The organism is Janthinobacterium sp. KBS0711 (assembly GCF_000988085.1).
Taxonomy (GTDB): Bacteria; Pseudomonadota; Gammaproteobacteria; order Burkholderiales; family Burkholderiaceae_D; genus Janthinobacterium; species Janthinobacterium lividum_E.
On the sequence record NZ_LBCO01000035.1, the window covers coordinates 827,981 to 876,853 of the forward strand.

Genomic DNA, 48,873 nt, shown 5'->3' on the forward strand with positions numbered 1-48,873 from the left:
GCCAGCGAGGCGGGCGCCAGGTAGGTTTTATAGGTGAAGAAACACAGGGCCGCCGCCAGTCCCGCCAGCAGCACGCTTTTGACGATGCCGTAGCGCAAGGACATGATCACGGGCACGCCCAGCAAGACCCAGAACATGGGCTCGACAATGAAGACCATGTCGCCATACAGCCAGCGGCTGTCAAACGGATAAAACGGGTGCAAGCCATAGGAATTGAGGAAATCCATGCCCATGTGCAAGCAGAATCCCAGCAGCAGACAAGCGGCCAGGCCGATGCGGGCGGGCACGCTTTCCTTCAGCAGCCGGCGCGCGCCCGGCCATAGCAGCCACAGCAAGGCCAGCAAGATCAGCGCCTGGGGCAAGGCCAGCAGCAAGGTATGCGTATGGCCCCGGTGGTGCAACATGTAGCCGAAGGGGCGCGGCAGCAGCCGGGTCAGCACCAGGTCCAGGTCGGGCGCGTTGCTGGCAAACCATGCCGTAAATAAGAACAGCGCACGCCGGGTGCGCTGTGCGGGGGCTTGCGGCTCGGGCGGCAGGCTGCGGTGTACCAGTTCGCCGACCCCGAGGCCGATGACCGAATGCGTAATATTATCCATCGGGCAATTTTACAGGATGCCCGCCCCGGCGCGCTTTTGCGCTATTTGTGCTACAGCTTTTCCAGCTCCGCGCCGCGCATGCCCACCAGCAAGGCGCGGCCATCGGGCAGCACACGGAACTCGCCGTAACGGGCTTTTTCCCAGCGCGCCGCCTCGCCTTCCTTGAAGAACCAGGCATCGCTGACCAGCACCCAGTTCCCATCCTTCGGCGTCAGCTCGAGCAGGAATTCGCCGGGCGCCAGGGCTTCCTTGGTGTAGGGGCGCAGCAGTTCCGCCACGCCGCGCGCATCGCGCCTGGCCACGACAAAGGGCCGGCCGGGCGCCCGCTCCACGCTGGCCAAAGTGCTCAGCACGCCCAGGTTGACGAAATTGAGGCGCATGTAGTCGCCCTGCATCAGCGAGCGAGGATCGACGGGTTCCAGCGCCACGAAGATTGCTTCCCCCTTGGCAATCAGCTGCTCTTTTTGCCAGATGCCGCCATTGGCGACCAGCAACACCAGCAGCAATCCGCCCAGCACGCCCAGACGCACGGCGCGGCGCTCGAGGGCCACGCCCGCCGGTTTGCTTTCCACCAGGTGCAGCACGGCGCCGCGCGTGGCCAGCCACGACAGCGCGCACAGCACGGCACCCGCTATCGCCAGCAGCGCCGCCTTGCTGGCCAGCGGCCAGGCCAGCTGGTAATAAAAGCTGCCGATGATCCACGCCGCCGCCAGCGCGGCCGCCACGGCCACGCGCGAACGCCCGCTCGTCACGCAATACGCGAGGATCAGCAGCACGGGCCCCAGCGCCGGCATGAACCACGCCAGCACGATCAGCACCAGCGCCACGCCGATGGCGGGCAACTGGCGCAATGCGGGCCAGCGCCATCCCGTCCAGGCGGCGGCCGCCGCGGCCAGCACGAGCGACACGCCATTCAAGGCCTGCGCATACCAGGCAATACCCTGGTGCCGCGTCACTTCGCGCGCCACTTCGCCGGCAAAGCCACCGCCCAAGGCACCGCCCAGCATGAAGGTCATGCCGGACCAGAAAACCAGCCCCAGCAAGATTGCCAATACCCACCCCGTCGACAGCGATTCCAGGAAGGCGGCGACGGGCGCGCCGCGGCCGTCGTTGAAGGCTTGCTTCTGCAGCCAGTGGGCGCCCAGCCAGAAGGCCAGGGCCAGCATCCAGGCGAAATACAGTTCCGTGGGATCGTTCTCGAAAATCCAGTCGCGCGTGCTATCGACGATGCCCAGCCCCAGCAAGCCGCAGGCGACCAGTCCCAGCAGCACGCGCAGCCAGTCGCGCGGCAAGGCGGCAGCCACCACCAGGCATGCCAGGCACAGCATCAACGATGCCGTCTGCGTGGAATAGTCGCGGTACAGGGCATAGCCGAGCAAGCCGCCGCCCACGAGCAGGCAGGGCACGGCCAGTTGCTCGACGAACAGCGCCACGCCGCGCGTGCGGATCAGCAGCACGGCCACCACCAGCACGATGGCGGCCACGACATACGCGCCGGGACCGTGGCGCACGACGCTTTCCAGCCCCACGCCCAGCGCAATCATCAGGGGGATGGCGGCCAGCCAGGCGCCGAAGGCCGTCATCAGCACCAGCGGCCACGGCCGCACATCCTGCATGGGACGGGTAGCGTTGGGCGGCAACAGGCCGGCGCGCGTGGCGTCGTCGATCAGGGTGGCGAGCGCATCGGCTCGTTGAGTATTGATATTGCTCATGCCGCCTCCCGCCGCGTGCGCCACAGTATGCCTTGCACGGTCAGCGCCAGCAGCACGGCGGCCAGCAAGCCCAGCACGGTCAGCGCGCCGACGCCGTCGCCATGGCCGTTGAACAGCACGTGCGTCAACCCGCCCACCAGCAAGGTGTTGATACCGAGCGCGACGGCGCTCAGGCCGAACACGTCAAAGAACCGGCCGGTGGCCAGCAGGACACCGGCGACGAGCAGCAAGCTGAGACCAGCCCAGTAGGGTGACTCGATCTCATTGCCGAACAGGGCGCTGACGGCCGTGCCCGTGATGAGAATGGTGGCCAGCACCAGGCCCAGGCGCAAGGCCCAGTTGCCCGCGCCCGTCCAGCGCGCCAGCAGGGGCGAGACAAACGCACAGGCAAGCAGCACGGCCAGCCAGCCGCTGACGAAAATGCCCAGGTCGGCCGAATCGATGCGCCAGCTGTGGCGCGCCTGCGCCTGCATCCACAGGGTGGCGGCCGTCGACACAATCAGCATCCACGGCGTCCACAGCACGTCGCTGCGCGCGACAAAACACAGAGGCAAGGCCAGCACGGCCCACAGGGCGAACAGTTGCCACGGATCGGCGCCCGTCTGGTACGTCTGGCCAAAGTAAGCGAACAGGCCGCCGATGGCCAGCAAGGCCAGCAGCAGCAAAGGAACTCTCGCCTTGGGCACGGCAAACGCGCCCACGCAGGCGGCGGCAAACACCCCTTGCAGCAAGGCAAAGCGGCCCATGCGGCCGAAGTCTTCCCAGTTGGCGGCCACCCAGCAGATCAGCCCCATGCCCAGCAAGGCGGCCCCCAGCACGGCCACGCCGCGCGGCAGCCAGTAGGCCAGGCGCGCCGGTTCGCGCTGGAAACCGGCCACTTCCTGCAACTGCCGGGTTTGTTGGGCATCGAGCGCATGGGTCGAGGCGAGTTGGTACACGGCGAGGCGTAAATCCATCGTCTGCTTTCTATTGATTTTTAGTATGGGAAGAAAGTGTCAGCGCTCGACGCTGACGCCGCGCCAGAAGGCGACGTGGCCGGCAATTTGCTTGGCGGCATCCTTGGGCTGAGGGTAATACCAGGCCGCGTTGGCATTGACCTGGCCGTCGACGACGACGTCGTAATAGCTGGCCGTGCCCTTCCACGGGCAGACGCTCGTGTGGCTGCTGGGACGCAGGTACTCCTGCGTCACCTTTGACAAAGGAAAATACACATTGTTTTCAACGACTTGCACCTGCGCATCGGTCGCTTGCGCGATGACGGCGCCATTCCAGCTGGCTGTTGGCATTTGACTATCCTCCTTCTGCGCCGAGTGTAGCGCAAAAAGTCCGCCATGGCGCGCGCCATTGGCGCCTGGTTCAGGCGCCCGCGATGATCTGGCGCAAGGCTTGCTCGAACACTTCAGGCGGCTGGCCGCCGGAAATCAGGTGGCGCTCGTTGATGATGACGGCCGGCACCGAGTTGATGCCGTTCTGCTGGTAGAACTGCTCTTGCGCGCGCACCTCGTCCGCATAGGCGTTCGATGCCAGCACTTCGGCCGCTTTGACGGTGTCCAACCCCACCTTGCCGGCCACGGCCAGCAGCACTTCATGCGAGGACGGATCCTGCCCTTGCGTGAAATAGGCGTCGAAGAGCGCCATCTTGAGTTCCTTCTGGCGCCCTTCCAGGGCGGCCCAGTGCAGCAACCGGTGGGCGTCAAAGGTGTTGTAGATGCGGCCGCGCTTGTCCATGGCGAAAGTAAAGCCCAGTTGTTCGCCACGCGCGCGGATCGCTTCGCGCGATTGCGCCATCTGTTCCGGCGTGGAACCGTATTTGCGGGCAATGTGTTCGCCGATATCCTCGCCTTCGGGCGGCATGTTGGCATTCAGCTCGAAAGGCTGGAAGTGGATGTCGGCCTGGACGGTGCCGTCCAGCTTGGCCAAGGCTTGTTCCAGCGATTTCAGGCCCACCACGCACCAGGGGCAGGAAACGTCGGAAACGAAATCGATACGGACGGGAGTGGGTGTGGCGGAGGAGGTTGAAACAGTCATGGTGGGCAGCCTTTGCGCGAGTCGGTGGCGGCCGCACCGCGCGGCGCCGCAAGCACAGCATATGCGTGCGGGCCGCGGGAAATCAAGCGCTTACTTCTTCTTGACGGGCGCCTTGGCCGCATCTTTCTTGCCGCCGATCTTGCTTTCCTTGCCGGATAGCAAGTTCGCGATGTTCTGGCTGTGGCGGTAAGCCAGCAGCACGCTCATGACGATGACGGCCAGCAAGATGGGATCGACGCCGAACAGCAAGCCATAGTAAAACGGCGCGAACAGGGCCGCCACCAGGGCTGCCAGCGAGGAATAGCGAAACGCGTAGGCGATGATCAGCCAGGTGGCCAGGGTTGCCAGGCCCAGCCAGGGATTGATGCCCAGCAACACGCCGAGAGCCGTGGCCACGCCCTTGCCGCCGACGAAGCGGAAGAACACGGGCCACAAATGGCCGAGGAAGACGGCGATGGCCACCAGGGCCACGGCCGTGTCGCCCACGCCCAGCGCGCCGGCAAAGTGGTCGGCCAGGAACACGGCCAGCCAACCCTTGGCGCCATCGCCCAGCAAGGTCATGATGGCGGCGCCCTTGTTGCCGCTGCGCAGCACGTTCGTGGCGCCCGGATTTTTCGAGCCATAGGTGCGCGGATCGGCAATGCTGTAGACCTTGCTCATCACCACGGCAAACGATATCGAGCCGAGCAAGTAAGCGGCCACTGTCATTGCCACGGTTGTAATTACTGGATTCATTTCTTCCCTTTATTGTGTTTATTGCACCAGCATCGAGGCTGGCGCAGCAGAATATACACCAGCGCCCCGCCTACGGACAGGGCGAGGACTGGTTTTCTTAATCCTGCAAGGCGCACTGCACCGGCTTGGCTTGCAGCAAATCAACAAGCACCTGCGGCGCCAGCGAGACGAGAAAACCGCGCCGCCCGCCATTGATGTAGATGCGCGGCAAGTCCAGGATCGATTGCTCCACGTACACGGGCATGGCCTTCTTCGTGCCGAATGGCGACGTGCCGCCGATCATGTAGCCGGAATGGCGCTGCGCCACCTCGGGCTTGCACGGTTCGACGGACTTGCAGCCGATGCCGCGCGCCAGGTTCTTGGTCGACACCTTGCAATCGCCATGCATGAGCACGATCATCGGCTTGGCCGCCTCGTCCTGCATCACCAGGGTCTTGATCACGTCGTGCTCGGGCACGCCAAGTTCGCGCGCCGACACGCTGGTGCCGCCGTGCTCTTCGTACGGATACGGATGTTCTTCAAAGGAAACTTGATGCTTGCGCAGCAACTGCGTCGCCTGGGTTTCGGAAATATGCTCTTTTTTAGCCATGCGTGATACGCTGATCGTTCAGTGAGGAGTGCTAATTATGCAGGAAGAAATCCGCTTTGCCACATTCAATGTCTGCAACCTTGCCCCCGCCGGGGCGAAATTGTATGACAACCTGGAACCATTGAGCCCGGCGCAATACGCAGCCAAGGCGGAGTGGACGGCGCGGCAGATCGACCTGCTTGACGCCGACGTGATCGGTTTCCAGGAAATTTTCTCGCAGGCGGCCCTGCGCGACGTGCTGTCGCGCACGCGCCACTACCGCGAAGCCACCGTGGCCGGCTACGATGCGATGGACCCCGCCGGACGCATGCTGCCCACTGTGGCGCTCGTATCGCGCCTGCCGCTGGCCGGCGCCGGTGTTGCCTGGGCGGATTTTCCGACCGGCATGAGCGTCTCCGCCGATGACAACGCCTGCCGCTTCGCCCGCGCGCCCCTGCATGTGCAGGTCATCTTGCCTGGCGGACAACTCACCGACGTGGTCGTCGTGCATTTGAAATCGCGCCGGCCCGACTACCGCCATGGCGACGGCAACGATGCGGCCAGCTACGCACTGGCCAACCTGCGCTCGCTGCAGCGGCGCGGCGCGGAAGCCGTGGCCCTGCGCGTGCTGGCAAGCGAGCTGGGCCATAGCGGCCGTCCCCGCATCGTGCTGGGCGACTTCAACGACATCGCCAATGCCGTCACCACGTCCATCGTCATGGGCGCGGGCGCGCCCTGCGAAGCAGGCATGGAAATGCGCGCGCGCCTGTACGACGCCAACGCCATCCAGCTGCGCCAGGACGCCCTGCGCCACGTGGGTTACACGAATATCCACGACAGTGCCTACATGACGATCGACCACATTCTCGTCTCCGAACATTTTCATCCTGCCTCGCCGCGCGCCATCGGCGTGCTGCAGGAAGTGACTTATCTCAACGACCATTTGCTGCTGGGCTTGCCGCATGCGTCCGACCATGGCCAGGTGCTGGCGCGCATCAAGCTGCTGGGAAACATTGACTAATGTAGCAACCTCGCCAGCGCGCTGCCCTCGACTTGCGCGCTGGCATAGCGCCCCTGGTATTGCTGGCAGCCCTGTCCCCGCAGATACGCGAGTTGCTGCGCCGTTTCCACGCCTTCGGCGATCACCGTCAATTGCAGCTCGCGCGCCATGGCGATGATGGTGGCGGCCACGGCCGTATCGGACTCGCCCGCTGCGCCATCGGCTACGGCGGGCAGGAACGAGGGGTCGATCTTGAGTTTATCCACGGGATAATGGTGCAGGTTGGCCAGCCGCGAATAGCCGGTGCCGAAGTCGTCGATGGCCAGCCTGGCGCCCAGCGCACGCAGCTGCGCCAGCACGCCGGCCAGGCGCGCGCCGCCCTTCATCAGCAAAGACTCCGTCACTTCCAGTTCCAGGCTGGCGGCAGGCAAACCCGACATGGCCAGCGCTTCTTGTACGCTGAGCAATAAATTATTGTGCAGGCATTGCGCGGGAGACAGATTCACGGCCACTCTCCAGGCATGGCCCGCATCGTGCCAGGCGCGCGCGCGCAGGCAGGCGTGGCGCAGCACCCAGTTGCCAATCGACACCATCAAGCCGCATTCCTCGGCCACGGCGATGAAGCGCTCGGGTGGCAGCACGCCCAGTTGCGGGTGGCGCCAGCGCAACAGCGCTTCGGCGCCGAGGATCTGCCCGCTGGCAACATCGAGGGCGGGCTGGAATTCGAGCACGAATTCATCGCGGCCCAATGCCTCGCGCAAGCCTTGCTCCAGGCTGGCCCGCTCGACGATTTGCGCGTTCATTTCCGCGTTGAAAAACTGGAAATTGTTGCGCCCGTTCTCCTTGGCGTGGTACATGGCGATGTCGGCGTTGTGCACGAGGGTATCGATGCCGTCGCCATCGCTGGGAAAGATGGCCACGCCGATCGAGGTCGATACATGCAGTTCATAGTCACCCAGCTGGTACACCTGCGTCACGGCATGCAGCAGGCTGGCCGCCACATGGGCCACCTGGTCGATGCCGCCCACCTCGGCCAGGATGATGACGAACTCGTCGCCGCCATGCCGGCTGACCGTGTCGACGCCGCGCACGCAGCGCACCAGGCGCCGCGCCACTTCCTTGAGCAGCAAGTCGCCCACGTGGTGGCCCATGCTGTCGTTGATGTGCTTGAAGTGGTCGAGGTCCAGGTACAAAATGGCCAGCATGCTCAGCTTGCGCCGCGCGGCCGCCAGCGCCAGCGACAGCCTGTCCAGCAGCAGCACGCGGTTCGGCAAGTCGGTGAGGAAATCGTGCTCGGCCAGGTGGCGCGTGTGCTCCTCGTTTTTCTTGCGCTCGCTGATATCGCTGAGGATGGCCAGGTAATTGCTCAATTGCCCCTGCGGGTCGCGGATGGCCGTCAGCGACAGCCAGGCCGGGTAGCGTCCGCCCGCCTTGCGCTGGCCGGCGATATCGCCTTGCCAATAGCCGTTGGCGTCGACTTCATCCCACACGTGGTCGAAAAACGCGGGCGCGTCCGGCTCCACGCCCTGCAGGACGAAGGGTTTGCCCAGCATGTCCTCCAGGCTGTAGCCGCTGATCTCGCTGTATGCGGGATTCATGCTGACGACGCGCTGCTGCGGGTCCATCACGACGATGGCTTCGCGCGCATGCTCGACCACCTGTGCCGACAGGTACAGGGCCCGCTCTGCCAGTTTACGGGAGGAAATATCGCGGATCACGGCGTAGAACAGGTAGGTGTGGTCGAGCGTGACGGACGTGAGCAGCACTTCGCCCCAGAACAGCTGGCCCGTGCACGTCTGGTAGCGCCAATCATAGCGGCAGTTGCCGTCGGCATGGGCTTGCGCCGCCAACTGCGTGCCGCGCAACGATGACAATGCGCCATCGGGCTGGCGCAAGGGCGAAAAATCGCTGAGGCGGCGCCCCAGCAGCCGTGGCCGGTCTTCGCATTGAAACAGGGCAATGGCGGCCGGATTCGCTTCGGCGACATGCTCGTCGCGCAGCAGCAGGATGGCGTCGGCCGATTTCTCGTACAACTGGCGGAAATTGTCGCCCATCAACAGCAAGGCGCCCTGCGCGGCGCCATCGTGGCCGCCGGCCGTGATGTCGACGTCGATGCAGACTACTTGCCGCACACGCCCGGACTGGATGACGGGAAACACGGTGGAGCAGATGCAACGCGGCGCGGCCCCATCGGCGCCGAGCTTCCACAGGCGCGTACTGCGTGCCTTGCCGCTCTCCCACACGGCCGCCAATTCGCCGGCAACCTCCTCGGCCACGCTGGCGGCATCCGGCAGCGCCGCGGCCACTCTGGCCCACGGCTGGCCCAGTACCAGCTCGGCTGCCACGCCATACAGGCGCGCCGCGCCGGCACTCCAGTAACGCACGATGCCGTCGCGGTCGATGCCGCGCACGGCAAGACCGGGCGCCTGTTCGACGGCGGCAACGATGATGGACAGCAAATCGAGCGCCTTGCCGGCCGGCCCCGCCTGCGGTTCGGCCGCGGCCAGCAAACGGCCCGGCGACGGGGCGGCTCCGGCAATCCGATCAGACATCAGGCCCCCTCGTGGCGCGGCCGCGCGGCAACCGGCAGGCGTATGGCCTGTCCGGTGGCGCAACCATCCTGACCATTCTTGCGCGCCGGCGAATCGGCTTCTTGAGGATGCGCAAGCATCGTGACGCGCACGGCGGGCATGCTGGCATTGGTCTCCGGTCGCCGTTTTTTGCATTCCAGCCCCGATTTTGTGCAATCTGTCGCATGGCGATGGCAGCCGGACTTGAATCTTCCTAAAGTGGCAACATGCGCATCGCCGTGAACGGCCGCAGCGGCAGGCGTGCTGTCTGCGGCCGCCACGGTGATGCGCTACCCGAATTCCCCCGGCCTGCCGCAGGCCGGCCGCACCGAGACCTGGCGCCGAAGCCCTGCGCCGCTCCTGACTAAAAAACCTATGAAAAACGAGACCCTGCCCCCCGCCTCCCCCCTTGCCGCCACGCGCCGCCGGCGCTGGCGCACGCCCGTCTTGATCCTCGTCGTGCTGGGCCTGGCCGGCGGCGGCTGGACGGTGATGCAATCGAAGCAGCAAGCCGCCAAGGCGGCCGAGCAGCAAGCGAGCAAGAAGAAGGAGCAGGAAAAGACGCCCGTGCATGAACTGGCGCAGGGCGACGTGGCCGCCATCGATGCGCGCGCCCTCAGCATCAGCCTGCCCCTGTCCGGCTCGCTGACGCCCGTGACCCAGGCCACCATCAAGGCCAAGGTTTCCGGCGTGATCGAGGCAACGACCTTGCAGGAAGGCCAGCAGGTAGCCAACGGGCAAATCCTCGTGCGCCTGGATGCGGCCGACCTGCGCGCCCGCCTGACGCAACAGCAAGCCATGCTCGACGAAGCGCAGGCGCGCTTGTCGATGGCCAGTAAAAACGAGGCGAACAGCCAGGCGCTGCTCAAGCAAAAATACATTTCGCAGACGGCCTACGACACGACGCAAAACTCCGTCGACCTGGCGCGCGCCAACGTCAAGTCCGCCGCCGCCATGGTCGACATCGCCCGCATCGCGCTGGCCGACACTGTGATCCGCGCACCGATGGCCGGCATCGTCAGCAAGCGCCACCTGCAGGCCGGAGAAAAAGTCTCGCCCGACATGCCCGTCTATACCATCGTCAACCTGGCGCAGCTGACCCTGGAAGCGCCCGTGCCCAGCGCGGAAATTCCCCGCATCAAGCTGGGCCAGGACGTGCACTTCAAGGTCGACGGCTTCGGCGCGCGCGACTTCGCCGGCAAGGTCACGCGCATCAATCCCACCACCGAGAGCGGCTCGCGCGCCATGCTCGTCTACATCGCCGTCGACAATGGCGATGGCGCGCTGCGCGGCGGCATGTTCGCCAAGGGCAGCATCGTCACCGAGCGATCAATCGTGGCGCCGCTGGTGCCCCTGACGGCCGTGCGCAATGAAAAGCAGGGGCCCGTCGTGTATGCGCTGGTCAACAACAAGGTCGTCGCCCAGCCCGTCACACTGGGACTGCGCAACGAGGATGAAGGCTATGCGGAAGTCAAATCGGGCCTGGTGCCGGGCGCGAAAGTCATCGTCGCCAAGCTCGATGGCGTGAAACCTGGCCACGGCGTGACCTTTGCCGCGCCAGCAACCGCGCCCGCCGCCCCCGCCGCGCCGGCAGCCGTGCTGGCACGGAAGGATTAAGCCATGTGGATGACCAAAGTCAGTATTCAAAACCCCGTCTTCGCCACCATGGTCATGGTGGCGCTGGTGGTGCTGGGCATCTTCTCCTACCGTGGCCTGGGCGTGGAAAGCATGCCCAGCGTGCAGTTCCCGTTCGCCGCCATTGAAGTGAACTACCCTGGCGCCTCGCCCGAGGCCGTGGAAAACGACATCACGCGCCCCATCGAGGACGCCGTCAACACCGTCAGCGGCATCAAGACCATCCGCGCCAACTCGTGGGAAGGACGCGCCGGCGTGTACCTGGAATTCGAGCTGTCGACGAACATGGACAAGGCCATGCAGGACTTGCGCGACAAGGTGGCCCTGGTGCGCCCGCGCTTCCCGAAGGAAGCCAAGGACCCGTTCATCGCCCGCGCCGAAGGCGACAACGAGCGCCCCATCGCCACCATCGTGCTCACATCCACCGGGCATGACCTGCGCTCGCTGTCGACCATGACGGAGCAGATCATCAGCAAGCGCTTCCAGGGCGTGGCCGGCGTGGGGCAAGTCAAGCTGCGCGGCCTGCGCGCGCGCCAGATTCTCATCAGCATGAAGCCCATCGAACTCAATGCCCAGGGCATCGGCGTCGATGAAGTGATCCGCGCCATCCAGGCGACGAATACCAATTTGCCGGCCGGCTCCATCAGCCATGGCGCGGCCGAGCAATTGGTGCGCGTGGAAGGCAAGATCAAGGATGCGCGCGAATTTGGCAAGATCATCGTCGCGCGCCGCGCCGTCGGCCCCGTCTACCTGGATCAGGTGGCCACCGTCGTCGACGGCGAGCAGGAAGAACTGTCGATCTCGCGCATGAACGGCCAGCAGGCCGTGACCATGGAAATTACCAAGGTGCAGGATGCCAACGTGGTCGAAGTGGGTACCGGCATCCTGAAAGTGGCGGCCGACCTGCAAAAGACCTTGCCGCCCGATATCACCCTGCGCGTGCTGGACGACGAATCGGAACGCGTGCAAAGCCAGCTCAATAACGTCAAGCGCACCATCATCGAAGGCGCCGTTCTGACCATGGTGATCGTCTTCCTGTTCCTGCACTCGTGGCGCTCGACCATCATCACGGGATTGACCCTGCCGATTTCCGTGCTGGCCAGCTTCATCGCCATGAAGGCCTTCGGTTTTACCCTGAACTTCCTGACCCTGATGGCGCTGTCCCTGTGCATCGGCCTGTTGATCGATGACGCCATCGTCGTGCGCGAAAACATCGTGCGCCACCTGGGCATGGGCAAGAACCACTACAAGGCGGCCAACGACGGCACCAATGAAATCGGCCTGGCCGTGATGGCCACCACGTTTGCCATCGTCGCCGTGTTCGTCCCCGTCGCCTTCATGGACGGCATCATCGGCCGCTTCTTCCTGCAGTTCGGCATCACCGTGGCCGTCGCCGTGCTCGTGTCGCTGTTCGTCAGCTTCACGCTCGACCCCATGCTGTCGTCCGTCTGGCGCGACCCCGTCAAGGACCGCTTCAAGTACGTGCCGTGGCTGGGCCGTTTCATGGCCTGGATCGAGACGGGCATCGACCGCCTGCACGTCTGGTATGGCAAGGTGCTGGCCCTGGCCCTGCGCTGGCGCAAGACGACGCTGGCCACGGCCGTGGCCCTCTTCGCGGGCAGCCTGATGCTCGTGCCCATGATCGGCGGCGAGATGTTCCCCGAGACGGACCAGGGCTGGGTCAACCTGCGCTTCAAGACGCCCGTCGGTTCCAGCCTCGAATACACGGATAGCAAAGTGCGCCAGATCGAATCGGCCCTGAAGGAATTCCCCGAGATCGACAGCCTGGTGGCCAATATCGGCACGCCCGATGGCCGCAATGCGGCCGAAGTGAACCTGAAACTGACGGACATCAAGACGCACAAGCGCCGCTCGCAGCAGGAACTGGAAAAGCTGATCCGCGAACGCCTGGCGCCGATTGCCGGCATCACCCTGTCCGTCGGCCAGCGCCCCATCTTCATCGCCATCCTCGGCACGGACGAAGGCAAGCTCGATGCCGTGGCGCACACGCTGATGGACAAGATGCGCAACATCAAGGGCCTGGCCGACATGGAGTACAGCCAGGAAGGCGCCAATCCGTCGACCACCGTGAAGATCAATAACGAACTGGCCAGCGACCTGGGATTGTCGGTGCAGCAGATCGGCAATGCGCTGCGTCCATTCGTGGCGGGCGACACGGTCAGCCACTGGCTGGCGTCCGACGGGCAGAACTACGACGTCAACGTGCAGTTGCCCAAATCGGGGCGGCAAAAGGTGGCCGACCTGGCCGACCTGTCGCTGGCGTCCAGCAAGCTTGATGCGAACGGCAAGCCCGTCATGATTCCGCTGCGCCAGGTGGTTGAATTCGTGCCGTCATCGAGCCCGCAAGTGCTCAAACGCCAGGCCTTGCAGCGCCGTGTCGCCATCTATGCGGGCACGCAGGGCCGTCCTGCCGGCGACGTCGACGCCGACGTGCAAAAGGCGATGCAATCGATCGACCTGCCGCCAGGCGTACGCTTTGACGTGGCTGGCAATGCGCAGCAGATGGCCGAAACCATGGGTGGCGCCATGATGGCGCTGGGGATCGCCGTGATCTTCATCTACCTGGTGCTGGCCTCGCAGTTCGGCAGCTTTTTGCAGCCGATCGCCATCATGGTGTCCTTGCCGCTGTCGCTGATCGGCGTGCTGGCCGCGCTGCTGATCACGGGCAGCACCCTGAACATCTTCTCCGTGATCGGCTTCATCATGCTCATGGGCCTGGTCACCAAGAACGCGATTTTGCTGGTCGACTTCACCAATCAGCGCCAGCGCGAAGGACTGGGGCAGTTCGAGGCGCTGATGGAAGCGGGGCAAGTGCGGCTGCGTCCTATCCTGATGACGACCCTGGCGATGGTCTTCGGCATGCTGCCGATGGCCATCGGCATGGGCGACGGCGGCGAATCGCAGGCGCCGATGGGCCGCGCCGTCATCGGCGGCGTCATCACCTCGACCCTCTTGACACTGGTGGTGGTGCCCGTCGCCTACACCTACCTCGACAGCCTGGGCAAGCGCGCCGCGCGCTTCTTTGGCGGCGGTGAGCATGCGCACACCGATGCACATGCCGACGCCGCACATTAAATCAGAACCGGTCGCCTTCACCGTCCCCGCATTGGCGGGGACGACGCGGCGGCTTCCTGAAGAGAGCTTCAGTTGACCAAAGCGGCCCCACTGGCTAGACTGTCCCCGTTATCAATGATATGGAGTGACTCGTGGGTGCTTGTTCCAGTGACAGTAGTCGATTGACCATCGGCGATCGGCCTTAGGCAAGACGCGCGCATTCCGCCCGCCCTGCCCTCGGCAAGGTGCGGTTTTACCAGCGGCGATGTCCATTCGCCGCCACTTCCCCTCATCGTTCCACCGTTGTCGTCTGCTGCCCCCTTGCGGGCGGATAGTCTTCGCCCTTGCACTCGCCTGTTCCTCCCCAGTCGGGAGAAATGATGGTGGTATTTGACTTTGCGCTGCGCGTTGCCGCGGCATTGACCCTGGGCGCCATGATCGGCGCCGAACGCCAGCTGCGCCAGCGCATGGCGGGCCTGCGCACGAATGCGCTGGTGTCCGTCGGCGCCTCGCTGTTCGTGATGGTTTCCGTGCTCGAAGGCGATGCCTCGGGCCACATGCGCATCGCCGCGCAGGTGGTGTCGGGCATCGGTTTTCTGGGCGCCGGCGTCATCATGCGTGAAGGCATGACGGTGCGTGGCCTGAACACGGCCGCCACCCTGTGGTGCTCGGCCGCCATCGGCATCCTGTGCGGCCTTGGCTTCGCCCTGGAAGCGGCCATCGGCACGGGCTTCGTGCTGATCGCCAACCTGGTGCTGCGCCACCTGGCGCAGCGCATCAACGCCCACGGCAGCGAAGCGGGCATCGAGACGGAAAGCATCTACCGCGTGACGGCCGTGTGCGAGGCGGAGCAGGAAGTCCAGGTGCGCAATCTGATGCTGCGCATGATCAGCGGCATGCCGGCCCTGATGCTGCAATCCTTGCACAGCGAGGATGCCGCGCACGCGGGGCGCATCGAAGTACGCGCCGACCTGCTCACGCCCTTGTCCAGCCTGGGATTGCTGGAGCAGATCGTCAGCCAGGTGAGCCTGGAAGGCAGCGTCTCGGCCGTGCGCTGGGCGCTGGTGAACAATGCGGAATTTGTCGCAGAACGAGGAGTGTGATGATGAAAAAATTCTTCCATTGGTTTGCCCGGCGCGGTCCCGTCGTGGCCACCTACCGCCTGACCGTTACCTGCCCTGCGGCGCAAGCGGACCACGTCGTGCGCCTGCTGCTGGCCGAACTGAAAGGCGCGGGCCTGGCGCCGTCGCAGATGCTGCGCAGCTGGGACGAAGCCCGGCAAGTGGTGCAACTGATCGCCACGGTGCTGTGCCAGGCCGTGCAGCGCGCCGTGCTGGTGCGCTTCGTCAACCGCGCGGGCGCCTGGCCGCAAGTGCGGCAAGTGCGCTGGGAAGGCGTCGCGCCGTCAATCTGAGGCGGGCAGGCGCATGAGAAACAGCGCGCCGCCTTGCGGGCGGTTCTGCGCCTCGATGCTGCCGCCGTACGCATGCACGATGGCTTGCGACAGGGCCAGGCCCAGGCCGAAACCGGGCGCCTCGCCCGCGCGCGCCTTGGCGGCCCGGTAAAAACGCTCGAACAGATGCGGCAAGTCTTCCACGCCGATGCCGGGGCCCGCGTCGGCCACGCCGACGATCGCATGCGTGCCATCGCGCGCCACGTGCACGGTGATGACGCTGTCTGGCGGCGAAAACTTCACGGCGTTATCGAGCAGATTGGCCAGCACCAGATCCACAGGGCCGGCCGCCACCCGCGCGCGCACGGCCACACTGTCATCGAAGACGATGCGGATGCCGCGCTGCGCCGCCGCCTTTTCCAGGCGCTGCGCGGCCGCCCGCACGAGGGGATCAAGTTCAATGGTTTCCACGGCATTGCGCTCCTGGCCCACGTCCAGGCGCGTGAGCATCAGCAGTTCTTCCACCAGGGTCGTCAGCCGCTGCACTTCATCGAGGCAGGACGCCAGCGCATCGACATACTCGGACGTCTCGCGCGGGCGGCGCAAGGTGATTTCGATTTCCGTGCGCAGGCGCGACAGGGGCGAGCGCAATTCGTGCGAAGCGTCGGCCGTGAAGCGGCGCTGCGCATCGTAGCCGTGTTCGAGGCGATCCAGCATGGCGTTCAGGGTATCGACCAGGCGGCCGATTTCGTCCTGCGTGCCGGGATGGGGCAGGCGCTGGTGCAGGCTGGCTTCGCCGATCGAATGGGCCTGGTCCACCACGTCGTCGATGGCGCCCAGCACGCGGCGCGTGAGCATTTCGCCGGCCAGCCCCACGGCCGCCAGCAAGGCCAGCGCCATGGCGCCAAACAGCACGGTGGCCGCGGCCAGCACGTGATTGGTGTCGTCGAGCGAACCGGCCACCTGCACGGCCAGGCCCGCGCCGGACGAGGGCACGGGAATCGACACCATGCGCAGCGGCTCTTCGCCGAACTTGGGCAGGGTCTCAAAGACGGTCTCGCCGGCCGCCAGGCGCGCCAGCAGGCCGGGCGGCGCCGGCAGCTGCGCCGCCTCCAGATTGCGGCTGCGCGCCAGCACGCGGCCTTCGCCATCGATGATCTGCACCAGGCGATCCAGGCGCGTCAACGACGGCGGCGCCAGGCCCGGCGCCACCTCGTGCACCTGCACGGGCTGGCGCGGCGCGGCCGGCAGCATGGCCATTTCCGTTTCGCCCAGCGCCAGCAGGGCCGCATCGAGCTGGCCATGCACGGCGCGCGACAAGCCCCAATAGCCGGCCAGCGCCGTACAGGCGACGATGGCGAGGATGACGGCCAGGTGCACCAGCAACAGGCGCTTGCGAAAGCTAGCCACCGTTGTTTTCCGCCAGGCGGAAACCGCGTCCGCGCACCGTGTGGATCAAGGGCGGCAAGCCCGGCGCATCGACCTTGCCCCGCAGGTTGCGCACGTGGACGTCAATCAGGTTATCGATGCCGATCAGGTCCGCCTGCCAGATCTGCTCGGCCAGGCGCGCGCGGCTGACCACCTCGCCCGCCTGGCGCAGCAGGATCAACAGAATCGCATATTCCTTGGGCGTGAGCACCAGCGGCGCGCCGGCCCGCGTCACCTGGTGGCTGACGGGATCGAGCGTCAAATCGGCCAGCGCCAGCACCAGCGGACGGCTGATGTCGGAGCGGCGCAGCAAGGCGCGGATGCGCGCCAGCAGTTCCTCGAATTCGAACGGCTTTGTGAGGTAATCATCGGCGCCAGTGTTCAGGCCCGCCACCCGGTCGGCCGTGGCGTCGCGCGCCGTGAGCATCAGCACGGGCGTCTGGATACCGCGCGCGCGCAAGTCGCGGCAAAAATCGATGCCCTGCTTGCCCGGCAACATCCAGTCCAGCACGATGGCGTCATAGTCGACGGCGTAGCTTTCATCCTCGCCCTCTTCCGCGCTGTGCGCCACGTCGACAACAAAGCCTTCTTCCTGCAAGCCGCGGGCCAGCAGGCGCGCCGCCTTGCGGTCGTCTTCCACCAGGAGGATTCTCATGCCTGCCTTTCGCGTCGTGCCTTGTTTTCCATGCTGGCATTTTACCGCGCCGCAGCGTGCGCACACGGAACCTGAAGAATGATTCAGGCGTTCTTGGGCGCTTCTTCAGGAGCACATTGCTATGCTTTCCCGGCGCTGTACTGATACTGCCCGCGCCCCCTCTGACCGCCCGCCTGGGCACGGCATCCACGCATGCCCCATCACCATCAATAACAAGGAAACACGGGATGAACACGACCACCCGCAACGCCCTGGGCGCCAGCTGCGCCCTCGCTCTCGCCTGCTCGGCCCTGGCCGGCTGCGCCAAGCCGACACCGGCGGCCACGCCCGCTGCGCAATCAATACACCGCGATGACGGCAGCATCGCCGTCGACAAGATGTCGCCGCTGCGCCAGCGCCTGCAGATCGCGCCCGTGCAGGAACAGGAGATCGCCACGCAAACGGAGGCGCCGGGCAGCATCGAAGCGATGCCGGAAAAACTGGTGAAAATCACGCCACCGCTGGCCGGGCGCATCACGCGCTTGCAACGTTCACTGGGCGACAGCGTGAAGGCGGGCGACCCGCTGTTCACGCTCGATTCGGCGGAACTGAGCGCCGCCTACGCGGACGACAGCAAGGCGAAGTCCGCCCTGCTGCAGGCGCGCCAGGAACTCGAGCGCCAGAAAACCCTGTTCGAGGCGGAGATCGCCGCGCGCAAGGAGTACGAAGCGGCCCAGGCGGCCTACGACCAGGCCGGCAGCGACGCGCAGGCCAGCGCCGACAAGCTGGCCCAGTACGGCGCCGGCGCGCGCGGCACACGCGGCACCCGCCGCGCCCGCCGTGACTACGTGCTGCGTTCACCGATCGCCGGCACCGTGATCGCCATGGAAGGCGCCCAGGGCGGCTACTGGAACGATATCAACGCACCCGTCATGACGGTGGCAGATCTCTCCACCGTGTGGCTGTCGGCCACCGTGGCCGAGAGAGACCTGGCGCAGGTGGCCGTGGGACAAACGGCCAGCATCACCGTCGACGCCTGGCCCGGCAAGGCTTTCGAAGGCAAGGTCGCCTATGTCGGCGCCGTGCTCGATCCCGAGACGCGCACGGTGAAAGTACGCGTGGCCATCGACAACCGCGCCGGCGCCTTCAAGCCGGGCATGTTCGCCCAGGCGGGATTCGCCGGCGCTTCCCGCCGCGCCCTCCTCGTGCCCGCATCCGCCGTGCTGCAAAGCGGACCATCGACGCGCGTGATGGTCGAACGCAGCCCGCTGGTATTCACGCCGCGCACGGTGGAAGTGGGCGCCAGCCATGGAGACCAGGTGGAAATCGTCTCGGGCTTGCGCGCGGGCGAACGCATCGTTGTCAAGGAAGGAGTGCTGCTCAATGATTGACCGTTTCATCGCCACCTGCTGCCAGCGGCGCGGCATCGTCTGGCTCGTGCTGCTGTTCGTCGCCGCCTACGGCGTCTATTGCTGGAAGCAGCTGCCCATCGAGGCGTATCCCGACATCGCCGACGTCACCTCGCAGATCGTCACGCAGGTGCCGGGGCTGGGCGCCGAGGAAATCGAGCAGCAGATCACCATTCCCCTCGAGCGTGCCCTGCTCGGTACGCCCGGCATGCACGTGCTGCGCACGCGCAGCCTGTTCGCGCTGTCCTTGATCACGGTCGTGTTCGAGGATGGCAGCGACGGCTACTTCACGCGCGAGCGGCTGCAGGAACGTCTGGCCAGCGTGAACCTGCCCTACGACGCCAAGCCGGGCCTCGATCCCTATACGTCGCCCACGGGCGAGATCTACCGCTACACTCTGGAATCGAAGACGCGTTCCCTGCGCGAACTGTCCGAGCTGCAGTTCTGGACCGTGATTCCCCGCCTGCAGCAGGTGCGCGGCGTGGCCGACGTCAGCAATTTCGGCGGTCTCACGACGCAATTCATGCTGGAACTCGATCCCGCAAAACTCGACAGCTACGGCTTCTCGCTGGCGCAGGTCAAGGACGCCATCAACGCCAACAACATCAGCGGCGGCGGCAGCGTGATCGACCGCGGCCAGCAATCGTACGTGGTGCGCGGCGTAGGTTTGCTCCATTCGCTCGACGACATGGGCAACGTCGTCGTCAGCAGCAAGGACGGCGTGCCCGTACTGGTAAAAGACCTGGGCAGGCTCGCTTACGGCAACGTGGAGCGGCGCGGCATCCTCGGCAAGGACGACAACCCCGACACCATCGAAGGCATCACCCTGCTGCTCAAGGATTTCAACCCGTCCGAAGCGCTGGCCGGCATCCATGCGGCCGTCGACGACTTGAACGCCCATGTGCTGCCGAAGGACGTCAAGGTCGTGCCCGACCTGGACCGCAGCTCGCTGATCGACGCCACCTTGCACACGGTCGGATTCACCTTGGGCGAAGGCATGCTGCTCGTCGCCCTCGTGCTGCTGCTGTATCTGGGCAGCCCGCGCGCGGCCGCCATCGTCGCGCTGACGATTCCGCTGGCCCTGCTGATCGCCTTCATCTTCATGCACCACTTTAAGATTCCCGCCAATTTGCTGTCCTTGGGCGCGATCGATTTCGGCATCCTCGTCGACGGTTCCGTGGTGGTGCTGGAAAACATGCTGCGCCGCCGCGAACGGGATCAGGAACGGCCCCTGACCCTGCAGGACGCCATCGATGCGACCCTGCAGGTGGCGCGTCCCATCATGTTCGGCATGGCCGTCATCATCGCCGCCTATCTGCCCCTGTTCGCCTTCCAGCGCATCGAATACAAGCTGTTTTCGCCGATGGCATACGCGGTCGGCGCGGCGCTCGTGGGCGCGCTCGTGGTGGCGCTGGTGCTGATCCCCGGCCTGGCCTGGCTGGCCTTGCGCAAGCCGCGCCGCATGCCGCACAACCGCGCGCTGGACAAACTGGCGGGCGCGTATGGCCGCTTCCTCGAACGCATGGTGGGCAGGAAGCGCTGGGTGGCGATGGTGTGCGCAGGATCGCTCGCGGCGCTTGCCGTCCTGGGCGGCAGCATCGGGCGCGACTTTTTACCCTACCTCGATGAGGGCTCCTTGTGGCTGCAGGTGCAGATGCCGCCCGGGATCACACTGGACAAGGCCTCCGAGATGGCCAGCGAACTGCGGCGCGCCGCGCTGGAATTTCCCGAAGTGTCGACCATCGTCACGCAGACGGGGCGCAACGACGACGGCACCGATTACTGGACGCCGTCGCACATCGAGGCGAGCGTGGGACTGCATCCGTATAAAAGCTGGAAATCGGGCATGAGCAAGCAGCAGCTGATCGCCAAAATGAATGCACGCTTCGCCCGCATGCCCGGCGTTACGGTGGCCTTCATGCAGCCGATGATCGACGGCGTGCAGGATAAATTGTCGGGCGCGCACAGCGACCTGACGGTGAAAATCTTCGGCAACGATCTCGATGAAGTGCGCGCCATCGCCGGCAAGGTGGCCAATGTCCTCAAAACCGTCCACGGCGCCTCCGACGTGGCTGTGGACGTGGAGCCGCCCTTGCCCAACCTGAAGGTGCAACTGGACCGCGCCAAGGCGGCCCGCTACGGCATCAACGCGGCCGACGTGGCCGACCTGATTTCCACCGGCATCGGCGGCGCGCCCATCGGCCAGGTGTATGTCGGCGAGAAAAGCTACGACATCGCCGTACGCTTCCCGCCCGCCACGCGCTCCAGCCCGGACGCCATCGCCAGCCTGAAGCTCACGGCCGCCAATGGCGCGAAGGTGCCGCTGGCGCAGGTAGCCACCATCAGCACCACTTCGGGCGAAAGCGTGATCGTGCGCGAAATGGGACGGCGCCACATCATCGTGCGCCTGAATGCCCGCGGGCGCGACCTGGCCGGCTTCCTGGCCGAAGCGCGCCCGCTGGTGGCGCAAGCCGTGGCAGGCGAGCACCAGCGCATCAGCGTCGAATGGGGCGGCCAGTTCGAAAACCTGCAGCGCGCGCAAAGCCGTTTGGCCCTGATCCTGCCGATGACCCTGGGCGCCATGTTCCTGCTGCTGTTTGGCCAGTTCCGCAACCTGCGCCAGCCTGCGCTGGTCTTGCTGGCCGTGCCGCTGGCCATGCTGGGCGGCCTGGCTGCGCTGCACCTGCGCGACATGACCTTGAACGTGTCGAGCGCCGTCGGCTTCATCGCCCTGTTCGGCGTGGCCGTATTAAATGCCGTGCTGATGCTGGCGCAGATCAACCGCTTGCGCGCGGACGAGGGCAAGAGCTTGCGCGACGCCGTGCTCGAAGGCGCGCGCGATCGCATGCGCCCCGTGCTGATGACGGCCACCGTGGCAGCCCTGGGGCTGACGCCGGCCATGCTGGCCACGGGCCTGGGCAGCGACGTGCAGCGACCGCTGGCCACTGTCGTGGTGGGCGGCCTGGTGACGGCGACGGCACTGACCCTGCTGCTGTTGCCTGCCCTGTATTACCTGATCGAGGCGCACCTGCAAAAACGCCAGACGCATACCGAAGGAGAGACCCATGACACGTTTTAATCTGCTGCTGGCGGTCTGGCTGATCGCGCCCGGCGCCATTGCCGCGCCCTTGAGCTTTGACACTTACCTGTCCGCCGTGGAAAGCCACAGCCTGGAACTGCAGGCGCAGCAGGAGAGCATCAACTCGGCCAAGGCCGGCATCGGCATTGCCGGCCTGCGTCCCGACCCGGAGTTCACTCTGGGCGCCACGCGCGAAACCGTGCGCAGCGTCGAGCACCGTCCCGTCACGTGGAACCCGGCCATCAGCATGGCCATCGAGACGGGCGGCAAGCGCGCCGCGCGGTTAAAAGCGGCGCACAGCAATGTCGCGCTGGCCGAGGAAACGGTGGCCGGCTTCAAGAGCGAGCTGTATGGCACGGCCGCCGCCGCGTTCACGGAAGCGTGCCGCACGCGCGACGTCCTCGCGCGCAAGGAGCAGACCATGGCGGCCCTGTCGACAGTGGTGGAGGCGAACACCGTGCGGCGCAAGGCGGGCGACGTGGGCGGCATCGAGCTGCTGCAGTCGCGCGTGGAACGCGACCAGTTCCAGGCCGAGCTGGCGCAGGCGCGCAGCGAGGTGGACAGCGCCATGTTGAATTTGTCACCGCCCTTGGGGCGCCAGTTCGATGCGCTGTTTCCAGACGCGCAGCTGGCCTGCGACTTCACCGCGTATGCCGACAAGGATGCCAGCGCGCTGCTGCCGCAAGCGCTCGAGGCCCGCAACGACGTGCGCATCGCCCGTGCCACCGTGGACAATCTGCGCGACGGCGCGGCCCTTGTGCGCGCCAACCGCTCGGTCGATCCGACCGTCACCGTGGGCCTGGCCGCCGCGCGCGGCTACCATGACGGGATCGACGCCAGCGGCAATCCCGTCGACGGTTCACCGCGCTCGCGCGCGCTGTCCATCTCGCTGGCCATCCCCATTCCCCTGTCGCGGCGCGACAAGGGAGATATCGTGCAGGCGGAAGCGGGTGTCACGCAGGCGATGCTGGCGCTGCGCCAGGCGGAACTGACGGCGGAGACGCAAGTGCGCACGGCGCAGCGGCAGCTGCATGCGGCGCAGGACAGGCTGGCGCGCTACCGTGACGGCGTACTGGTCGATGCGCAAAAGGTGGTCGATGGCATGCGCCTGTCTTACGTCAAAGGCAATGCGTCGCTGCTGGAATGGCTGGCGGCGCAGCGTTCGGCCGATGAGGCCTACCAGGGCTATGTGCAGGCGCGCGCCGATGCGGCCATCGCCAGCACGCAGCTGCAACTGGCGATCGGCCAGCGGCCGCGCTTGTAGCGGGGAGAAAGTAGAACGAGGAGTTACCGGCGCGGCGATGGTGCCGCACCGGTCGTCAAGCACGGGGAATTACTGGGGCTGGGCTGGCGCGTCGGTGTCGTCGTCTTCCGGCTCATCACTCTCCGCACCTTCGGCACCCTCTTCGCCATCGGCCGGCTTCGGATTGTTCTTCGCTTCCAGCTTGCGTCTGGCTTTTTCCTCGGCTTTCTTCTTCTTTTCCAGCTCTTTTTGCCGTTTTTCGTATTGGAAATTTGTCTTGGCCATTTACTACCTCTTTAGTTTTTAGATGTTACAGATAAGCATATAAGCCACATTATGACGTAGTTGGAGCAAACACCAAATGTTTAGCCGCGTGGATGATGCTGCGCATGCAGCAGTTTCAGCCGTTCGCGGGCCACATGCGTGTAAATCTGCGTGGTGGAAATATCGGAGTGTCCCAGTAACAATTGCACAACACGCAAGTCCGCGCCATGGTTGAGCAAATGCGTGGCGAACGCGTGGCGCAGGGTGTGCGGCGACAGGGGCGCCGTGATGCCGGCGCTCAGCGCATGTTTCTTGATGATGACCCAGAACATTTGCCGCGTCATGGCGCCGCCGCGCCGCGTGACGAACAGCGCGTCGTCCATTTGCCCGTCAAGAATGATGCCGCGCGCTTCCTTCAGGTAGCGCTCGATCCACAGCCGCGCCTGTTCGCCGAACGGCACCAGCCGCGTCTTGCTGCCCTTGCCCGTGATGCGCAGCACGCCATCATTGAGGCTCAGTTCCACGGATTTCAAGTCCACCAGCTCCGACACGCGCAAGCCGCTCGCATACATAAGTTCGAGCATCGTGCGTTCGCGCAGGCCCAGCGGCGTGCTCACGTCGGGCGCCGCCAGCAAGGCTTCCACCTGCGCTTCGCTCAAGGTGTGCACGAAGCGCGCGGGCTGCTTGGCCGAGACCATCTTCAGGCACGGGTCGGCAGCGATATGCTTGTGCCGCAGGGCCAGCTGGTAAAAACGCTTGAGCACGGACAGGCGCCGGTTCGACGACGTGGCCTTGCTCTCGTCGTGGCGGGCGGCGAAATACGCTTCGATGTCGGCCGTGGACACCTCATACAGGCCCTCACGCCCGGGACGTGCCACTTCCAGCCAGCGCGCAAACAAACGCATGTCGCGCCGGTAAGCGTCCAGCGAGTTTTTCGACAGGCCGTCTTCCAGCCACAGGCTGTCGCAGAATTCATCGATCAGGGTGGCGTTGTCGGGGGCCAGCAGGCTGTTCATCATAGGTAAGCCGCCACGCCTTCATGCGCCAGCAGCCAGCGCTTGACGCCCAAGTGGAATCCCGTCGCGTCGTCGTGGTGGGCAAAGCCGCCCAGGCCGCCAGCGGCCGTGACCCGGTGGCAGGGGATCACCACGGGAAACCAGTTGGCGCCGCAGGCCTGGCCCACGGCGCGCGGCGCCGAGCCGATCAGGCGCGCCACGTCGCCATAGGTGCGCACCTGGCCGCGCGCAATGCCGCTGATCGCCGCCCACACCCGTTGCTGGTAGGCGCTGCCCGAAGCGGCCAGCGGCAGGTCGATGACATAATCGGGATCGCGGAAATAGCGCGCCAGTTGCTGGCATGCCCGCTCGGAGACGGCATCCAGCGCGTCTTTTTCCGCAAAGTGCGGCGGCAGGTAGACCAGTTCGCATACCTGGCCATCGTGCGCGCGCACGCCCATGGCGCCGAACGGCGCGGCCACGATGGCGCTGAACAGTTCACTGCCCTGTTGTTTTTTCATCTGCTGATCATTATTCAAGTGTGGCATATATGCAACCTGCCGGCGCGGGAACCGGCGCCACGGGAATTATGCACCGTCTTTGGGCGTGCAGGCGGACGTTTCCTGCGCACGAAAAAAAAGCGCACCAGTCGGTGCGCTTCAAATATTGCTTCACGTTCCCGGTCGTTTGGGTCCGCCGGTGCCGGCTTGTGGCCGCAGACAGCTATGACTCAACAACTTCTGTGAAACGTGTGTCTCCTCAATATATCCCCGGTATCAATACCGTTTTTATAGACCACTCCCCCACTAACTTTGTTACCAATTCTGTATTTCAGCCTTGCTACCGGAGCGTATATGCATATACGTCTTTCCCCTTAAGGCTGCCCATCATAGCGCATTTATTCGGCCGTATCGACTTTTTTTGCACCATGACGGGGACAACTGTTTTAGTTGTAAATTAAATTTGGCAGCCACAGCGAGATTTGTGGTACGTAGGTAATCAACCCCAGGAAGGCCAGCATGGTCAGCAGCCATGGCATCACGGCCACGGTCAACTCCGAGATGCCCATCTTGGTGATACCGGACGCCACGTACAGGTTCAAGCCCACGGGTGGATGGCACATGCCCACTTCCATGTTGACCACGATCAGGATGCCGAAGTGCACGGGATCGATGCCCAGCTTCATGGCGACGGGGAACAGGATAGGCGCCATGATCAGCACGATGGACGACGGTTCCATGACGTTACCAGCCAACAACAGCAGCACGTTGACCACCAGCAAAAAGCTGATCACGCCCAGGCCCTTGCCCGTGATCCATTCGGCCATCGCCTGCGGGATGTTTTCGCTGGTCATCAGGAACGAGAACAGCACGGCATTCGTGATGATGTACAAGAGCATCGCCGACATGGCGGCCGAATCAAGCAAGACCTTGCCCACTTGCTTGATCTTCAAGTCCTTGTAGACGAAGACGGCGATGATGAAGGCGTACACGGCAGCCATGGCGGCCGCTTCCGTCGGCGTGAAGGCGCCGGAATAAATGCCGCCCATGACGATGACGATCAGCAGCAAGCCCCAGGCGCTCTTCTTGAACGTGACGAAGCGCTCGCCCCAGCTGGCCTTTTTCATGCGCGGATAGTTGTGCTTGCGCGCCAAAAACCACGTGGTCAGGCCCAGCAGCATGGCCAGCATCATGCCGGGAATCACGCCCGCCATGAACAGCTTGCCAACGGACGTGTTCGTGCTGACGGAATACATCACCATCACGATCGACGGTGGAATCAGGATGCCCAGCGCGCCCGAAGTGGTGATGACGCCGGCGCCGAAACCGCGCGGATAGCCCTGCTTGACCATGGCCGGCAGGATGATGGAGCCGATCGCCACCACGGTGGCGGGGCTGGAACCGGACACGGCCGCAAACAGCGCGCACGCCATCACGCCGGCCAGCGCCAGGCCGCCATGCCAGTGGCCGACCATGGAGCTGGCGAAGTTGATCATGCGCCGCGCCACCCCGCCATGCGTGAGGAAGTTACCCGCCAAAATGAAGAACGGGATGGCCATGATCTCGAATTTCTCGATGCCCGTGAAAATCTTCAGGGCCACCGATTCGATGGGCACGCTGGTCATGGTGAACAGGAACGTCAGTACTGTCAGGCCCAACGAAATGGAAATCGGCATGCCGGTCAGCATCAGCGCCAGCAGCAACACAAAAATAATCAGCGCGTTCATGCCTTGGCTCCTTTTTCTTCCGCCGTCAGTTCGTCTTCCAGGCCCTCGACGTGCGAGTGGTCGTGTTTCGGCAAGGCGCCCGTCTTGATGAAATGCACCATCACTTGCAGGAAACGGAAGCACATCAGGTAGGAACCGAGCGGCACGGCCAGGTACACCAGCCACATGGGGATTTCCATGTCGGCCGAGGTCTGGTCCGTGTGGCCGATCGACCACACGAAGCTGGCGCCCAAAGTCCCGACGATGCCCGTAAACAGGGCGCCAGCGGCCAGACCGAAGACGATAAAGCGGTCACGCCAGCGCGGGTTCATGCGGTTGATCAGCACATCGACGCCCACATGGATGCCCGTGCGCACGCCATACGCGGCGCCGAACTTGGCCATCCAGACGAACATGTAGATACACAGTTCCTGGGCCCAGCTGGTATTGATTTGAATCAGGAAGTCTTGCAGGCCCGGTATCGGCAGGCCCGCCAGGTAGCGGTGCACGACCGCGACGAAAATGATGAAGGTGGCTGCGCCCATCAGGGTCGCGATCAGCCACTCTTCCAGGTGATCCAGAAATTTCATGGTGGACTTTCAAAGAATGCGGGTACACGGACTCCCGCGCAGGACGCGCAGGAGTCATTCAAGCCAGTGGCAGGGATGCCCTGCCTGGCGCGCCAGGCGGCGCGCTACAGCATGCAGCTTACTTCGCGCTTTCCTTGTTGATGGCCGAGATCAGGTCCTTGCCGATGCGCCCTTCCATGGCCTTCTGCACGGGGGCCAGCGCCTTGCGCCACTCGGCCTGTTCCTGCACCGTCAGCGTATAGATCTGCGTCTTGCCCGCTTTCTTGATGGCGTCGAGGGCCTGGTCGTTGTCGCGCTGGGCGATGGCTTTTTCAAACGTGGTCGCCTCGCGCATGGCTTTTTCCAGCTGGCCGCGTATATCGGGCGGCAAGCCATCCCAGAATTTCTTGTTGACGATGACGGCATAGCCCAGGTAGCCGTGGTTCGACACGGTCACGTGCTTTTGCACTTCATGCATCTTTTGCGTGTACATATTCGATGGCGGATTTTCCGTGCCGTCGACGACGCCCGTCTGCAGCGCCTGATACACTTCCGAGAAGGCCAGCACCTGCGGGTTGGCGCCCAGCGCGCGCATTTGCGCGTCGAGTACCTTGGACGACTGGATGCGCATTTTCAGGCCCTTGAAGTCGGCCGGCATGTGCAGCGGCTTGTTGGCCGACATCACCTTGAAGCCGTTGTCCCAGTAGGCCAGGCCCGTGATACCCTTGGGTTCCAGTTTTTTCAGCAGGCTCTTGCCGATTTCGCCTTCGGTGACGTTGTACAGCGCCGTCTTGGTCGGGAAGATGTAGGGCAGGTCGAAGGCTTCGAATTCCTTCACGCCCAGCGGGCCGAACTTGGCCAGCGAGGGCGCCAGCATCTGCACGGCGCCCAGCTGCAGCGCTTCGAGTTCTTCCTTGTCCTTGTACAACTGGCTGTTCGGGTACAGTTCGACCTTGACCTTGCCATTCGTGGCTTTTTCGGCCAGCTGCTTGAAGCGTTCGGCGGCCTGGCCTTTCGGCGTGTCGGTCGCCACGACGTGGCTGAACTTGATGACGATGGGGGCTTGCGCGTAAGCGTGGACGCCGGCGGTGGCGCCTATGGCCGCGCACAGCGCGACGAACATGGTTTTCATCTGCATTGTTGTCTCCTGAGTGGTTTTTGAAAAACTTTATTATTTGTCTACTTGGATATTGTGCCAAAGAAACTGCCGCCGCTATTGTGGTTAACCACAATAGCCGGTTCCCGATAAGCCGCTACCCTGCCAGCCATGCCGACTCCCCCCACCCTTGCACGCCGCTTCAAGCTATCGAGCCCGATGCGCTGGCTGCTGCCCGTCATCCTGCTGCTGCTGTTCCTGTCCATCCTGTTCTGGCTGCCCTGGCAGGCGCGCCAGATGGAGAGCAACGAGCGTCAGGAGCAGCTGATCGCCGACACCCTGTGGGTGGAACAGACCATCCGCTTCCAGCTGGCGCGCAACGAGGAAAGCCTGTTCAACCTGGGCGTGGACATCGCCAGCGCCTCCCTGTCGGCGGAAAAAGTGCACGAACGGCTGCAGCAGATGTTGCGCAATGGCCGCGAATTGCAGCGCGTGCTGTGGCTCGACACCAGCGGCAAGGTGCTGGCCACCAGCGACAACAGCCTGCCGCACGCGCTGTCGTTTGCGCCGGCCTCGCTGACGGCGGCCGACAATGCGCGCCGTTTGCACCGGGGCCAGTATGCCCAGCCTTCGCAGCAGACGGGCTTTCCCGACGCGCCGCCGGGCGCCATGCTGATGGATTACCACCAGCCCCTGTTCGATGGCCAGCGCTATGTCGGCAGCCTGGTGGCCACCTACCAGATCAGCAGCCTGCTCGATGAAATGGTGCCGTGGTGGTTCGCCCAGGATAACCAGATTTCGCTGATCGACCGTGACGACAAGGTGCTGGCGCGCCGCGCCGCCGCCGGTCCCGGCCACGGCGTGTACACGCACAAGCGCGCGCTCGACGTGCCCGGCGCCAGCATCACCCTGTTTACCGACAGCGTGAAAAGCCAGCCCAAGCTGCTGCCCAATTTGCTGGTCGGCTCCGTCATCGCCCTGTCGCTGGGTTTGCTGTGGAGCTTGCTGGCCCTGTGGCGGCATATTTCGCGCCGCCTGGTGGCCGAAGGCGCGCTGCGCCAGCAGATGCTGTTTCGCACGGCGATGGAAAACTCGCTGGTGACGGGCATGCGCGCGCGCGACCTGGAAGGCAGAGTCACCTACGTGAATCCCGCGTTTTGCCAGATCGTCGGCTATCCGCCCGAAGAAATCCTGGGCCGTTTGCCGCCCATGCCCTACTGGGTGCCCGAGGCGCTGGAGGAATACCAGCAGCGCTTCGTCAAGGCCCTGGCCGGCAATCCCACGCCGCAGTTCGAAACCTATTTCCAGCGTCCGGACGGCACGCGCGTGGCGGTGCTGATCTTCGAGGCGCCGCTGGTGGACAAGAACGGCCAGCAGACGGGCTGGATGGGGTCCGTGCTCGATATTTCGGACCGCAAGCGCGTCGAGGAACTCAATCGCCAGCAGCAGGAAAAGCTGCAAACGAGCTCGCGCCTGGCCACCATGGGCGAGCTCGCGTCGATGCTGGCGCATGAACTGAACCAGCCGCTGGCGGCCATTTCCAGCTACACGACGGGCGCCTTGAATTTAATTCGCCGCGCCATCGAGCATGACGCTCCCGTCGATCCGGGCACCTTGAAGCCGGCGCTGGAACAGGCCAGCGCGCAGGCGCAGCGAGCCGGCCAGATCATCCGCAGCGTGCACGATTTCGTGCGCAAAAGCGAGCCACAGCGCCAGGATATCGCCATCCGCACCCTGATCGACGGCATCCGCGCGCTGATCGACCTGCAGGCGCGCAAATACTATGTCACCATCCAGGAAGAGCTGCCGCCGGACCTGCCGCTGCTGCGCGCCGACCCCGTGATGATCGAGCAAGTGCTGCTGAACCTGACGCGCAACGCCATCGAGGCCATGCAGGACGCGGCGCCGGGACGGCGTATCATGCGCCTGCGGGCCAGCCACGACGCGCGGCAAGGCATGGTGACGGTGGACGTGATCGACCATGGCCATGGCATCCCGCAGGACGTGGCCGAGCGGCTGTTTTCGCCGTTTTTCTCGACCAAGTCCGAAGGCATGGGCATGGGCCTGAACATCTGCCGCACCGCCATCGAATTTCACGGCGGCGCGCTGACCTTCGGCGCCAACCCCGCTGGCGGTACCATCTTTACATTCAGCGTGCCGGCCGCGCCAAGCGCGCCGCACTCGCATTAACCAGTAATCAGTAACCAATAACGCATAACGACAAGCCGGAGACCCCATGCTACACATCATCGACGACGAAGAGGTCGTACGCGACTCCCTGTCCTGGCTGGCCGCCTCGCGCAGCATCGAATCACGCAACTACGCCAGCGCCCAGCAATTTCTCGATAGCCTCGACGGCAACTTCGACGCCGCCGGCGACTGCGTGCTGCTCGATGTGCGCATGCCCGACATGAACGGCATCGCCATGTTCGACCAGCTGGTCAAGCGCGACCTGACGGCGCGCCTGCCCGTGATCTTCCTCACCGGCCATGGCGACGTGCCGATGGCCGTCGACAGCCTGAAACGGGGCGCCTTCGATTTCTTTGAAAAGCCGTTCAACGACAACGACCTGATGGACCGCGTGCAGCAGGGCCTGGCCAACTCGCGCCAGGCGGGAGAACTGGCCGCCGTGCACGCGCGCCTGGCCACCCTGTCGACACGCGAACGCGAAGTGCTGGACCTGATTTTGGCGGGCAAGATGAACAAGGTGGTGGCCGACAAGCTGGGCATCAGCATGCGCACCGTGGAAGTCCACCGCGCGCATATCTTCGACAAGATGCAGGTCAAGACGGCGGTGGAGCTGGCGGGATTGTTGAAGTAATGACGCTGATTGTTGGATTACGCAGCGCTGGCGCGCCGCTAATCCAACCTACGTTGCAATATAGGCCGGCGTAGGTCGGCTTAGCGCAACGCGCGTAAGCCGACACCACCACCATCACTCATCATGGTGTTCATGATGCTCTTCCACGCCATGCTTCCAGTAGCTGGCCACATGCAGATGCTGCTTCGGCACCCCGGCGTCAATAAAGTGTCCGCGCAAGCCCTGCACCTGCGCATGCTCGCACGCCACCCACACGTAGCCGTCGCCCTCTGACGGCAGCGTGACCTGACGCAGCGCGTCCAGTAACAGCGGCCCTTTGCGGCCATTGCGCGCCACCCAGCGCACGTTCAGCTGCGCCGCGCAATCGAGCGCGATCTGTTCGCCGTCTTCGACGATCTCGATCACGGCAATGGCGCGCGCCGTGGCCGGCAACTGCTCCAGGCGGCGGGCGATGGCCGGCAAGGCCGTCTGGTCGCCCACCAGCACATACCAGTCGAAATCAAGCGGCACCAGCATGGAGCCGCGCGGGCCGCCCACGCCCAGGGTCTGGCCGGGTGCGGCTTGCGCCGCCCAGCTGGCTGCGGGGCCATCGCCATGCAGCACGAAGTCGATTTCCAGCTCGCGCCGTTCGGCATCGTAGCGGCGCGGCGTGTAATTGCGGGCGATGGGGCGCGCGCCTTCCGCGTACTGGATGGGATTCGGCCCATTGCCCAGCACGGGGAACACGGGAGTAGTCTGCCCCGGGGCGGGGAAGAACAGTTTCACGTGGTCGTCGTGCGCCGGCGAGACAAAGCCGTCCAGGTCATCGCCCGCCAGGGTGATGCGGCGCATGTGCGGCGTTAGCTGTTCGGTGCGCACGACGGTGAGCACGCGCAGTTTCAAGTCATGCCGCACGCGCTCGATGGCGTGCGGGTGTGGCGCTGTAGTTGTTACAGTAGTCATTGCTTGTCCTTGTAAAGTGGGCTCAGTGGCCGTCGACGATGGCGTTCGCAGCCTGTTCCAGCACGGCGGAGACGCGCTCGGCTTCCGCCTCGCTCCAATTGGTCTTGTTCAGCAACAGCGCATGCTTGAGGGTATGCATGGCCTGGTGCACGCGCTCGGGCAAGGCCTTGCGCGCCTGGACGCGGGCAAACATGTCGAGGCGGGCCAGGATGCCGTCCACCTGGGCGCGGTTCTCGTCCAGGTAGGCGCGGCCCAGGTCCGTGATCGTATAGAGCTTCTTGCCGCTGGCGCTTTCGGAAGACGTGACGTGATCCTGCTCTTCCAGCAGGGTCAGGGTCGGATACACGGCACCCGGACTGGGGGCGTAGGCGCCGCCGCAACGCTCTTCGATGGCCTTGATGATTTCATAGCCATGGCGGGGACTGATTTCGATCAGCGCCAGCACGATCAGCGGCAGGTCGCCGCGGCCGAAGACGCGCTCGGCCCGTTCGCCGCGTCCACCGCGCCCGCCAGGACCACCGCCCATGCCATCACCGCGCTCGTCGAAGCCGCGCGGGCCGCGGCCATGCATGGCGTATTCCTGGCGATGTTCGCCATGATGGTGGTGATGCTGGCCGCAATGGCCGTGATGATGATGATGGCCGCCGTGGCCATGTTCTGCGTGGTGTGAGTTTCTCATGTTTTCTCTTTAAAGATATATCGTTAGTAGGTGTCGCCATTTTATAACGATATATCGATAAGTCAAGGAGAAATTTGTTATGCTCGTCTTTTCCCACTCCACACGCCGATGCCATGCCTGAAAAAACCGTTACTGAAAAAATGTATGTGAAAAATGCCACGGCCCTGGCCGTGCTCAATGACGGCGGCGAGCATGGGGAATTGCTGGCGCAACTGCCGCCGGAGCGGCTGGTACGGGAAAGTGAAAAAGCCGACTGGATCTTGCTGTTCGCGCGCAGCCGCGCGGAACTGGAGCAATTCCTGCCGGTGGCGCAGGCGCGCCTGGCGCCGGGCGGCGCCCTCTGGGTGGCTTACCGCAAGGGAGGAATCAAGGCAGGCAGCGATATCCACCGCGACGATATCCGCCAGTATGCGCAGCAATCAGGGCTCGACAGCGTGGCGATGGTCGCCATCGACGCCGGCTGGTCAGCGCTGCGCCTGAAGCAGGTTTGAGGATGGTCTAGGCGATGCCGTGCAAGGCCAGCGCCCATTCGACGTGCTCGCGCACGATGGCCGATGGATGCTCGCGGCGCGACAGCAGGGCCGCGACGATGTCGGCCTGGCCTTTGGCCTTGGCGGCCGCATTGCCCATGCCGACGGCCAGGTTGCGCAGCCAGCGTTCGTGGCCGATGCGGCGAATCGCGCTGCCTTCCATGCGGCGGTTGAATTCCTCTTCCGTCCAGGCGAACAGCTCCACCATGCCGGCGCTGCCCAGGCTGTGGCGCTCGTCGAAGTCGGGCACGACGGCGCGCTGGGCGAACTTGTTCCACGGGCAGACGGTCTGGCAATCGTCACAGCCGTACACCTTGTTGCCGATCAAAGGGCGCATCTCGACGGGAATGGCGCCCTTCAATTCGATCGTCAGGTAGGAAATGCAGCGGCGCGCGTCGAGCTGGTACGGCCCGAGGATGGCTTGCGTCGGGCACACCGTGATGCACGCCGAGCACTGGCCGCAGCGCGGCGTTTCCGGCGGATCGACGGGCAGCGGCACGTCGATGAGGATCTCGCCAAGGAAAAAGAAGGAACCGCCCTGGCGGTTGATCAGTAAGGTGTGCTTGCCGCGCCAGCCCAATCCCCCCTTTTGCGCCAGCTCGACTTCCATCACGGGCGCCGAATCGCTGAAGACGCGGTAGCCGAAGTCGCCGATCTCGCCCTTGATGCGCTCGGCCAGCTGCTGCAGGCGCGAACGCATCACCTTGTGATAATCGCGGCCCCGCGCGTACACGGAGATCACGGCCGCTTCAGGGTCGGCGTCGCGCGCCGCCTCGCGTTCGCGCCAGTCCGGTCCCAGCGCCGGCGGCAGATAATTCATGCGCGCGCTGATGGCGCGCACCGTGCCCGGCACCAGTTCGGCCGGGCGCGCGCGCTTCATGCCGTGGCTGGCCATGTAATCCATTTCGCCGTGATACCCTGCAGCTAGCCAGGCTTGCAAGGGCGCTTCCATGTGCGACAGGTCGACGTCGGCGATGCGCACCTCGGCAAAACCCAGCTCGCGCCCCCATTCTTTGATGGTGCGCGCCAGGACGGCGAGATCGGTGACGGTGGCGGACATAGGGGACTTTACGGAAAACGGGAGGCGCGCGGGCGGTTACAATGACAGCAGCCTCCATTTTATGCGATACCGAAGATAATGACCGAACACTTCAAAGCCCACCTCCACGACGAAGCCGGCACCGCCGCGCTGGGCGCCGCGCTGGCGCGCGCGCTGGCGCCGGGCCTGGCGATCTACCTGCACGGCGACCTGGGCGCCGGCAAGACGGCCCTCACGCGCGCCTTGCTGCACGCGGCCGGCCATGCGGGCCACGTGAAAAGCCCCACCTACACCTTGTCCGAACCGTACACGGTGCAGCTCGATGGCCAGAGCGTCAACGTCATCCACTTCGACCTGTACCGCATGGGCAGCGCCGAGGAATTCCTCGACGCGGGCTTTCGCGAAGACTTCGACGGCCGCAATATCTGCATCGTCGAATGGCCGGAGAAAGCCGAACCGGTGCTGCCGCCGGCCGACCTGAATATTTATTTGAACGTTGCGGGTACAGGACGTGATGTAGAATTGCAAGCGTCTTCTGAATTGGGTCTGTCATGCCTTCACCGTCTCAAATTCGCCCCGAACCTTTGATCTCCTCGCCCATCACCCGGCGCACGGTCCTCAAGGCCGGCGGCACCCTGCTGTTGTCCGTGTTCGCGCCCATGTCGGCGATGGCGGCGCAAATTCTCGCCGTGCGCGTCTGGCCGGCCGAGGACTACACGCGCGTCACCCTGGAAAACGACAGCATCCTCAAGGCGACCCACTTCATCGTCAAGGACCCGGAACGCCTGGTGGTCGACATCGAAGGGCTGGAACTCAATCCCACCCTGAAGGGCCTGGTGGCGAAGATCCAGTCGAACGACCCGTACATCAAGCAGGTGCGCGTGGGCCAGAACCGGCCCAACGTCGTGCGCCTGGTGTTCGACCTGAAAGAGGAAGTCACGCCGCAGCTGTTTACCCTGCCGCCGGCCGGCTCCTACAACCACCGCCTGATCTTCGACCTGTATCCCGTGCGCGAGCCGGACCTGATCGCGCAGATGATCGAAAAAGGCGACTGGTCGAGCGACCCGGCCAAGCCGCCGATGGCCGACACGCATACGCCGCCGCCCGCGCTGCCGCTGCCCGAGAGCGGCAAGCCGCCCGTGGCCGCCGTCACACCGGCAACGCCGATCGTGCCGCCCGTGCCCGACGTGCGCCCGGAACAGCGCCCCGAAGCGCGCCCACTGCCGGGCCAGAAAGTGGTGCGCATGATTACCATCGCCCTCGATCCCGGCCACGGCGGCGAAGATCCGGGCGCCATGGGCAGCCGGGGCAGCCGCGAAAAAGACGTGGTGCTGGCCATCGCCAAGCGCCTCAAGACCAAGCTGGAACTGCAGCCGAATATGCGCGTCATGCTCACGCGCGACGCCGATTTCTTCGTCCCGCTGGGCATGCGCGTGGAAAAGGCGCGCAAGGTGCAGGCCGACCTGTTCGTCTCGATCCACGCCGACGCCTTCATCCAGCCGACGGCGCGCGGCTCGTCCGTCTTCGTGCTGTCCGAAAAGGGCGCCACCTCGACGGCCGCGCGCTGGCTGGCCAACAAGGAAAACCAGGCCGATCTGATCGGCGGCGTGAACGTGAAGAACCACGACAAGCAGCTGGCCAGCGTGCTGCTCGACCTGTCGACGACGGCGCAGATCAATGACAGCATGAAGCTGGGCAAGGCCGTGCTGCGTGAAATCGGCGGCATCAACCGCCTGCACAAGGGTTCCGTCGAACAGGCCGGCTTCGCCGTGCTCAAGGCGCCGGACATCCCTTCCATCCTGATCGAGACGGCGTTCATCTCGAATCCGGAAGAAGAAGCCAAGCTGACCGACAACGGCTACCAGGACCAGATGGCCGACGCCATCGTCACGGGCATCAAGAATTATTTTGCCAAGAATCCGCCACTGGCGAAAAGCCGCCTGACCTGACATGAAAGCCTAGCATGAGCGAGAGTACCTTTGGCCAGCTGCCGGCCGTGACCATCCGCGCCGCCGATGGCGCGCAAGCGACCGTCACCCTGTACGGCGGCCACCTGGTCTCGTGGCAGACCAGCGATGGCCAGGAGCGCCTGTTCTGCAGCCGCGATTCCGCCCTCGACGGCAGCCGCGCCATCCGTGGCGGCGTACCCGTGATCTTTCCCCAGTTCGGCGCGCGCGGCACGGGCATGCGCCATGGCTTTGCGCGCGTGGCGACGTGGCAGCTGGAATCGAGCGGCGAGGCCGATGGCGCCGCATGGGCGCAATTTGTCCTGACCCAGGCTGACTTGCCGGAAGCAATCGCCGCCTCCTGGGCCTGGGCTTTCACCTTGCGCCTGCGCGTGGCCGTCAAGGCGCAGGCGCTGGAACTGAACCTGTCCGTGCACAACACGGGCGAGCAGGCGTTTCCATTCTCGGCCGCCCTGCACAGTTATTTTGCGATTGATCAATTGAGCGAAGCGCGCGTTGGCGGCTTGCAGCGCGTGCGCTACTCGGACGAGACGCCGCAAGACGCCTTGCAGGCGGAAGAAGTGCTGCAGTTCGCGGACAAGCTGGACCGCATCTACTACCAGCTGCCCGGTCCCTTGACCCTGCAATCTGGCAGCCATACCCTGCGCCTGGAGCAGCAGGGCTTTACGGACGCCGTCGTGTGGAACCCGGGCGCGCAAGACGCGGCAGCCCTGCCCGACCTGGCCGACGACGAGCAGCCGCGCTTCATCTGCATCGAGCCGGCCCTGATCCAGCCCGATACCCTGGCCGCCGGCGCCGAATGGACGGGCCGCCAGCGCCTTGAGTTTATTTAATTCGATTCCTTGATGATGCGGCCATTTCCCGGCTGAATCGGGCGCGCATTCAAGGGATACAGGCGGCTGAACAGCGCCATCTGCGCCGGCGACGCCTGCACCGGCTGCTTCATCACCATCCACAGCACGCCTTCGCTGCAAGGCGGCTCCGTCATCGACCCCATATACGTGTAGTAATCGCGCCGCGCCGGCAGCATCTCGGCCGGGTCGAGCAGGATGGTCGGCTGCATGGTCTCGAATTTTTCCAGCGGCAGGTTGTTCCACACGGTCTGGATGGTCGCTTGCGGCGCGCCCCGCTCCAGCAGCAGCGCCAGCACGGCTTGCCGTCCTTCCGCGTCGCGGTGCACCAGGTGCACGACCATCTCGAACGCCTTGCCATTGATGCGCTCTTCGGACGGGCGGTGGAAATGGAATTGCTGCAGCTCGAACATGCGGTTCTGCACCGTGATGTAATTGCCGCCGCTCACGCCCACCTGCACCGTGTGGCCATTGTCGACCACGTTGAATGACGACGGGTGATAGTCAAAGCTGATCTGTTCAAGTTCCACCTTCATGCCGTCGCGGATATCGATCGGCGACTGGCGGCTGCCATTGCCGCACTTGGCCCAGTCGACATTGATCTTGCTCCAGTTGGCCGGGCCGCTGTCTCCCTCGTACGACCAGTGCGTGCCGCGCGCCACGGGCGGTGGTGGCGGCGGCGCGGCCTTCACCACGGCGGCGCGCTTGGCGCGGGCGGCGGCGCGGGCCGCCTGGGTGGCGCGCATTTCCGCCAGGCGCGCCGCGATGCGTTCGGACAGGTCGACTTCGGCCGCTTCTTCCTTTTCGCGCGCCGTGGGCGCGACGACCACAGGCGCCTTGGCCTCCTTGCCCTTCACCGATTCGGTCAGGGTTTTCATGGCGGCCGCGCGCGCCGACGCCGACATGGGCGCGGATGCGGTGGCGCTCGCCGGGGTGGGGGCATCTTTGGCGCTTGCCATGGCCGTCATCACGGCAAGGCTGCAAGCTAACAGGGCGCTCAAATGTCGCATGGAAATCCAGAAAGTAAGAATACCCTCTGGTTTACGGCTGGAAAGCAACAAAACTTGAATCAGGGCAGGAGCAAAACAGAAGTACCGAAGAGAAAACGGGATCCAGGGCCAGCTGCGGACGGCGCCGCAGCATGCTTGCCCTGGATCTTTGCAGCAATTACGCTGATTTGCCGACCATGCGCTTGTAGAGTTTCCACATGCCGCCCAGTACCACCGGCACGACAGCGGCGCCGACACCGATCAGCACGATCAAGGTCAGGTGGTCGCGAATCCATGGGATATTGCCGAAGAAGTAACCCGCCGTCACCAGACCGACCACCCACAACAGGGCGCCCGTGATGTTGTACATCTGGAAGCGCGCATGCGTCATGTCGGAAATGCCGGCCACGAACGGGGCGAAGGTGCGCACCACCGGCACGAAACGGGCCAGGATGATGGTCTTGCCGCCGTGCTTTTCAAAGAATTCATGCGTGCGGCGCATGGCATCCTTGTTGATCCAGCGGTAATCGTGGGTAAACACCCTCTGCCCGATGGCCTCGCCTATCCAGTAATTGAGCGTGTTGCCCGTGACGGCCGCCGTGACGAGCAGGAAGATCAGCAAGCCCAGGTGCATCTGTCCCGTCGCGCAAAACGCGCCGGCGATAAACAGCAAGGTATCTCCAGGGAAGAAAAACAGCACCACGAGGCCTGTCTCGCAAAAAATAATGGCAAACAGCACCGCATACACGAGGGTGCCGTACTGCTCGATCAAGATACCCAACGTCTTGTCGACATGCACGATCATGTCGAGGAATTGCACAAAATCCATATATTTTTCCCTAAAGGTAGCGGCGGAATCATACACCACCCGGCCCGCGCAACGGCAGTCCCCGGGCCGATATTTCTGGATTAATTCTGCGGCGCCCTTGCGCGTGTGGCAATTTAAGTAAAGGTTAAGGAAAAGCCATATCGGCAGGCAACTGTCAGGATCGCCATCTGCAATGTTTTTCCAACGAAATATTGCCATTCCGGTATACACTTTCCGCACGGCGCAACCCGCGTCGACCAGGAGAAAACATGTATCGACACCCACTGAGCGGCCTGACCATGGCCACCGTACTGGGCCTTGCACAGCTGGCTGCCCACGCGGCACCCGTCCAGATCAAGGCGCCCGCCGAACTGCCCGCCAAGGCAACCTTGGCCGACGTGATCAAGGCCTCGAAGCCGTCCGACTGGCGTCCGCTGGACCCGGACAACACTCTGTACCTCGACATTCCCGCCGGCCGCGTGGTGATCGAACTGGCGCCCGACTTCGCGCCGAAACACGTGGCCAACATCAAGGCCCTGGTGGCGGAACAGTATTACGACGGCCTGGCCATCACGCGCGCGCAGGACAACTGGGTGGCGCAGTGGGGCGATCCGAACGAGAAAAATCCCAAGCCGATCCAGCATGCCCAGCGCACCCTGCCCGGCGAATTCACGGTACCGCTGAAAAACATCAAGAGCTTCACTCGCCTGCCGGACGTCGATGGCTATGCGCCGCAAGTAGGCCATTCAAACGGCTTCCCGTCCGCGCGCGACCCTAAAACGGGCACGGCCTGGCTCACGCATTGCTATGCCACCGTCGGCGTGGGCCGCGACAGCGCCAGCGACAGCGGCGGCGGCACGGAGCTGTACGCCGTCATCGGCCAGTCGCCGCGCCACCTGGACCGCGACATCACCGTCGTCGGCAGGGTCGTCTCCGGCATGCCATTGCTGTCCACCCTGCCACGGGGTACGGCGCCCATGGGCTTTTATGACAGCCCCGAGAAAAACGTGCCGATCAAGGCCATCCGCCTGGCCGCCAGCGTGCCACCCGAGCAGCGCAGCAACCTGGAAGTGATGCGCACCGACAGCGCCGCTTACCAGGCCGTGCTAGAAGCCCAGCGCCACCGCGGCGGCCCGTGGAGCAAGGTCACGGCAGGCCATATCGACCTGTGCAATGCGCCGATACCGGTGCGGGAGGTGGGGAAGTAGGCCAACTTTTAGCCCAAGAGCAAGGGCTGGGGTCAGACCCGACGGGTCTGACCCCGGTATAATTACCGCATGAACGCTCCCATTACGCCCCACCGCCCGATCCAGGCCCTGCCTGACCAGTTGATTTCGCAAATCGCCGCCGGCGAGGTGGTCGAGCGGCCGTCCGCCGTCGTCAAGGAGCTGCTGGAAAACGCGCTCGACTCGGGCGCCACGCAGATCACGGTGCGGCTGGAAGAAGGGGGCGTGAAACGCATCGCGATCACCGACAACGGGCGCGGCATCGACAAGGATCAGCTGCCGCTGGCCCTGGCGCGCCACGCCACGTCAAAAATCGCTTCCCTGCACGACCTGGAAAACGTGGGCACCCTGGGCTTTCGTGGCGAGGCGCTGGCCTCGATCGCCTCGGTGGCCGCCGTCACCGTGACCTCGCGCACGATGGATGCGGCCCATGCGTGGGAAATCGTCGGCTCGCACAATGGCAGCGTCTCGCCATCGTCGGGCGCGCACGGCACCACGGTCGACGTGCAAGACCTGTATTTCAACACGCCCGCGCGGCGCAAATTCCTCAAATCGGAGCAGACGGAATACGGCCACTGCGCCGAAGTCGTGCGCCGCATCGCGCTGGCGCGGCCGGACGTGTCGTTCTCGCTGTCGCACAACGGCCGTACCATCGACCAGTGGAATATCAGCGAACTGGCCAAGCGCAGCGCCCACATCCTGGGCAATGACTTCGCCGAAGCGCGCCTGGCGCTGGACGAGTCGGCCGGCAGCCTGCGCATACACGGCTTTGCCGGCTTGCCGACGGCGTCCAAGGCGCGCGCCGATGGCCAGTTCTTTTATGTCAACGGACGCTTCGTGCGCGACAAGCTGCTCGTGCACGCCGTGCGCATGGCCTACCAGGACGTGCTGCACGGCGACCGTTTTCCGTCGTACGTGCTGGCGCTCGACCTCGACCCGGCCCTGGTCGACGTCAACGTGCACCCGTCGAAGATCGAAGTGCGCTTCCGCGACAGCCGTTCCGTGCACCAGTTCGTCTTCCACGCCGTGCAGCGCGCACTGGCGCAGACGTCGGCCACGGCCTTCGGCAGCGTACCGGCACCTTTGCCGGCCGCTTCCACCCTGGGCGGCGATACCGCTGGCGCAGGTTTGGGTGGCCCCGGCATCTGGCGCCGCGAGCAGACGCAGACCTCGTTCGGCACGCAGTTTACAAATACCTTTGCCCCCGCCTCGCCCGGCGCGAACCTCCCCTTCTTTGCCGACGCGCCAGGCGTGGCCCAGGACACGGCGGCCTACGGCGCCCTGTTCAGCGGCGGCACAGGTGTCGCCAACTCGCCGATCACGCAGGTGGAACCGTACATCGCCTCGCCCGAAGCGATGGCGCGCGAAGAGTATCCGCTGGGCTTTGCCCTGGCCCAGCTGCATGGCATCTACATCCTGGCGCAAAATACCAAGGGCCTGGTGCTGGTCGACATGCATGCGGCGCACGAGCGCATCCTGTACGAGCAGCTGAAAAACGCGCTGCAGGCGCAAGTGTCGGGCCAGGACATGCAGGTGCAATCCTTGCTGATCCCCGTCACTTTCTATGCGGACGCCATCGAAGTGTCGACGGCGAATGAAAACCAGGACACATTGAAAGCGCTGGGCTTCGACATCGCCGCCCTGTCGCCCACCACCCTGGCCGTGCGCAGCGTGCCGACCTTGCTGAAGAACGCGGACGCGCAAACCCTGGCGCGCGACGTGCTGCGCGACGTGCGCGAATACGGCGGCTCGCGCGTGCTGATCGAGCGCCAGAACGAATTGCTGGGCACCCTGGCCTGCCACACGGCCGTGCGCGCCAACCGGATTTTATCGGTACAGGAAATGAACGCCCTGCTGCGCCAGATGGAAAGCACGGAACGCGCCGACCAGTGCAACCATGGCCGGCCCACGTGGGTGCAGGTCGAGATCAATGCGCTCGATAAACTGTTCCTGCGCGGCCAGTAGACAATAGAGACAGTAGGTCGGATTAGCGCAGCGTAATCCGACACTGCAGCGGCGGCATCACGTCGGATTACGCTTGCGCTAATCCGACCTACGCATCACTTTACACGAGTCAACATGCAAAACATCTCCTCCCTCCCCCTGGCCGTCGCCATCATGGGCCCCACGGCCAGCGGCAAGACGGCCAGTGCGCTGGCCATCGCGCAAGCGATTCCGTCCGAGATCATCTCCGTCGATTCCGCCCTCGTCTACCGCGGCATGGACATCGGCACGGCCAAGCCGTCGAAGGAAGAACTGGCCCAGGTACCGCATCATCTGATCGACATCATCGACCCGCTGGACGCCTATTCCGTGGCGCAGTTCCGCAACGATACCCTGCGCCTGGTGAGCGAAATTTCCGCACGTGGCAAGCTGCCGCTGCTCGTCGGCGGCACCATGTTGTACTTCAAGGGCCTGGCCGATGGCCTCGACGACTTGCCCGGCGCCGATCCCGTGCTGCGCGCCCAGCTGGAAGAAGACGCGGCCGCCATCGGCTGGCCCGCCATGCATACGCGCCTGGCGCAGCAAGACCCTGTCACGGCCGCGCGCCTGGCGCCGCAGGACGCGCAGCGCATCGGCCGCGCGCTGGAAATCATCGCCCTGTCCGGCCAGCCCATGTCGGCCCTGCTGGACCGCCGCGAAAAGACCGTGCTGCCGTTCCGGTTGCAATCGTTCGCGCTGGAGCCGTCGGACCGCGCCGTGCTGCACGCGCGCATCGCCGCGCGTTTCGACCTGATGCTGAAAGACGACGTCTTGCTCGATGAAGTGGATGGGTTGCGCCGGCGCGGCGACCTGCACCCGGGCCTGCCCTCGATGCGCTGCGTGGGCTACCGCCAGGCCTGGGACTACCTCGATGGCCGCATCGACCGCGCCGCCCTGCGCGAGACGGGCATCATCGCCACGCGCCAGCTGGCCAAACGACAGCTAACCTGGCTGCGGGCGATGCCGGAACGCATCGTCATCGATTGCCTGGGCGCCGATCCAGCCTCGTCCATGCTGGCGCAGATCCAGCCGTTGCTGAAATAATCATGAACGCTGTAACACACAAAAAATCCACAGATTTTTCATGGCCAGCATTGACAAGGAAATGGGAAGACTGGATAATGCTCGGCTGTTGGGTGATATAGCTCAGTTGGTTAGAGCACAGCATTCATAATGCTGGGGTCGGTGGTTCAAGTCCACCTATCACCACCAAAGAACATCGATCAGGTTTCCCCTGGTCAAAACGAGCATCCGGTCTGACCGGTCTGTTTGGTGATATAGCTCAGTTGGTTAGAGCACAGCATTCATAATGCTGGGGTCGGTGGTTCAAGTCCACCTATCACCACCAAGAATTTGCAGCATTGATGAACCCGCCCCTGCCCCGTGCAGCGGCGGGTTTTTTCATTTTCGCCATCAGCGCGCATGCGGCCTGCGCGCAACACTGTCCCCGCCCCATGCAATCGGGGATTGTGGCAAGCCGCCTCTGCCGCTTACAATGAGAATAATTCTCATTTATATTATTCATCACCCATGTCCGCCATCCAGCCCAGCCTGCAACAGCAAGTGCACACGCTTTATAGCGAGCATCACGGCTGGCTGGTCGGCTGGCTGCGCAAGAAACTCAGCTGCCCGCATGGCGCGGCCGACGTGGCGCAAGACACCTTTTTACGCATCATCGCCTCGCGCGACGCCCTGTTCGGCATGCGCGAGCCGCGCGCCTATCTGTCGACGACGGCGAAACGCTTGCTGCTCGACCGCGCGCGCCGGCAAGTACTCGAACGCAGCTACCTGGCGGAACTGGCCCTGCTGGCCGACAGCCTGCCCGGCGCACCCTCGCCGGAGGAGATCCTGATGGCCGTGCAGGCGCTCGGGCAGATCGCCACGGCGCTGGACGGCTTGCCCGCCAAGGCGCGCGACGCCTTTTTGCTGCACTACCTGGAAGAACAACCGCAGGCCGCCGTCGCCGCGCAGCTGAACGTCTCTACGCGCATGGTGCAAAAATACTTGGTGCAAGCCTTGCTGGCCTGCCGCCACGCCTGCCCGGCCATGGCGGCATGAGCGGCACGCGCACCGATATCGCCGCCGAGCAGGCCGCCCGCTGGATCGTGCAGCTGAGCGCGGACGACCTGGCCGAACGCGACATGGCGCGAGCCGGCTTCGCTGCGTGGAAGGCGGCCGATCCGCTGCACGCGACAGTGGCCGCCGACATGGAAAACCTGCTGCGTCAATTGAATGCCGTGCGCGAGCCGGCCGGCGGCGACCATCGCCCCGCACGCGCCGCCCTGGCCGCCATCGCGCCCAAGCGCCAGCGTCTGCGCCAGCTGGCCGCCGCCAGCGCCGTGGCCGTGCTGGTGCTGACCGGCGCGCTGGTCCTCGGCGAGCGCCCCGCCTACCTGCTGGCCGACCTGCGCAGCCCCACGGGACAATGGCAGGCGCACACCCTGGCCGACGGCAGCCGCCTGACCCTGGCCGGCGGCAGCGCCGTCAACGTACATTTCAATGCGGGCGAGCGGCATGTGGAACTGGTGCGTGGCGACATTCTCGTCGACGTGGCCAAGGACGCGCAGCGCCCCTTTATCGTCGACAGCAAGCAGGCGGCGATCCGTGCGCTGGGTACGCGCTTTGCCGTGCGCAGGGAAGACGGCGCCACCATCCTCAGCATGCTCGAATCGACAGTATCGGCGCAGGTGCCGCAACATCCTGCCGTCGTGGTGCAGGCTGGCCAGCGCGCGCGCATCACGCGCGATGGCGTCGGGCCACTGACAAGCATCGATGCGGCCAGCGTGCAGGAAGCGTGGCGTGCGCACCAGCTGGTGGTCGACGACTTGCCGCTGGCCGACGTGCTCGACGAGCTGGCGCGCCACCGCCCCGGCCAGCTGCATTACGACCGGATGCAGATCGCCGGCATCCGCGTGGCGGCCGTGCTGCCGCTGGACGACACGGACAAGGCGCTGCAGCTGTTGATCGACAATTTCCCCCAGCTGCGCATCCGCATGCTGACGCGCTACCTGGTGATGGTGGACGCCCCCGCCAAAAAGTAAATATTTTTTGCATTCACGGTTCCACTTTGCGCATCTCGTGCGTCAAGGCAGCTGAGATCAATCAAAAAAGGCTGTCACCATGTACGCTCAAGTCGTTGCCCTTTCATCCACGCACACCCTGCGCACGCGCTTGCGCCCACTGGCCCTGGCCGCCCTGCTACTGGCCAGCGCCGGCCTGCACGCCCAGGCAGTCGCCCAGACCGTGCCGGCTGCCGCCAGCTACGCCATCCCCGCCGGTCCGCTGGCCGGCGCCCTGAACCGCTATGCGCAGCAGGCGGGCGTGTCCATCGTCATCGATTCGGCCAAGGTGCAGGGACTGCAGACGGCCGGCCTGCAGGGCAGCTATGCCATCGACGACGGCTTTGCAGTGCTGCTGCGCGGCAGCGGCTACGCCATCGGCAAGACGGCCACCGGCTACGTGCTGGTGGCCGCGCCGGCATCCGCCCCCACGGCAGCGGCAAGCGCCGCCTCGGCGGCCGAGCGCACCATGCCCTCGATTACCATCGTCGGCCAGGCCGAGCAAGGCGCCACTACGGAAGGCAGCGGCTCCTACACGGCGCGCAAGATCACCCTCGGCAAGGGAGAACAGTCGATGAAGGACATGCCGCAATCGGTCAGCGTGCTGACGCGCCAGCGCCTGGACGACCAGGGCATCACGGACTTGCGCGAAGCCGTCAACAACGTCACCGGCGTGGTCGGCGTGCATGGCGTGGGCCCGGGCGTGGTGATCACTTCGCGCGGCTTCCAGATCGACCAGTGGCAGTACGACGGCGTGCCGATCGACCGCAACACCTATGCACTGGGGAACTGGGGCCAGGAAAACATGGTCATCTACGACCGCCTGGAAGTGCTGCGCGGGGCATCGAGCCTGCTCGAAGGCACGGGCAGCCCGGGCGGCTCCGTCAACCTGGTGCGCAAGCGCCCGCTGGCCACGCGCCAGGTCGCGCTCACGGGCCGCGCCGGTTCGTGGGACCACTACGGCGCGCAGCTCGACGTCAGCACGCCGCTGAATGCGGAAGGCAGCCTGCGCGGACGCGCCATCGTCGATGAAGACGACAGCCATTCTTTCATCGACCAGGTCTGGAACAAGAACCGCACCGTGTATGCGGCGCTCGACTACGACCTCGGCCCCGCCACCACCGTGGGCCTGGCCGTGAGCAACGTCAACGGGCGCGGCCGCCCGATGTTCATCGGCCTGGCGCGCTACGCCGACGGCAGCGAGCTGGGATTGCCCCGCTCGACCTATACGGGCGCCGACTGGAACCGCAGCAAGGTGGAACAGACCACCGTCAACCTGGACCTCGAGCACCACTTCAACAGCCGGTGGACCTTCAAGACGGCCGCGCTGGGCGTCAATGAACGCACCAATTCGACCCACCAGCGCATGGCCGGCACCATCAAGGCCGATGGCAGCGGTTCCATGTACGGCGACTTCTCCACCGATTTCAAGAACCAGAAGCGCGGCATCGACGCCTTCGTGCGCGGCAAATTCGATAGCCTGGGCATCGCGCAGGAAGTCGTCATGGGCGCCAGCTATGTGAAGTTCCATTCCGACGACCGCTATGCGCGCGCCTGGACGCAGGGCGCGCAGATCTTCAATATCGACCACCACCGCCCATGGCAGGACTTCGACACCATCGCCGCGCGCGGCGTGAGCTCCAGCAGCACCTACGACATGCGCCAGAAAGGCCTGTACGGCACCTGGAACGGCCAGCTGACCAGTCACCTGAAAGCCTTGCTGGGCGGGCGTTTCAGCTGGTATGACTTCGAGTATGCCCCCCAGGGTGGCACGGCGGACACCACCCGTGTCACGGCCAAGTTCACGCCATCGGTGGCCCTGATGTATGCGCTGACGCCGCAATGGTCCACCTACGCCAGCTATGCGGGCGTGTTCCAGCCGCAGACGAACCGCAACGCGGCGGGCCAGGTCCTGAAACCGATCACGGGCGACAGCTATGAAGCCGGTATCAAGGGCGAACTGCTGGACGGCAAAGTCAATACCTCGCTGGCCGTCTTCCGCTACGAGCACAAGGACCGCGCCGTCAACGATTACGCCGCCGGTTTCGCCTGCGACGGCTGGTACTGCTCGCGCGCCTCGGGCAAGGTGCGCAGCCAGGGCCTGGAAGCGGAAGTGTCGGGCGAAGTGGCACGCGGCCTGCAGCTCTCGGCCGGCTATGCCTACACGACGACGACCTACCTCGACGACCCGGACAACAAGGGCGAGGTCTTCTCGACATGGACCCCGAAGCACATGTTGCGCCTGTGGTCCGGCTATACCCTGCCCGGCGAGTGGAGCAAGTTCAGCGTCGGCGCCGGCGTGAACATGCAAAGCCACACGCTGGACTTCGGTCGCTCGTTCGACGTGGCCGGCTTCTCGCTGTGGAACGCGCGCCTGGCCTGGCAAGCCACGCCGCAGCTGTCGCTCGCCGTCAACGTCAACAACCTGTTCGACAAGCGCTACGTGATCCCGTCGTATAACGACACGGGCGGCAATAACCACTTCGGCGACCCGCGCAACGTGCAGCTGACCCTGAAGTACACGCCGAAGTGGTAGATGGATAGGAGGGCTGAGGGCCGGCGCGAGGGCCGTGGCGCGACATTCAGTTCGCGCCGCGGCCGGGATTTTCGGCTAAGATGATGGCGCGGCGTTGCGCCGCACCGCATCGTGCATCGGCCTCTCATTCATCTACACCGTCAATGGAACAAAAAGACAAGTCTTGGGTCACTTCGGTGGACGTCGCCAAACGGGCCGGCGTCTCGCGCTCCGCCGTCTCGCGCACGTTCACGCCCGGCGCCAGCGTGGCGCCCGAAACGCGGGCCCGCGTGATGGAAGCGGCGCAGTCGCTGGGCTACCAGGTCAACATCCTGGCGCGCAGCATGAACCAGGGACAAAGCAACCTGGTGGGCGTCGTCATCACGGGCTTCACGGACCCGTTCCGCGTGGCCCTGCTGGGCGAAGTCACGCGCAGCCTGAGCGAACATGCGCTGGTGCCGCTGCTGATGAATGCGGAAGATCCAGAGCGACTCAGCGAATTGCTGCGCATCCTCCTCAGCTACAAGATTTCCGGCGTCATCATGACGTCCGGCTCGCCGCCGTCCGCCGTGGCGACGGAATACCTGCAGCGGCAGGTGCCGGTGGCCATGATCAACCGCGCGCGCGACCTGAAAGGCGTGGACGTGGTCAACAGCGACAACCGCAACGGCGGCGAACTGGCGGCCAGCACCCTGCTCGACAGCGGCGCCAGACGGCTGGCCTTCGTCAACACGCGCGCCAGCAGTTTCAGCGGCATCGCGCGCGGCAAGGCCTTCCTCGAGCACCTGGCGCCGGCGGTGGCAAAGAAACGCTGCACGGCTGGCGAATACCTGGCAGATGCCATCGGCTACCAGGCAGGCCAGGAAGCGGCCGACGCCCTGCTCGCCTCGGGCAAGCTGCCCGACGGCGTCTTTTGCGCCACCGACCTGATCGCCTGCGGCTTCATCGACGCGGCGCGCAGCAAGTATGGCATCGACGTGCCCGCGCAATTGCAGGTGATCGGCTTCGACGACATTCCCATGGCCGCACTGGACGCCTACCAGCTGACCACCATCCGCCAGGATGCGGGCGAACTGGCGCGCCGCGCCGTCAAGAGCCTGGTCGAACGCATGGAAAAATTTGCCATGCCGGGCCGCCTGAAGGAAGTTCCCGTCACCCTGGTTCGGCGCGGCACCACGCGCTAAACGATGCAATACGGCAGGTGGCGCAACGCCATCTGCCTGCCCGCC

Annotated in this window: 42 protein-coding genes and 2 tRNA genes; 23 read left to right on the forward strand and 21 right to left on the reverse strand. The window is 64.8% G+C overall.

The genetic code is table 11. The annotated features are described in order from the left end of the window. The 7 genes from VM94_RS29295 to ybaK form a co-directional block, all read right to left on the reverse strand. Positions 1 to 596: metal-dependent hydrolase (locus VM94_RS29295; protein WP_235433026.1), on the reverse strand; the 596-nt coding region annotated here is incomplete at its 3' end. A 50-nt stretch (positions 597 to 646) separates the two neighbouring features. Next, complete coding sequence (locus VM94_RS26865; protein WP_046686304.1) at positions 647 to 2,308, reverse strand: GDYXXLXY domain-containing protein; 1,662 nt, start codon at positions 2,306 to 2,308, stop codon at positions 647 to 649. After that, a complete protein-coding gene (locus tag VM94_RS26870; protein WP_046686158.1) occupies positions 2,305 to 3,264 on the reverse strand; it encodes a DUF2157 domain-containing protein in 960 nt (319 codons plus the stop codon). Before VM94_RS26870 ends, VM94_RS26865 begins: the two co-directional genes overlap by 4 nt. Before the next feature lie 39 nt (positions 3,265 to 3,303). After that, the gene (locus tag VM94_RS26875) at positions 3,304 to 3,594 is read right to left on the reverse strand and encodes a DUF427 domain-containing protein (RefSeq protein WP_046686159.1); all 291 of its coding nucleotides are present in this window, start codon (positions 3,592 to 3,594) and stop codon (positions 3,304 to 3,306) included. 70 nt (positions 3,595 to 3,664) lie between these two features. Continuing rightward, positions 3,665 to 4,336 (reverse strand): DsbA family oxidoreductase, encoded by a 672-nt coding sequence (locus VM94_RS26880; protein WP_046686160.1) that lies wholly within the window; start codon positions 4,334 to 4,336, stop codon positions 3,665 to 3,667. Between the two features lie 90 nt (positions 4,337 to 4,426). Then, complete coding sequence (gene plsY, locus VM94_RS26885; protein WP_235433027.1) at positions 4,427 to 5,071, reverse strand: glycerol-3-phosphate 1-O-acyltransferase PlsY; 645 nt, start codon at positions 5,069 to 5,071, stop codon at positions 4,427 to 4,429. A 97-nt stretch (positions 5,072 to 5,168) separates the two neighbouring features. Then, positions 5,169 to 5,660 carry a Cys-tRNA(Pro) deacylase gene (ybaK, locus tag VM94_RS26890; RefSeq protein WP_046686162.1) on the reverse strand — a complete coding sequence of 164 codons (492 nt, stop codon included), beginning with the start codon at positions 5,658 to 5,660 and terminating at the stop codon, positions 5,169 to 5,171. A 37-nt stretch (positions 5,661 to 5,697) separates the two neighbouring features. Between ybaK and VM94_RS26895 the strand changes: the two genes are divergently transcribed. Continuing rightward, positions 5,698 to 6,660, forward strand: coding sequence for an endonuclease/exonuclease/phosphatase family protein (locus VM94_RS26895; RefSeq protein ID WP_046686163.1), 963 nt, complete (start codon positions 5,698 to 5,700; stop codon positions 6,658 to 6,660). On the opposite strand, the gene VM94_RS26900 is transcribed toward VM94_RS26895, so the two are convergent. Next, positions 6,657 to 9,191 carry a sensor domain-containing protein gene (locus tag VM94_RS26900; RefSeq protein WP_082127925.1) on the reverse strand — a complete coding sequence of 845 codons (2,535 nt, stop codon included), beginning with the start codon at positions 9,189 to 9,191 and terminating at the stop codon, positions 6,657 to 6,659. The genes VM94_RS26895 and VM94_RS26900 overlap by 4 nt on opposite strands. Positions 9,192 to 9,584: 393 nt before the next feature. On the opposite strand from VM94_RS26900, the gene VM94_RS26905 reads away from it, so the two are divergent. From VM94_RS26905 to VM94_RS26920, 4 genes are all read left to right on the forward strand, one after another. Next, positions 9,585 to 10,826, forward strand: a complete 1,242-nt coding sequence (locus VM94_RS26905) for an efflux RND transporter periplasmic adaptor subunit (protein ID WP_046686164.1) — start codon at positions 9,585 to 9,587, stop codon at positions 10,824 to 10,826. A gap of 3 nt (positions 10,827 to 10,829) precedes the next feature. Beyond that, a complete protein-coding gene (locus VM94_RS26910) occupies positions 10,830 to 13,940 on the forward strand; it encodes an efflux RND transporter permease subunit (protein WP_046686165.1) in 3,111 nt (1,036 codons plus the stop codon). Between the two features lie 362 nt (positions 13,941 to 14,302). Further along, positions 14,303 to 15,022, forward strand: a complete 720-nt coding sequence (locus VM94_RS26915) for an MgtC/SapB family protein (RefSeq protein WP_200899279.1) — start codon at positions 14,303 to 14,305, stop codon at positions 15,020 to 15,022. After that, positions 15,022 to 15,333: a hypothetical protein gene (locus tag VM94_RS26920; RefSeq protein ID WP_046686166.1), complete on the forward strand. Its 312-nt coding sequence runs from the start codon at positions 15,022 to 15,024 to the stop codon at positions 15,331 to 15,333. The genes VM94_RS26915 and VM94_RS26920 overlap by 1 nt, the downstream gene beginning before the upstream one ends. Here VM94_RS26920 and VM94_RS26925 read toward each other — a convergent pair. Together VM94_RS26925 and VM94_RS26930 are read right to left on the reverse strand one after the other, a co-directional pair. After that, the gene (locus VM94_RS26925; RefSeq protein ID WP_046686167.1) at positions 15,325 to 16,722 is read right to left on the reverse strand and encodes a sensor histidine kinase; all 1,398 of its coding nucleotides are present in this window, start codon (positions 16,720 to 16,722) and stop codon (positions 15,325 to 15,327) included. The two genes, VM94_RS26920 and VM94_RS26925, sit on opposite strands and share 9 nt — an antisense overlap. Further along, entirely contained in the window at positions 16,715 to 17,395 is a 681-nt protein-coding gene (locus VM94_RS26930) for a response regulator transcription factor (protein WP_046686168.1), read from the reverse strand. Before VM94_RS26930 ends, VM94_RS26925 begins: the two co-directional genes overlap by 8 nt. Before the next feature lie 227 nt (positions 17,396 to 17,622). Between VM94_RS26930 and VM94_RS26935 the strand changes: the two genes are divergently transcribed. From VM94_RS26935 to VM94_RS26945, 3 genes are read left to right on the forward strand one after another with little or no spacing between them, the layout of a single operon-like run. Further along, a complete protein-coding gene (locus VM94_RS26935; protein WP_046686169.1) occupies positions 17,623 to 18,765 on the forward strand; it encodes an efflux RND transporter periplasmic adaptor subunit in 1,143 nt (380 codons plus the stop codon). Further along, a complete protein-coding gene (locus VM94_RS26940) occupies positions 18,758 to 21,862 on the forward strand; it encodes an efflux RND transporter permease subunit (RefSeq protein WP_046686170.1) in 3,105 nt (1,034 codons plus the stop codon). Before VM94_RS26935 ends, VM94_RS26940 begins: the two co-directional genes overlap by 8 nt. Further along, positions 21,849 to 23,126 (forward strand): TolC family protein, encoded by a 1,278-nt coding sequence (locus tag VM94_RS26945; protein ID WP_046686171.1) that lies wholly within the window; start codon positions 21,849 to 21,851, stop codon positions 23,124 to 23,126. The genes VM94_RS26940 and VM94_RS26945 overlap by 14 nt, the downstream gene beginning before the upstream one ends. Positions 23,127 to 23,195: 69 nt before the next feature. Here the strand turns inward: VM94_RS26945 and VM94_RS26950 are convergent, their stop codons facing one another. From VM94_RS26950 to VM94_RS26975, 6 genes are all read right to left on the reverse strand, one after another. Continuing rightward, complete coding sequence (locus VM94_RS26950) at positions 23,196 to 23,390, reverse strand: hypothetical protein (protein ID WP_046686172.1); 195 nt, start codon at positions 23,388 to 23,390, stop codon at positions 23,196 to 23,198. 80 nt (positions 23,391 to 23,470) lie between these two features. Continuing rightward, positions 23,471 to 24,388, reverse strand: coding sequence for a site-specific tyrosine recombinase XerD (gene xerD, locus VM94_RS26955; protein WP_225242529.1), 918 nt, complete (start codon positions 24,386 to 24,388; stop codon positions 23,471 to 23,473). Continuing rightward, complete coding sequence (locus VM94_RS26960; protein WP_046686173.1) at positions 24,385 to 24,885, reverse strand: methylated-DNA--[protein]-cysteine S-methyltransferase; 501 nt, start codon at positions 24,883 to 24,885, stop codon at positions 24,385 to 24,387. The genes xerD and VM94_RS26960 overlap by 4 nt, the downstream gene beginning before the upstream one ends. A gap of 425 nt (positions 24,886 to 25,310) precedes the next feature. Next, positions 25,311 to 26,591, reverse strand: coding sequence for a TRAP transporter large permease (locus tag VM94_RS26965; protein ID WP_034746868.1), 1,281 nt, complete (start codon positions 26,589 to 26,591; stop codon positions 25,311 to 25,313). After that, positions 26,588 to 27,160, reverse strand: coding sequence for a TRAP transporter small permease (locus tag VM94_RS26970; RefSeq protein WP_046686174.1), 573 nt, complete (start codon positions 27,158 to 27,160; stop codon positions 26,588 to 26,590). The genes VM94_RS26965 and VM94_RS26970 overlap by 4 nt, the downstream gene beginning before the upstream one ends. A 118-nt stretch (positions 27,161 to 27,278) precedes the next feature. Then, positions 27,279 to 28,271 carry a TRAP transporter substrate-binding protein gene (locus tag VM94_RS26975; protein ID WP_402721258.1) on the reverse strand — a complete coding sequence of 331 codons (993 nt, stop codon included), beginning with the start codon at positions 28,269 to 28,271 and terminating at the stop codon, positions 27,279 to 27,281. 135 nt (positions 28,272 to 28,406) lie between these two features. Here VM94_RS26975 and VM94_RS26980 point away from each other — a divergent pair, with 135 nt between their 5' ends. Continuing rightward, the gene (locus tag VM94_RS26980) at positions 28,407 to 30,425 is read left to right on the forward strand and encodes a sensor histidine kinase (protein ID WP_046686175.1); all 2,019 of its coding nucleotides are present in this window, start codon (positions 28,407 to 28,409) and stop codon (positions 30,423 to 30,425) included. Positions 30,426 to 30,471: 46 nt separating this feature from the next. Continuing rightward, complete coding sequence (locus tag VM94_RS26985; protein ID WP_046686176.1) at positions 30,472 to 31,056, forward strand: response regulator transcription factor; 585 nt, start codon at positions 30,472 to 30,474, stop codon at positions 31,054 to 31,056. A 114-nt stretch (positions 31,057 to 31,170) separates the two neighbouring features. On the opposite strand, the gene VM94_RS26990 is transcribed toward VM94_RS26985, so the two are convergent. Both VM94_RS26990 and VM94_RS26995 read right to left on the reverse strand, forming a co-directional pair. Further along, positions 31,171 to 31,998 (reverse strand): siderophore-interacting protein, encoded by an 828-nt coding sequence (locus VM94_RS26990; RefSeq protein WP_046686177.1) that lies wholly within the window; start codon positions 31,996 to 31,998, stop codon positions 31,171 to 31,173. 22 nt (positions 31,999 to 32,020) lie between these two features. Next, positions 32,021 to 32,569 carry a PadR family transcriptional regulator gene (locus tag VM94_RS26995; RefSeq protein WP_046686178.1) on the reverse strand — a complete coding sequence of 183 codons (549 nt, stop codon included), beginning with the start codon at positions 32,567 to 32,569 and terminating at the stop codon, positions 32,021 to 32,023. Positions 32,570 to 32,790: 221 nt separating this feature from the next. Here VM94_RS26995 and VM94_RS27000 point away from each other — a divergent pair, with 221 nt between their 5' ends. Further along, positions 32,791 to 33,168, forward strand: coding sequence for a DUF3052 family protein (locus VM94_RS27000; protein ID WP_046686179.1), 378 nt, complete (start codon positions 32,791 to 32,793; stop codon positions 33,166 to 33,168). Positions 33,169 to 33,175: 7 nt separating this feature from the next. Here the strand turns inward: VM94_RS27000 and queG are convergent, their stop codons facing one another. Continuing rightward, on the reverse strand, positions 33,176 to 34,267 hold the full coding sequence (gene queG / locus VM94_RS27005; protein ID WP_046686180.1) for a tRNA epoxyqueuosine(34) reductase QueG: 1,092 nt from the start codon (positions 34,265 to 34,267) through the stop codon (positions 33,176 to 33,178). 78 nt (positions 34,268 to 34,345) lie between these two features. Here queG and tsaE point away from each other — a divergent pair, with 78 nt between their 5' ends. From tsaE to VM94_RS27020, 3 genes are read left to right on the forward strand one after another with little or no spacing between them, the layout of a single operon-like run. Beyond that, on the forward strand, positions 34,346 to 34,834 hold the full coding sequence (tsaE, locus tag VM94_RS27010; RefSeq protein WP_034780043.1) for a tRNA (adenosine(37)-N6)-threonylcarbamoyltransferase complex ATPase subunit type 1 TsaE: 489 nt from the start codon (positions 34,346 to 34,348) through the stop codon (positions 34,832 to 34,834). After that, positions 34,798 to 36,195: an N-acetylmuramoyl-L-alanine amidase gene (locus VM94_RS27015; protein ID WP_046686181.1), complete on the forward strand. Its 1,398-nt coding sequence runs from the start codon at positions 34,798 to 34,800 to the stop codon at positions 36,193 to 36,195. The genes tsaE and VM94_RS27015 overlap by 37 nt, the downstream gene beginning before the upstream one ends. Positions 36,196 to 36,209: 14 nt before the next feature. Then, positions 36,210 to 37,046 carry a D-hexose-6-phosphate mutarotase gene (locus tag VM94_RS27020; protein ID WP_046686182.1) on the forward strand — a complete coding sequence of 279 codons (837 nt, stop codon included), beginning with the start codon at positions 36,210 to 36,212 and terminating at the stop codon, positions 37,044 to 37,046. Here VM94_RS27020 and VM94_RS27025 read toward each other — a convergent pair. Both VM94_RS27025 and VM94_RS27030 read right to left on the reverse strand, forming a co-directional pair. Then, positions 37,043 to 38,074 (reverse strand): carbonic anhydrase, encoded by a 1,032-nt coding sequence (locus tag VM94_RS27025; protein ID WP_046686183.1) that lies wholly within the window; start codon positions 38,072 to 38,074, stop codon positions 37,043 to 37,045. The two genes, VM94_RS27020 and VM94_RS27025, sit on opposite strands and share 4 nt — an antisense overlap. A 157-nt stretch (positions 38,075 to 38,231) precedes the next feature. Further along, entirely contained in the window at positions 38,232 to 38,882 is a 651-nt protein-coding gene (locus tag VM94_RS27030; RefSeq protein WP_046686184.1) for a VTT domain-containing protein, read from the reverse strand. A 248-nt stretch (positions 38,883 to 39,130) separates the two neighbouring features. Here VM94_RS27030 and VM94_RS27035 point away from each other — a divergent pair, with 248 nt between their 5' ends. The 9 genes from VM94_RS27035 to VM94_RS27075 all read left to right on the forward strand — a co-directional run bounded on the left by VM94_RS27035 (position 39,131) and on the right by VM94_RS27075 (position 48,828). After that, complete coding sequence (locus VM94_RS27035; protein WP_046686185.1) at positions 39,131 to 40,069, forward strand: peptidylprolyl isomerase; 939 nt, start codon at positions 39,131 to 39,133, stop codon at positions 40,067 to 40,069. Positions 40,070 to 40,138: 69 nt separating this feature from the next. Then, the gene (gene mutL, locus VM94_RS27040; RefSeq protein ID WP_046686186.1) at positions 40,139 to 42,052 is read left to right on the forward strand and encodes a DNA mismatch repair endonuclease MutL; all 1,914 of its coding nucleotides are present in this window, start codon (positions 40,139 to 40,141) and stop codon (positions 42,050 to 42,052) included. Positions 42,053 to 42,166: 114 nt separating this feature from the next. Further along, positions 42,167 to 43,114 (forward strand): tRNA (adenosine(37)-N6)-dimethylallyltransferase MiaA, encoded by a 948-nt coding sequence (gene miaA / locus VM94_RS27045; RefSeq protein ID WP_046686187.1) that lies wholly within the window; start codon positions 42,167 to 42,169, stop codon positions 43,112 to 43,114. Between the two features lie 91 nt (positions 43,115 to 43,205). Beyond that, positions 43,206 to 43,282: transfer RNA gene (locus tag VM94_RS27050), tRNA-Met, on the forward strand. Between the two features lie 59 nt (positions 43,283 to 43,341). After that, positions 43,342 to 43,418: transfer RNA gene (locus VM94_RS27055), tRNA-Met, on the forward strand. Positions 43,419 to 43,600: 182 nt separating this feature from the next. Further along, entirely contained in the window at positions 43,601 to 44,128 is a 528-nt protein-coding gene (locus tag VM94_RS27060) for a sigma-70 family RNA polymerase sigma factor (RefSeq protein WP_046686188.1), read from the forward strand. Further along, complete coding sequence (locus VM94_RS27065) at positions 44,125 to 45,111, forward strand: FecR family protein (RefSeq protein ID WP_046686189.1); 987 nt, start codon at positions 44,125 to 44,127, stop codon at positions 45,109 to 45,111. The genes VM94_RS27060 and VM94_RS27065 overlap by 4 nt, the downstream gene beginning before the upstream one ends. A gap of 79 nt (positions 45,112 to 45,190) precedes the next feature. Then, positions 45,191 to 47,665: a TonB-dependent siderophore receptor gene (locus tag VM94_RS27070; protein WP_046686190.1), complete on the forward strand. Its 2,475-nt coding sequence runs from the start codon at positions 45,191 to 45,193 to the stop codon at positions 47,663 to 47,665. 143 nt (positions 47,666 to 47,808) lie between these two features. Next, on the forward strand, positions 47,809 to 48,828 hold the full coding sequence (locus VM94_RS27075) for a LacI family DNA-binding transcriptional regulator (protein WP_046686191.1): 1,020 nt from the start codon (positions 47,809 to 47,811) through the stop codon (positions 48,826 to 48,828). The last annotated feature ends 45 nt before the right edge of the window (positions 48,829 to 48,873 follow it).

Coding starts and splice junctions, on each gene's coding strand:
- VM94_RS27000 (WP_046686179.1), top strand. CDS start 32,791: ATGCCTGAAAAAACCGTTACTGAAAAAATGTATGTGAAAAATGCCACG.
- VM94_RS26865 (WP_046686304.1), bottom strand. CDS start 2,308: ATGAGCAATATCAATACTCAACGAGCCGATGCGCTCGCCACCCTGATC.
- VM94_RS27075 (WP_046686191.1), top strand. CDS start 47,809: ATGGAACAAAAAGACAAGTCTTGGGTCACTTCGGTGGACGTCGCCAAA.
- VM94_RS26960 (WP_046686173.1), bottom strand. CDS start 24,885: ATGAAAAAACAACAGGGCAGTGAACTGTTCAGCGCCATCGTGGCCGCG.
- miaA (WP_046686187.1), top strand. CDS start 42,167: ATGCAAAACATCTCCTCCCTCCCCCTGGCCGTCGCCATCATGGGCCCC.
- VM94_RS27020 (WP_046686182.1), top strand. CDS start 36,210: ATGAGCGAGAGTACCTTTGGCCAGCTGCCGGCCGTGACCATCCGCGCC.
- plsY (WP_235433027.1), bottom strand. CDS start 5,071: ATGAATCCAGTAATTACAACCGTGGCAATGACAGTGGCCGCTTACTTG.
- VM94_RS26945 (WP_046686171.1), top strand. CDS start 21,849: ATGACACGTTTTAATCTGCTGCTGGCGGTCTGGCTGATCGCGCCCGGC.
- VM94_RS26895 (WP_046686163.1), top strand. CDS start 5,698: ATGCAGGAAGAAATCCGCTTTGCCACATTCAATGTCTGCAACCTTGCC.
- VM94_RS26980 (WP_046686175.1), top strand. CDS start 28,407: ATGCCGACTCCCCCCACCCTTGCACGCCGCTTCAAGCTATCGAGCCCG.
- VM94_RS26905 (WP_046686164.1), top strand. CDS start 9,585: ATGAAAAACGAGACCCTGCCCCCCGCCTCCCCCCTTGCCGCCACGCGC.
- VM94_RS27035 (WP_046686185.1), top strand. CDS start 39,131: ATGTATCGACACCCACTGAGCGGCCTGACCATGGCCACCGTACTGGGC.
- VM94_RS26965 (WP_034746868.1), bottom strand. CDS start 26,591: ATGAACGCGCTGATTATTTTTGTGTTGCTGCTGGCGCTGATGCTGACC.
- VM94_RS27070 (WP_046686190.1), top strand. CDS start 45,191: ATGTACGCTCAAGTCGTTGCCCTTTCATCCACGCACACCCTGCGCACG.
- mutL (WP_046686186.1), top strand. CDS start 40,139: ATGAACGCTCCCATTACGCCCCACCGCCCGATCCAGGCCCTGCCTGAC.
- VM94_RS27030 (WP_046686184.1), bottom strand. CDS start 38,882: ATGGATTTTGTGCAATTCCTCGACATGATCGTGCATGTCGACAAGACG.
- VM94_RS26900 (WP_082127925.1), bottom strand. CDS start 9,191: ATGTCTGATCGGATTGCCGGAGCCGCCCCGTCGCCGGGCCGTTTGCTG.
- VM94_RS27025 (WP_046686183.1), bottom strand. CDS start 38,074: ATGCGACATTTGAGCGCCCTGTTAGCTTGCAGCCTTGCCGTGATGACG.
- ybaK (WP_046686162.1), bottom strand. CDS start 5,660: ATGGCTAAAAAAGAGCATATTTCCGAAACCCAGGCGACGCAGTTGCTG.
- VM94_RS26985 (WP_046686176.1), top strand. CDS start 30,472: ATGCTACACATCATCGACGACGAAGAGGTCGTACGCGACTCCCTGTCC.
- VM94_RS26880 (WP_046686160.1), bottom strand. CDS start 4,336: ATGACTGTTTCAACCTCCTCCGCCACACCCACTCCCGTCCGTATCGAT.
- VM94_RS26920 (WP_046686166.1), top strand. CDS start 15,022: ATGATGAAAAAATTCTTCCATTGGTTTGCCCGGCGCGGTCCCGTCGTG.
- VM94_RS26935 (WP_046686169.1), top strand. CDS start 17,623: ATGAACACGACCACCCGCAACGCCCTGGGCGCCAGCTGCGCCCTCGCT.
- VM94_RS26940 (WP_046686170.1), top strand. CDS start 18,758: ATGATTGACCGTTTCATCGCCACCTGCTGCCAGCGGCGCGGCATCGTC.
- queG (WP_046686180.1), bottom strand. CDS start 34,267: ATGTCCGCCACCGTCACCGATCTCGCCGTCCTGGCGCGCACCATCAAA.
- VM94_RS26995 (WP_046686178.1), bottom strand. CDS start 32,569: ATGCATGGCCGCGGCCCGCGCGGCTTCGACGAGCGCGGTGATGGCATG.
- VM94_RS27015 (WP_046686181.1), top strand. CDS start 34,798: ATGCCTTCACCGTCTCAAATTCGCCCCGAACCTTTGATCTCCTCGCCC.
- VM94_RS26975 (WP_402721258.1), bottom strand. CDS start 28,271: ATGAAAACCATGTTCGTCGCGCTGTGCGCGGCCATAGGCGCCACCGCC.
- VM94_RS27065 (WP_046686189.1), top strand. CDS start 44,125: ATGAGCGGCACGCGCACCGATATCGCCGCCGAGCAGGCCGCCCGCTGG.
- VM94_RS26870 (WP_046686158.1), bottom strand. CDS start 3,264: ATGGATTTACGCCTCGCCGTGTACCAACTCGCCTCGACCCATGCGCTC.
- xerD (WP_225242529.1), bottom strand. CDS start 24,388: ATGATGAACAGCCTGCTGGCCCCCGACAACGCCACCCTGATCGATGAA.
- VM94_RS26930 (WP_046686168.1), bottom strand. CDS start 17,395: ATGAGAATCCTCCTGGTGGAAGACGACCGCAAGGCGGCGCGCCTGCTG.
- tsaE (WP_034780043.1), top strand. CDS start 34,346: ATGACCGAACACTTCAAAGCCCACCTCCACGACGAAGCCGGCACCGCC.
- VM94_RS26875 (WP_046686159.1), bottom strand. CDS start 3,594: ATGCCAACAGCCAGCTGGAATGGCGCCGTCATCGCGCAAGCGACCGAT.
- VM94_RS26950 (WP_046686172.1), bottom strand. CDS start 23,390: ATGGCCAAGACAAATTTCCAATACGAAAAACGGCAAAAAGAGCTGGAA.
- VM94_RS26990 (WP_046686177.1), bottom strand. CDS start 31,998: ATGACTACTGTAACAACTACAGCGCCACACCCGCACGCCATCGAGCGC.
- VM94_RS27060 (WP_046686188.1), top strand. CDS start 43,601: ATGTCCGCCATCCAGCCCAGCCTGCAACAGCAAGTGCACACGCTTTAT.
- VM94_RS26970 (WP_046686174.1), bottom strand. CDS start 27,160: ATGAAATTTCTGGATCACCTGGAAGAGTGGCTGATCGCGACCCTGATG.
- VM94_RS26910 (WP_046686165.1), top strand. CDS start 10,830: ATGTGGATGACCAAAGTCAGTATTCAAAACCCCGTCTTCGCCACCATG.